We start from the raw sequence: 56,588 nt of genomic DNA, 5'->3' as shown, positions 1-56,588 counted from the left end.
CGGTGACGACGCGCCCGACCCCCACGGCCGCGGCCCGATCCACGATCGCTGCGGTAGCCGCGGCATCACTCGCGCCGCACGCATCGAGATGTGTGTGGGCGTCGACGAGCGGCGACAGGGGCTGCGGAGGTTCGGGCGCGGGACGGGCTTTGCTCACGCCCTATAAACTAGCGCCACCATGACTGCGCCTGATTCCTCCCGCCCGCCGTTCTACGTCACCACCGCGATCGCGTATCCGAACGGCGTCCCGCACATCGGGCACGCCTACGAGTACATCTCGACCGACGCGATCGCCCGGTTCAAGCGTCTCGACGGCTTCGACGTCCGCTTCCTCACCGGCACCGACGAGCACGGCTTGAAGATGCAGCAGACGGCGACCAAAGAGGGAATCCCCGTCACCGAACTCGCATCGCGAAACTCGGACGTCTTCGAGGCGATGGACAAGGCACTGAAGATCTCGTACGACCGCTTCATCCGGACGACGGACGCGGACCATCTCGAGGCGAGCGCAGCGATCTGGCAGCGGATGGTCGATGCGGGCGATATCTACCTCGACACCTACGCGGGCTGGTACTCCGTCCGCGACGAGGCCTTCTACACCGACGCCGAGACGACGTTGCTGGAAGACGGGTCGCGCATCTCCACCGATACCGGCACCCCGGTCGAATGGACCGAGGAATCGACGTACTTCTTCCGGCTGTCGGCGTATCAGGACCGGTTGCAGAAGCTGTACGAGGAACAGCCCGACTTCATCGCCCCCGCGACGCGGCGCAACGAGATCGTCAGCTTCGTCGCCGGCGGCCTGAAGGATCTGTCGATCTCGCGCACCACCTTCGACTGGGGCGTTCCCGTCCCCGGCAACCCCGAGCACGTGATGTACGTGTGGGTCGACGCTCTCACCAACTACCTGACCGGTGCCGGGTTCCCCGATACCGAATCCGAGTCGTACCGCCGGTACTGGCCCGCGGACCTGCACATCATCGGCAAGGACATCACACGGTTCCACACCGTGTACTGGCCGGCGTTCCTCATGTCCGCCGGGCTCGAACTCCCCAAGCGGGTCTTCGTGCACGGCTTCCTGTTCAACAAGGGCGAGAAGATGTCCAAGTCGGTCGGCAATGTCGTCGATCCGCTGGACATGGTCGAGCGCTTCGGTCTCGACCAGTTGCGGTTCTTCCTGCTGCGGGAGATCTCCTACGGCCAGGACGGCAGCTACAGCCACGACGCCATCGCGGCCCGCATCAACGCCGACCTCGCGAACGACCTCGGCAATCTCGCCCAGCGCTCGCTCACCATGGTCGCGAAGAATCTCGACGGGAAGGCTCCGAACCCAGGCGCCTACACCGCGGAGGACGAAGCGATGCTCGCGCAGGCGGACGCGCTGCTCGACGAGGTGCGTGCCGAGTTCGACGTGCAGGCCCTGCACCTCGGGCTCGAGGCGATCTGGCGGGTACTCGGCGAAACCAACCGGTACTTCTCCGCGCAGCAGCCGTGGGTCCTCCGTAAGACCGATCCGGAGCGGATGGCGACGGTTCTCTACGTCACGCTCGAGGTCGTGCGCATCGTCGGCATTCTCGTCCAGCCAGTGATGCCCGACGCCGGCGCGAAGATCCTCGATCTGCTCGGTCAGGATCCCGGCGCCCGGCAGTTCGCGGACATCGACACGCGTCTCACACCCGGCACCGCGCTCCCCGCGCCGAGCCCGGTTTTCCCGCGCTACGTCGACGAGGACTGAGCCCTCACCAGGAGCTTCACAGCACTCCACCGATTCTGTCGGTGGGGTGCGCCACACTCCGCTCATGCGGAGCGATAGAACATACATTCGAACGGACGAGTTGCACGCCGAGGCGCTCCTCGCCGAACTCGGCGATGTCTACGAGCGTGGCTGGCAACCCGCGGACATAGTGCATCTGACGGCGAGGTCGGGCGACGAGACGGATGTCTCCCTCGCTGCCCTCACGGTGCTGTTCGACGCGCGCCGCACGCGCGCTGCCGAACGCGCCCCCGACGACTGGCTGCGGCAGGTTCGCGCGATCGCCGACCGGCATCCGGGCCTGGCCCGGATCGCGGCTCTCACCCCGGACCTCGGCACCGGTTTGCGGCGCGCGTACCCCGAGGCTTCCCGGTACCAGGTCGACGGGTTGGCGTTCACCTGGAAATACCTGCCGGCGTTCACCCGGCTCGACGCGCCACCGTCGCAGTGGCCGCCGCTGCGTGCACCCGGCGCCGACTCCGCCGCACCCGACCCGCGCGTGCTCGAACGTATCCGCGGCCTGCTGTCGAAGGCGGAATCCACCGACTTCCCCGACGAGGCCGAGGCCCTGACGGCGAAGGCCCAGGAACTCGTGACGAGATACGCGCTCGGCTCCGCGCTGCTCACCGGTACCACCCGCCTCGCCGATCCCGTACGAGGCCGCCGTCTCCATCTCGACGGCCCGTACATCAAGGAAAAGGTGCTGCTGCTCACCGCGATCGGCGACGCCAATCGAGTCCGCACCGTGTGGTTCACCCGGGTGCAGATCGCGACGGTCGTCGGCACCGTGTCCGACCTCGTCCAAGTCGAACTCCTCTTCACGTCGCTACTCGTGCAGGCGACCCGCGCGCTGGGTGCCGCCGGAACTGCTGGGCGCCGCGGCGGATCGGCAACCGCGTTCCGGCGCGCGTTCCTCACCGGCTATGCCAAGCGGGTGGGCGAGAGACTGCGCGAGGCCGACGCCCGTGCCACCGCGAGCGCCGCGTCCGACGCGCACGTCCCGGTCACGTCGCTCGCGCCGATCCTGGCGCGTCGCTCGGAGGCGGTCGACACCGAGTTTCGTCGGCTCTTCCCCACCACCCGGGCGTCCCGCAGTCGCGGCATCGACGCCGACGGCTTCCACGCGGGTCGCGACGCCGCCGAGTCCGCGTCCCTGGCGACCCGGCAGCCTCGCATCGAGCGGTGACACCCGGAAGATCCTCTTCGCAGAGTCCCCTGAGGCTTCTCAGGACGAATGCTGCACGGCGATGTCACACATGCGGCTCCCCCGGTGTCTCATCGGTGACACATCCGAACGACACGCACATCCGGATCAGTGGAGGCGATCAAGATGACAACGCAGTTCGACGTGGTGGTGGTCGGGGCCGGATACGCGGGCCTCATGGCAGCGAATCGGCTGGCACGTCATCCCGAGGTGGCCGTCACCGTGGTGAATCCCCGGCCGGTATTCGTCGAGAGGACCCGGCTGCACCAGGTGGCGGCGGGTTCGGGTTCCGCGACCCACGAATTGGCCGACCTGCTGCATCCGCGTGCTCGCCTGCGGGTCGGTACGGCGGAACGGATCGGATCGAACGCCGTATCCCTCACCGACGGCACAGTTCTCGGGTGCGATGCGGTCGTGTACGCCGTCGGTAGCGGACCCGCGACCGGCGCGGTGCCCGGCCTCGACCGAGCGTTCTCGGTGTCCGACCTCGAATCGGCGTCGGCGCTGAACGCCGCGCTCGCGGAACTCCCCGCGCACGCGCCGGTCGTGGTGGTGGGTGGTGGTTTCACGGGCATCGAGTCGATCGCCGAACTCGCATCCGAACATCGCGGTCCCACCTACACCCTGGTCGGTGATCCCGGTGCGGGCTTTCCGGACGGCACCCGCGAATACGTGAACCGCACCTTGGACCGGTTCGGTGTCGACGTGCGTCGGGGTGTCCACGTAGCGCGTCTCACCGAAGGCGGGGTGCTGCTCGACGACGGCACCGCGATCCCCGCAGCGCTCGTCGTCTGGACCGGCGGATTCTCCGTTCCCGACCTTGCCCGCCGCAGTGACCTTCCGGTGGACGAGTCCGGCCGGCTCCGCGTCGGCGCCACCCTGCAGTCCGCGGACGGCACCACCGTGGTGGGTGTCGGCGACGCCGTGACCGTAGCGGGGCAGGATCATATTCGGATGAGCTGCCAGGCCGCCATGCCGCTCGGAGCGCACGGTGCCGACACCGTGTGGAACATCTTGCAAGGCCGCCGGCCGGAACCGTTGTCGATGCGGTTCGTCGCCCAGTGCCTGTCGCTGGGACGCGGCCGCGGCGCTCTGCAGCCGACGACGCGCGAAGATGTCCCCAACGCGTTCGCGCTGCGCGGCCGGATCGCCGCACCGGTGAAGGAATCGATACTTCGTGCGACGATCACGGCGATGCGGCGACAGGCTCGGGGACGCGACCTCCGGCGGTCGGCGGCGCCGAGCGCTTCCCTCCGACTCGCGAGGAGCAACCGGTGACGGCAGAAGATGTTTTCAGCGAACATCGTCGCCTGCTGTTCTCGATCGCCTACGAGATCACCGGCAGCGTAGCCGACGCCGAGGACGTGCTTCAGGACAGCTTCGTGCGCTGGGCAGGCACCGATCGCGCCACCGTCGACAATCCGCGTGCGTACGTCGCGCAGATCGTGACCCGGCAGGCATTGAACAGCCTGCGATCGGCGCGCCGCCGCCGAGAGGAGTACGTGGGTCCGTGGCTCCCCGAACCCGTTCTCACCTCACCGGATGCATCCAGTGAGGTGGAACTCGCCGAGTCCGTGTCGCTCGCGATGCTGCTGGTCCTGGAAACGCTGAGCCCGGTGGAGCGGGCCGTGTTCGTGATGCGGGAGGTATTCGGTTTCGATCATGCCCGAATTGCCGAGACCGTCGACCGGCGCGAGGACGCCGTGCGGCAGATCGCTCACCGGGCGCGCGAACACGTCCGCGCGCGCCGCCGCCGATTCACCCCCGCGGGTGACGAAACGGACCGCGTCGTCGCCGAGTTCATGGTCGCGGCAACATCCGGCGACCTCGACGCCCTGCTGCGACTGCTCGCGCCGGACGTCGTGTACATCGCGGACGGCGGGGGCAAGGTCTCCGCTGCCCGGGTTCCGGTGACCGGTGCAACGCGGGTGGCACGACTGTTCGCCGGGCTCGTGCGTCGCCCGCTGCCGGATATGTCCGTGGAGACCGCGCCGGTCGGCAACATGCCGGGACTCCTCGTGTATTCGGGAGGAAAGATCGATCTCGTCCTCCAGCTCGAGATCGACGACGGCCTGATCACGGGCGTGTACGTGGTGCGCAACCCCGACAAGCTCGCACATTTCGGGGCTCACCCAGGCCCTGGCGAAGCGATCTGACAAGCTCGAGCCATGCGGATGGAACGGCTCGGCCGCGGTGGCACCCCCGATCAGGTTCTCGGCTCCCTCGCGGAACGCGCCCGCCGCCTCGGGGTGCCGCCTCCGGCAGCGGTGACCGGCGAATGGTTCGGTTCGGCCGCACTGATCGCACCCTCCCTGGCGACCGGCGCGGTCGATCCGTCGGAAGCCTTTGCGTGCCCGGATCTCCGGGAGGAACGTACCCCCGGCAGGCCGTTGGTCGGAGGCGGCTGGATCGGATTCCTCGCCTACCCGGACGGACCTCCCGCGGCCGCGTCGGCCGAGCATTCCGGGCTTCCTGCCGCGGCCGGCGGCTGGACCGACACCGTGCTCAGGCTCGATGCCGACGGGTGCTGGTGGTACGAGACTCTCGGCGACGCCCCCTGCGGGACCGATCTGTCGGAGGCCGTCACCGGACCACCCGTGCCGCCAGGCCGGTGGCAGATCGACTGGACGTCGCCTCGTCGCGCCGACCATCGCCGTGGCGTCGAGCAGTGCCTCGCCGCCATCCGCGACGGCGAGGTCTACCAGGCGTGTGTGTGCACCCGGTTCACCGGCACATGGAGCGGTGATCCACTCGCGTTCTTCACCACGGCGATCGCCCGGACCTCACCGTCACGTGCCGCCTATGTGGAAGGACCGTGGGGCGCGGTCGCATCGCTGTCGCCCGAACTGTTCGTCTCCCGCCACGGCGACGCGCTGAGGTCCAGCCCCATCAAGGGGACACTCCCGTTGTCCGCCGACCCTGCACTGCTGCGCGCATCGGTCAAGGACGTGGCGGAGAACATCATGATCGTGGACCTCGTGCGCAACGACCTGGGCCGAGTCGCCGAGGTCGGCACCGTCACCGTGGACGAACTGCTCACCGTCCGTCCGGCGCCCGGGGTGTGGCATCTGGTCTCGACGGTCGCGGCGCGCGCACGGCACGGCATCACTACCGCAGATCTGCTCGACGCCGCGTTCCCGCCCGCGTCCGTCACCGGCTGCCCCAAGATCCGGGCGCGAGACCTGCTGCAACAGTGGGAGCCGCACCCCCGTGGTGTGTACTGCGGCACGGTCGGAATGGCCAGTCCGCTCGCGGGCACCGAACTGAACGTCGCGATCCGCACCGTCGAGTTCGGGTCCGGAACCTGCGTGCTGGGAGTCGGCGGTGGTATCACCATCGACTCCGATCCCGACGCCGAATGGCAGGAGTGCCTGGACAAGGCGTCCAGCATCCTCGCCCTCAGCACACCTCGCGACCGGGCACGGGCAGATCGAACTGCGGCAGGATGTCGCTGATCCGCCCGGACGTGGAGTGACAGATCCGCTCGGCGACGACGTCCGCCTCGAGATTCCACATGCGGAGCACCCCGTCGCCTCCTGCGGCGACGACGGAACCGTTCGGGCGGAACACCACCTGCCAGCGTCCTACCCCCGTGTCGGTGATGGGTCCGCCGACCTCGCGCATGCTCTCCGCGTCGGAGACATCCCACAACCGGATCGTGCCGTCGTCGCTACCGCTGACCGCCTTGGTTCCGTCCCGCGTGATCGACACCGAATACACAGTGCCGCTGTGGCCGCGAAGAGCGGTGGGCCGCGCGGTGAAGTTCCCGGCGGCGTCCCTGTCCCACATCAGTACACGATGGTCGTCGCTGCCGGTGACAAGTACGTCCCCGTCTCGGCCGAATGCTGCCGTATTGACCCCGGCGTCGTGCCCGCCGAAGATCTCGGTGCGAATCGCCGCGCGCGGATCGGCGATGTCCCACGCATAGATCCTGCTGTCCGCACTGGTCACCACGAGGCTCCGGCCGTCAGGGCTGATCGTGGTGCTGCGCACCAGATTCTCCGGTCCGGTGAGTGGCGCTCCCCAGGGCACGGGCCGGGCGGGGTCGGCGATGTCCCACAGTTGCACGGAGAAGTCGTCCGCACCGGTCACCAGCGTCGCACCGTCCGGCGAGAACGCGAGAGCGGACGTGAATCGCGTACCCAGGGGCACCGGATCGGCGAGCGGTTCGGGGTCGGCGGGATCACGAACGTCCCAGAGTTGGACACTGCCGCCCGACGTGGGTGCGGTCGCGAGAATCGTGCCGGAAGGCGACAACGCACACACGTAGGCGCCGCCGAGTGGCCGGGGCTGGGTGACGCTCCCGGCGCGGGACCACTCGCCCGCCTCGTCCACCCGCCACAGCGACACCGTCGGGCCGTAACTGCCGGTCGCGACGAGAGTTCCCGATCGGCTGACGGACGGCTTGGTCAGAGCGGCGTCGACGACGGAGATCCGCGTGTGCGGCATCGTCCAGACGCGCAGGTTCGCGTCCTGCCCGCCGGTGATCACCGTGTTGCCGTCCGGGGTGACCGCCAGGGTCGCGACGCCACCACCGTGCCCGGTCAGGGCGGGGCTGATCTCGTCGAGGTACCGCTCCTCGGGGTCGATGTCCCACAACTTCGCGGTGCCGTCCCACGACGCACTGGCCAGAGTCCTCCCGTCCGGAAGAAACGCGATGCTCCACACGCCGCCGGTGTGCGCGCGGACGGGAACACCGACCGGGTACGCCTTCCTCGGATCGCCGGTGTCGAACAGGCGCAGTACACCGTCGTCGCTGCTGGCGGCCAGGGTTTTCCCGTCGCCGCTGAAACTCACCGAGTGTGCGACGTCCTCGAATCCCCTCAGCGGCTCACCGAGCGGGACGGGCCCCGCGCGGTCGGTGATGTCCCAGATCCGCACGGTGCGATCGTCACTGGACGTCGCCATCACGTCCCCGTCCGGCCGGAACGCCACGGTGCGGACGGCTCCCTCGTGTCCCCGCACGGACACCACGGGGAAACTGCCCGACGTGGGGTCGGATGTGTCGACGAGGACGACGGTGCCGTCGTCGTAGGGCACGGCGAGCAACCGGCCCGAGGGGGCGTACCGCACGTTGTGGACGGCGCCGGTCGCGAACACCTTCCGGTCGAGCACCCGTCGCGGGGCAGTGTGATCGGAGACGTCGAAGATCCACACCGCGCCGTCACCGCCACCGGCCGCGAGGTACCTGCCGTCGGGACTGAACGACACCGATGCCATGTACTTCGACGACAACTCGAGCGGATCGCCGAGTCGCGTGGGTCCGGACTCCTCTCCCAGCGACCAGATGCGGACGGTGCCGTCGTCACTTGCCGAGGCGAGCATCGACCCGTCCGCCGACACCGCGGTGCTGTACACCGGTCCGGTGTGCCCGCGGAGCGTGTTGGCGAGCGGAACGCCCTGGGTTGCGATGAGGCGGGAATAGGCAACGTCGCTGTCGGGGCGCATGTGAGCGGCCGCCAGCGCGAGGTGGGACGACGTCGTCGGATCCTCGTCGCGCATCGAATCGGACAGGGCGATGATCTGCTGGAACTGGGCGGTGCTGCGCTCGGCCTCCGCGCGTCCTTTCGCAACCCACGCGACCCCGCTCATGACCAACGCTGTCAGCGCCGCGAGCGCCAGACCCGCGATGATCGCGCGCCGTCGGCGTCCGTGCCAGGTGATCTGTCTTCTAGACGCCTCGAGGAACTCCACGGCGTTCGGGCTGAGGGCGACCACGTCGTCCGCATGGCGCGCCGACACGAGATCGCCGAGCCTGGGATTCTGTTCGGCCACGACGTCCATGCGCCCACGCTGATAGAGCAACCCCCGATTGCGTCCGCTCTCGATCCAGGTCAGGGCGTCGGCTTCGATCCGCTGGCGTAGCGCGGCGTCGGCCCGGTCGTCCTGGATCCAGGATTTCAGGCGGGGCCAGGCGTCGATCACGGCGTCGTGGATGAGTTCGACGCTACCGGCGTCCGCGACCAGCACGCGCGCCGAGACGAAATGGTCGACGACCTGCGCTGCGGCATCCCGGTCGCCGCCGGCGACCGCGAGCAGCTCGGGTAGCGGGCGGGCGATCTTCACGTCGGTGCCCGTCGCCGTGACGTACACCAGGTGCACGAGCATGGCCCGTGCCCGCACCCGGTCTGTCTCGTCGAGTTTCTCCCATGCACGTTCGGCGCTCGCCGCGATGGACCCGCGGACACCCCCTGTCGCACGATAGGCCGCGACGGTGAGCGCCCCGCCGGAGCGCTTGTCCCACAGGGTGTCGAGGAGGTGTGAGAGCAACGGCAATTCCTTGCCGCTGATCTCGCCGTCCGCGAGGCCTCCCAGATCGTGGAGGATCAGGTCCACCAGGCCCGCCTCGAGCCGCCCCCCACCATCCGCGCAGGCACCGTGATGACCTCGACGAGATCGGAACGTTCGAGAGGCTGGACGGTCTTGGTGCGACGTTCGAGCGCACGCGCGAGCACCGGAGAGGTCACGGCTTTGTCGTAGAAATCGGAGCGCATGGTCGCGACGACGATGGCGGGTGCGTCACCGACGTACCCGGTGGCGGCGATCTCGAGCAACCGCAGGAATTCGATGCGCTCGGCGGAGTCGGAGCACTGGGTGAACAGTTCCTCGATCTGGTCGACGACGATGAGCAGCGTGGTCGCGGAGTGCCGTTCGAGTTCGGCACGCAACGCCGTCTGCACGGCGGCCAGGTCGGTTCGATCTTCGACGTCGGAGAGTCCGGGGATCAGTTCGATCAGGCGGGCGACCGGGTGGGTACCGGGAGTGAGGACGAGCGGCCGGAAGTCGGACCCACCGCCGCACAGCAAGGGGATCAGGCCGGCGCGCACGATCGAGGACTTTCCGACGCCGGACGCGCCCGTGACGATGACGGGACCCTGTCCGTGGGCCGCGGTCACCACGTCGGCGAGCGCCCGCACACTTTGGGTCCGGCCGAAGAACAACCGGGCGTCGTCCTCCTGATACGACGCGAGGCCCTTGTAGGGGCGGACGCCTTGCGGTACCAACGGCGGGGTTTTCTCGGTGCGCGGTGTGCCGGTCTGCCCTCGGGCATTCTTCCACCAGGATTCCCACTGCTTGAGCGAGTAGAGACCCGTGACGGGCGGCTCGGAGTTGAGTTCGCGGGCGGATCGGATGAGGACGACGAGCACCGGGTGGACCGATTCGAAACTCGCCGGTAACCGGGTGCCGCTCCGCCAGTCGCTCACCCGCTGGACGGATACCGCCCGGTCGGATCCCATCGCTCGTGCGACCGCGGCAGCCTCCGACACGACCTTTTTCAGGGCGGGCCGACCTGCGGCGGCGAACAGCATGCGGAGTTGGTCGGCGAAGAACTGCCGCTGCGCGGCGCCGGGCTTCCGGCTGGTCTCCGACATCTGTTCCGCGCCCTTTCACCTCCCGTTTCCTCGCGAACCGGGTCTCATCTGTCCGCTGCGGAATAATTCCTCACCACAGTTGAGCTGGGATGATACCCGTTCCGCGCGCCATCGTCTTTGTACGACCCGCCGCGGACGAGGCAAAGTGGGTTCCACGCAAGGGTGACCTTGCCGGGTGGGGTGGGGCCTCCGCGCTGATAGGGGCTGATGAGGGGTAGTCCCGGTCCGCGCGGAGGAAGCCCGCTCGCCTTACACGCTGTCGGGCTCGTCTGCCGGCTTGTCGAGACTCCGGTTCTCGCCGAGCAGATACGGATCCCGGTCGAGGTAGGCCTTCGTCTCCCGCGCGATCATTCCGGACAGCACCAGCAGGCCGATCAGGTTCGGCAACGCCATCAGGCCGTTCATCACGTCGGAGATATTCCACACGACCTCGAGTTCGGTGGTGGCACCGATGAACACGACCACGACGAAGACCGCGCGGTACGGCCCAGCTTCCTGAACTGCAGGCCGCGCAGGCGGCGGGTCAACACCAGGCCGGTGCCCAGCAGAAGCGGAATCAGCAGGAACGGACCCAGACCACCTCCGCTGTCTTGACGAAAAAGTCGTTCGGCGCGTGCGTGTACTCCCCTGGGTCGTCGATTTCGACCCGGAAAGTCTGGGCGCCCCGGGTGGGGCGTCTCGTGTCAGGTGCGTCGTGCCTCGAGCACGGCGTCGTACAATTCGCGCTTCGACACCTTGGTTCCCGCCACCTCCGCGCACGCGTCCTTCAGTCGCATACCCTCGGCGACCAGGCGTTCCACTCCGTCGACCAGATCCTCCGGGTCGGTGTGCACGGCCGCGGCCCCTTCGAGGACGACTGTGATCTCACCGCGCGCACCGTCGACCGCCCATTCGGCGAGTTCCGCGAGGGTGCCGCGCCGGACTTCCTCGTACGTCTTCGTCAGCTCCCGGCAGACCGCCGCGCGCCGGTCCCCGCCGAGCACGGCGACCGCGTCGGCCAGGCAGGCAGCGAGCCGATGCGGCGCCTCGAAGAACACCACCGCGCGGGCTTCGGTCGCGAGCGACTCCAGCCAGGCGCGTCGCTGTCCTTGCTTACGGGGCGGGAAACCGTCGAAGCAGAAACGCTCGACCGGCAGTCCCGACAGGGCGAGCGCGGTGGTCACTGCCGACGGTCCGGGCAGGCAGGTCACGGGCAGGCCGGCTTCCACGCACGCCGCCACCAGCCGGTACCCGGGATCACTGACGGACGGCATACCGGCGTCGGTGACCAGAAGAACTGTCAGACCCGACTCGACATCCGCGACCAGCCCCGGCAACCGGGATACTTCGACCTGGTCGTAGAAGCTGACGACCCTGCCGGTGATGGTGACGCCCAGCGCCGCGGCAAGCTGGCGGGTGCGCCTGGTGTCTTCCGCTGCGATGACGTCGGCGGTACCGAGGGCATCGCACAGTCGTTTCGATGCGTCCCCGATCTGGCCCATCGGTGTCGCGGCCAGTACGAGTCGTCCCTGTCCCGGGGTCTGCGCCTGCGCCGGATTTACTGCCTGCATGGGGTTCAGCCTACGATCGGGACGTGACCGTGACGGACCACCGCCCTTTTCCGGCCCCGGACCGTCGCCTCCTCAGCCCCGGGCCGCTCGTCCCGCCACCCGACCCCGGTCTCACCGACAGGGCACGCGGATGGATCGTGACGGCGTTCGTCACCGCGCTCGCGGCGATCACACGGTTCACGATGCTCAACTACCCGACCGACGCGAAGACTCCCGTCTTCGACGAGAAGCACTACGCGCCACAGGGGTGGCAGGTGCTCACCGGCGGGTGGATCGAGGACAACCCGGGGTACGGGCTGGTCGTGCATCCCCCGGTGGGCAAACAGCTGATCGCGGTCGGTGAGGCGCTGTTCGGTTACAACGGATGGGGCTGGCGGTTCTCGTCCGCGGTCGCGGGGGTGGTGCTCGTCCTGCTGGTCGTGCGCATCGTCCGCCGCATGACCCGTTCGACGATGCTCGGCGGCGTCGCCGGACTCCTTCTGGTCGTCGACGGCGTGACGTTCGTGTCGTCGCGGCTGGGGATGCTCGACATCTTCCAGGCAGTTTTCGTCGTCGCCGCATTCGGTTGCCTGATCGTCGACCGTGACGACATCCGGGCGCGAATCGCGCGGGTGCGGGCGGAGGGCCGGATCGGCGACAGCCCGTGGGGCCCCCGGTTCGGTGTGCGCTGGTGGCGCTTCGGCGCCGGCTTGCTGCTGGGTCTCGCGATAGGCACCAAATGGTCGGGCCTGTACTTCATCGCATTCTTCGGACTGATGTCCGTGGCGTTCGACCTCGCCGCACGGCGCGCCTACGGGGTGCGGCGTCCCTGGATCGGGACGGCACTGCGCGACATTCCCCCTGCCCTGTACGCGCTGGTTGTCGTTCCCTTGCTCGTCTATCTGGCGACCTACTGGTCCTGGTTCGCGAGCGAGACGGGGGTCGATCGGCATGCCGTCGGCAACAAGATCGGCCACGACACCGCCTTCTGGTTCGTGCCCGACGCGGTGCGGTCGCTGTGGTACTACAGCGCCAACGTGCTCGAGTTCCACTCCGGTCTGACGAATTCGGCCGGTAACCAGCATCCGTGGGAGTCGAAACCTTGGACGTGGCCGATGGGCCTGCGTCCGATGCTGTACTACTTCGCCGACGGCGAGAACATCTCCGGGTGTGGCGCCGAGCAGTGCGTCAAGGCAGTGATGCTCATCGGCACACCCGCGTTGTGGTGGGTCTCCCTGCCCGTGCTCGCATGGGGACTGTGGCAGATGCTCGTGCGCCGCGATTGGCGTTGGGCCGCGATCCTCACCGGATACGGGGCGGGGCTGCTGCCGTGGTTCGCATCGCTCGACCGCCAGATGTACTACTTCTACGCCGTCCCGATGGCGCCCTTCCTCGCAATGGCCGTGGCCATGGCCCTCGGCGACATCCTGGGAGGACGGCACGCGTCGCCGCGACGTCGCACCGTCGGCCTGGTCGCGGTGTGTCTCTACCTCGGTCTGGTCGTGGCGAATTTCGTCTGGTTGTGGCCGATTCTCACCGCGGTACCCATCTCGCTCGAGCAGTGGAACAACCAACTGTGGTTGCCCAGCTGGCGATGATCCGGGATTACGACGGTGGTTCGTCGAGGAGCGTCTCCTCGATATCCGGGTCGATGACGTCCGGATCGATCTCACCGCTGTAGCGCGTCCCGTCGAACCGTCGCGCGAACCGTGCGTCCACGGTGCCGAGGAAGATCTCGAGCATCTCGAGAAGGTCGTTGAGGTGGCGGGGGACGAACGGGTCCCCGAGCATGTCGACGGTCGCGACGAGCCGGTCCTCGACGAGCACCACCTTGATGTGGGGCCAGTCGCGGTTGAGGTCGACGAGGGCGTCGGCCGCCCGCGCCCGCTCGGCGATGCTGTGGAGCAGCGGAGCCCACAACTGGACCCGGTGTGCGGGGCGATCGACGATGACGAACACCGCGTGTGAGTCGAGTACGAGAACGAAGTCACCGTCCGCGTCGACGGGAGCCGGCCGGCCGAGACGGCGGGAGAGCGTGTCCGCCACCCGGTCCCGGAGAACTCCCTCGGCGAGCGCGTCGTCGGTGTGCAGAAAGATCGGGTGCACGACATTGCGATGCGCCCGCAGTACGGAAACGACGTGACGTGCGAGTTCGTCGGCGTGTGCGACGGATCGAGTGACGGTGTCCGCACCGGCGACCGCGACTTCGACATGACCTTCGGGCTTGGGACGGATCCGCACGTACGTCGCAGGTCCGTGCGCCGTGTCCATGCTGATGCCGATCGACTCGGTCCCGGCAAGAGCGACGATGCGGTCGGCCAGGGTCTCGCCGAACCGGTCCCAGTCCCGGTCCAGGACTTCGTCGAAATGGTCCTTCTCGGTCACGCGCACTCCTCTCGAAGAGCAAAGGCGGGCAGCGGACACGGTACTGCGGGCCGCGGATATGTCCGGGCAGGCGCGCGGATGATCTTGCGACTCGTTACTCCGGGGTCAGCGACGCGCGCCGGTAGGCAGATGGACACCACTGCCGCAGCCGACGAGGCCGCGCGCACTCATTTCACCTGGTACAACGTCCGCCGCGGGCGACGGGTCCCGGTGATGAGCGGATCGGTCGACAGGTCGCGATACAAGCACACGCACAGACCGATCATGACCACCACGAACGGCACCGCCGCGATGATCGTCATCGTCTGGAGCGCATTGAGCGCGTCGGAACCTCCGGTCCAGAGCAGCAGCGCGGCGACACCACCGGTGAGCGCGCCCCAGAACACCACGATCCAGGGACTCGGCCGCAGCGTCCCGCGTTGGGTGAGACTGCCCATGACCATCGACGCCGCATCCGCACCGGAGACGAAGAAGATCGATACGAGCAGCATGACGACGACGGTGGACACTCCGACAAGAGGAAGATTGCCGAGCATGCCGAAGAGTTGGCCCTCCACATTTTCTGCGCCCGCAAGGTCGAAGCCGTCCTCCTGTTGCCTGATCGCCGCGCCCCCGAAGATGGCGAACCACAGGAGACTGACGAGGCTCGGGACGAGCATCACGCCGACCACGAACTGCCGGATGGTGCGGCCGCGACTGATACGGGCGAGGAACATCCCGACGAACGGTGCCCACGACACCCACCACGCCCAGTAGAAGATCGTCCAGCTCGAGAGCCACTCTCCGGCCGGACCGTTGGATGCGGCGGTGCGGGCCGACATCTGGGCGAAGTCCGAGGCATAGGCGCCGAGGGTGGTCGGGATCAGATTGAGGATGAACACCGTCGGGCCGAACACGAATACGAAGAGCGCGAGAATCACCGCGAGAACCATGTTGATGTTCGACAACCACTGGATGCCCTTGGCGACTCCCGACACTGCCGACCCGATGAACGCGAGCGTCAGGATCGCAACGATCCCGACGAGGAGAGCAACGCCGGCCGTCTCGAGCCAACCGTTGATCTCGAATCCCGACCCGATCTGCAGCGCGCCGAGGCCGAGCGACGCCGCAGTGCCGAAGAGCGTGGCGAACAGGGCGAGAATATCGATGAACTTTCCGATCGGCCCTTCCGCGCGACGACCGAGTAGAGGAATGAAAGCGGCGCTGATGAGTTGTCTGCGCCCTCGCCGGAATGTTCCGTAGGCGATGGCGAGTCCGACCACCGCGTAGATGGCCCACGGATGCAGGCCCCAATGGAACATCGCGGTCGCCATCGCGACACCCGTTCCGCCGACGGTGCCCGGAGGCTCGTCGACGTAGTGGCTCAGTGGTTCGCCGACGCCGAAGAACATCAGGCCGATACCCATGCCCGCACTGAACATCATCGCGATCCAGCTGACGGTTCGGAACTCTGGCTTTTCTCCGTCCTGCCCGAGTGGGATCCGCCCGTACTTGCTCAGTGCGAGCCACAGGACGAAGAACACGAATGCGCTTGCCGCCAGGACGTACAGCCAGCCGAGCTCGACGACGATCCAGTCCAGAACGTCCGCCGTGATCCTGTCGAAACTCCCGGTGTCCAGCAGGCCCCACAGCACGATCGCGAGGACCAGTCCGGCGGCTACGCCGAAGACGACGCGGTCGGTACGGGGCGGACGCGAGACGGCATCCGGCGAAGAGACGAGGCTCGATTCCGGAGACGCTCCGGGCACGAGCCGATCAGGAGGCACGCTCATTGGTCAAACTTTGCAAGGTCCGCCAGGTTGCGAGGTGCTTTCGAAGAACTGTTCGGTCACCGCAATATCCGAGATCGCCTGACCTGCACCTTTTATCCGTTCTACCTTTGCGCGTCACGGATGAACCGTCAGCCGGCGCGGAGAGCGGCCCCGACCAGCGCCAGGACTTCCTCGTCGGTGATACCGAGTGCACGAACCGTGGCGACGTACTCGCTCGTCGCGCGCTGGGCGCCGATTCGTGTCGGATCGCCGTTCGCCGCGACGAAGGTACCTCCCCTGCCCTTCGTCTCCAGTACGCCCGACTGCTCGAGTTCCCGGTACGTCTTGGCGACGGTGTTGGGTGCGATGCCGAGGGTCTCCGCGAACCCGCGGACCGTGGGCAGTTTCGTGCCGGAGATGAGGTCACCGCGGCGCACGAGTTCGACGATCTGTCGGCGAAGTTGCTCGAAGGGCGGGACCGCCGAGTCGTGGTCGATGACGATATCGAGCATCTTCGCAGGCTAGCAGCGCTTCCCTGCCGTCACGGCCACAACGGAGAGCTAACCGGCGTTCACCCTCGTAGCACCACTCGGCGATGCGTTGTCGTCCCGCGACGGCGAATCGTCCTGCTCGAGCGAATTGTCCTTTCCCTGCCTGTACGTCCCTGTCTCGAGCAGGTCGCGGATCTGGATCAGCAGATCGGTCTCGCTCAGGGGTTCGTCCGCGGGTTCCTTGTCCGGCGCGAAGCGTGCCTTGGCAAGGTTGACCGGAAGAATCAGGACGAAGTACACGACGGCGGCGATGATGAAGAAATTGATTCCCGCCGCGATCACCGCTCCGATGTCGATGAAGGTGGCGTCGTTCGACGGGATGACCCGGAATCCGAAACCCATCTCGTTGTCGCCACCCACCGCCGCGATGAGCGGGTTGATGATGTTCGAGGTGAATGCGGTCACGATCGCGGTGAACGCGGCGCCCACCACCACGGCGACGGCCAGTTCGATGACGTTTCCGCGCAGCAGGAAGTCCTTGAAGCCTTTGAGCATGTGTCCCGCACGCCTTTCCGATGATCCTGTGTGCACGGTTGTGACCGCGGAATCGTAGAGCGCCACGGCGACCGCACCCAAACCGGCAGTTCCTGCGGACGATAGGCAGTGCAGAATCGAGCCATGGCAACCCACGCGACGATCTATCACAATCCCCGGTGCAGCACGTCCCGGAACACCTTGAAGCTGTTGCAGGAATCGGGCATCGAGCCCACTGTCGTCAAGTATCTCGATACTCCGCCCTCGCGGGAGGAACTGACGGCACTGCTCGCCGACGCCGGGCTGAAGCCCAGCGAAGCTGTCCGCTCGAAGGAGGCGCTGTACAAGGAACTCGGTCTCGCCGACGCCTCGGAGGAGGATCTGCTCACCGCAATGGTGGAGAATCCGATCCTCATCGAGCGGCCGCTGGTGGTCACCGACAAGGGCACCGTCCTTGCGCGCCCGATCGACCGGGTACGCGAGATCCTCTGACGAGCCGCCGACGGCCCCGGGGACTACACGGGCGCTCGTGACAGCGGGCACGACATGCATCGCGGGCCGCCGCGGCCGGAGCCCAGCTCCGACCCGGCGATCCGCAGCACTTCGATACCGGAATCCTCGAGGCGCGTGTTGGTTTCGACGTTGCGTTCGTACGCGACGACGACCCCGGGAGCCACGGCCAGCGTGTTGTTGCCGTCGTCCCACTGCTCCCGCTCGGCCACCACGGAATCGAGGCCGGTGTCGATCACCCGTATCTTCTCGATGCCCATGGCGTCGGCTGCGGCCTCGAGGAAGGGCCGCGGCCCGGATATCCGGACCCCACCGGCGCCGTTCTTACGAATAGTAAAGGCCTGCAAGGTTTCCCGAACGGCCGGATACATGACGACCGCGTCGACGTCGACCATCGTGCACACCGTGTCGAGATGCATCGACGCGCGCTGCTGAGCGATCGGCACCGCAAGGACCGTGTGCGCGATTCCGTCTTCGAAGGCACTGCGCGCGAGAGCTTCCGCTCCCGCAGGACTCGTACGCTCCCCGACTCCCACGGCGATGACGCCGGGGGCCGGCAACAACACGTCGCCACCCTCCACCGGAGCGGTGTGCGATTCGTAGGCACGTCGCACACCGAGAAACTTGGGATGGAACGCGTAGATGAGGTCGGTGAGGTTGGTTTCCCGGCGCCGGGCCGGCAGGGCGAGCGACGGAATCGCGACCCGCGGGCCGATCCAGAACGACGAGTCGCGGGTGAAGAGCAGATTCGGAAGCGGCTCGATCGCGAAATCCCCCCCGTAGTGCATCAGCCGCACCAGCGACGGCGCGACGTCCAGCCCTTCCGCGGGGAGTTCGTCGAACGTCATGCCGGCAATGAGTATGCGGGCGAGGTCGGGGGCGGGCACCGCGCGTAGGTGCGCTGCGAGTTCTTCCGCCAGCGGGTGCCCGAGACGACGCGGATCGACGGCACTGGAAATACTCTGGACCCGCGCCGCCCCACTCACCTCGAGCGTCTCGGTCAGCAGATCGGCCAGCAGGAGCACCTCGACACCGCGGCCACGCAGCACTTCGGCGAACGCGTCGTGCTCTTCTTGGGCGCGCGCCACCCAGGGCAGTGCGTCGAACAGCAGTTGGTCGTTGTTCCGCGGGGTGAGTCGCTCGAGTTCCGCACCCGGCCGGTGCAACATCACCGCCCGGAGTGCACCGACTTCGGAATCGACACCCAACGGAGCATTCATGCTCCGAATCTAGCGAGTGCGGACAGGTTCGGCGCGGCCGGTGGGAGGATCACACGAACGTATCCGTCGTGAGCAGGAGGCCACCCGTGTCACAAACCGCGTCCCAGGACTCTCCCGATCCGCTGGGCGAACTGGCACCGTTCGCCGGTCGCTGGACCGGAGAAGGAGAAGGTCACTATCCCACCATCGACGACTTCGCCTACACCGAGACGATCGAACTGATGCCGTTGCCCGGCAAGCCATTCCTCATGTACGTCAGCCGCACGAAACATCGCGACGAGGGGCGTCCGTTGCACACCGAGAACGGCTACCTGCGCCGGACCGGCAATGATGTCGAATTCCTCATCTCACAGCCCACCGGTTTCGTCGAAATCCAGCGCTCTCAGCTGTCGCAGGGCGTGCTCGACTTCACACCCGCGGTGTTCGAACGGTCGCCGGACGCGAAGCCCGTCCATGAGCTGAAACGACGATTCGTCCTCGACGGCGACACGCTCCGCTACGACCTCTGGATGGCGCACGCCGACACTCCCCTCACCCACCATCTGCGCGCCGAGCTGAGGCGCGAGGGGTGACGACGCGACGGAAGTAGTCGTTGGCGGCCTGCATGACCAGGTTGTAGGGAGGCGCGAACTTGCGCGCCCACCAATAACCGAACCGCGTGTCGAAGGACGTGTAGACCAGGAACCGATTCTTCTTGATGCCCGCGACGATGCACCGGGCCACCTTCTCGGGTGAGGCCGCGTGCGCGACGAAGCGTTCGGTGATCTCCCGGACCTCAGGACGATCGCGGTCGACGCCCACGATCTGGACGCTGTCGACCAGCGGTGTCCGTACCGCACCCGGCACCACGAGCGACACGCCGATCCCGTCGCGCTTCAGATCGAACCGAAGCACCTCCGACACTCCGCGCAGCCCGAACTTGCTCGCGCTGTACGCCGAATGCCACGGCAGTGCCAACAGTCCCGCGGCAGACGAGACGTTGACGAGATGCCCACCTCGTCCCGCTTTCATCATCGGCGGCACGAAGCTTTCGATCACATGGATGGGACCCATGAGGTTGACGTCGACCATCTGCCGCCAGTGCTTGTGCTCGAGGCGATCGACGGTTCCCCAGACCGACACCCCCGCGACATTGGCCACGATGTCGAGCGATCCGCACCGTGCGTGGACGTCGGAGGCGAACGAGGCAACTGCGTCGTAGTCGGCGATGTCGAGGGCAGCGGAGTGCAGCACCGCGCCGCCACCGTCCTCGACCTGCCGCACCACCTCCGCGAGGCCGTCGGCCGAGAGGTCTGTGAGGACGAGTTCTGCGCCCTCACCGGCGGCCTGTAGTGCCAGGGCGCGCCCGATACCGCTCGCGGCGCCGGTCACGAGAAACTTGGTGCCGCGCAGATCAGTGATCGCCATGGCGACACACTAACGGCCACGGCACGATTCGGTGCCGAGTCGACGTGCTGAAACCCCGGCACCCGGATATGTCGCATTCAGTGGCGCCAACGCTCAGAGACGCTGGGCCATTTCCTCCTGGTAGTGCTGGATGGTCTTCTCGATGGTCGCGTTGTCTTCGGTGCGACCTTCGCTGCGCGCGAGGTCTGCGCGTTCGCGCAGCACCCGGATGGCGCGGCGAAGTTCGTCATCACTCATCCTCTGGTCCATGGATCCAGTCTGAACGTTTCAAGTGGGCCTCGCTACCCACTGGAGCGGGTCGAATCCTGCCCACCGGAAACGACGAATGCGGCCTTCCGAAGGGAAGACCGCATTCGTCGAACTCGTGGTGGAGCTGAGGGGAATCGAACCCCTGACCTCTTCGATGCGAACGAAGCGCGCTACCAACTGCGCCACAGCCCCGTAGGTTCCTGACGGAACCGACTCGGAAACCTTAGCAAACCTCCCGGCGCAAAACGAAATCGCTACATCGATGCAGGTTGGAGATGTTTTCGGACCGTAGCGAAAGGGCCCGCACCGTAGTGGTGCGAGCCCTTGCCTGCTGTCGGATCGCTGCGCGTGACGGCGGAATCACTGTCCCGCCGCGCGGGGAACCATGTAGTCGCGAGGCGGTTCGTCCCTGCCCCGCTCGTCATAAGCCCGGTCGTCATACGCGCGGTCCTCATAACTGCGGTCGTCGTAGTCCCGTGCGCCGTACCGGGGCTCTTCGTATCCCGGGTCGATGTAGCCCGACTCGTCGACGTAGTAGCCCAGGTGGTCGAAATCGGGATCCTCGTCGTCGATCTCGAGCACCACGGCGCCGCGTCTGCGCAGGCGCTCGGGAACGAGTCGCAGCTCTTCGTCGGTGCGCGACTCGACGCCGAGGCGAGAGCGCTGGAGTCGTGCGAGCCGGCGCCAGCGGATCTCCTGCTCGAGTTGCACCTGACGGCGGAGATAGAAGAGGTAGCCGACGAGCGCGGCGGTCGCCGCGCCACATATCCACCACATCACCGACGACACGATGAGAGCGAGGGCTGCGGTGAGGATTGCGGCGATCAGCAGGGCGAGCACCGTGCGTTGACGGGCGTCGTACCGCTGGGCGCTGGCTACGGCATCGGCGTGCGGGTCGAATCCACCCCGGCCCCTGCGCTGCGGCACGAATTCTCGTGCGGTCGCTCGCTGAGGACGGTGGTCGTGTGCAAGTTCGTGGTCTGAGTCGAAGTCGTCGTGTGAGTCGAGATCGGGCCTGTCCTCGAGGTCTGTGTCCATGCGGTCCTCCGCTGGGTGTCCTTGCGTGCGATCACGACTCGGACGCCAGTGCGGGTCGCTGCGATGCCCGGCCGCGGGCCCCCTCGGGGCGATCGGCTCGTCGTCACCGCGGTGCAGAACCCGTGTCGCGAGCGCGGCGTCGGTCGTCTGCCGGATCCGTGGACGCTTGGTGACCAGCATGGGCACCAGAACGAACAGCCACACGGCAACAAGACCGATCCACAGGAGTGAATTCGGCATCCGGCGGCCCTCCTCCCAGTCGTCACCTGCCAGTCTGTCGGCGCCACCGACCTATCCCAGGCTAGCGGCAACCACACCATTACCCGTAGAGAAACGCCGACTCAGGTGGCTACTGCAGCCACTCGAGTCACTCTTCCCCACGTGACACATTGTTCACTCTAGTCACAGAATTCACGGGAAGCCTGAGGATTGTCACTCAGGTTCGGAGTTACATTTGTTACACCGATCCGACGTTTCAGGACCACGTTGCGCGGCCACTCCGTACGAGGCGCTCGGAGACCGAACCGGGAACCTCTTCGACAGTCATCGCCACCAGCAGATGGTCACGGAAGCGCCCGTGCACGTCGAGATAGCGCTGGAGCAGGCCTTCTTCACGGAATCCGACATTCTGGAGGACGGCTCGGCTCGCCAGATTCTCCGGTCGCACGGTCGCCTCGACCCGGTGCAGACCCACGGGGCCGAAGCAGTGGTCCAGGCCCAGCGCGACCGCCGCAGTGGCCACACCCAGGCCGTTGACGTCCTTCTCCACCCAATAGCCGATCCACGCCGACCGCAGCGCGCCACGCACGATGTTCCCCACCGTGATCTGCCCGCAGAATCGGCCGTCGAGTTCGATGGCCATCGGGATCATGTGCCCCTTGCGTGCCTCGGCACGCAGACTGCGATAGAGGCCGGGCCACACCGAGATGTGATGCCGCATGTCCCACGGCGACTCACCCGTTGGTTCCCACGGTTCGAGGTGCGCGCGATCGCGAAGGCGCAGGCGACTCCAGGCGGCCGCATCCCGCAGCTTGAGCGAGCGCACGGTGACGAGCCCACCCGCCACCCGCAGCGGCCCCAGCCGCGCCGGCCATCCGGGGTGTCCGGACATCAACCGCGCTGCCCGAGAAACGCCACGTCGACCCGTTCACCGGCGCGCACCTCGGAGATTTCCGGTTCCACGATCACGAGGCAGTTGGCTTCGGCGAGCGTCGCGAGCAGGTGCGACGACGCGCCCGCAGCACCCCCGAGCGCCTGCACGAGATACTCGCCGGTCGCTTCGTCACGCAGCAACTGCCCGCGGAGGTATCCCTTGCGGCCGGGGATCGAGGTGACGGGTGCGACCGTGCGCGCAGCAACGATGCGGCGCATCGGCTGCCGACGGCCGAGAGCGATGCGGATCAGCGGCCGAACCATGACCTCGAAGACGACGAGCGCGCTCACAGGATTTGCCGGCAGCAGAAACGTCGGGACCTCGTCCCGGCCGAGTCTGCCGAAGCCCTGGACGGACCCCGGGTGCATCGCGACCCGTTCCACCTCGAGATCGCCGAGATCCGCGAGCGCTTCCCGGACGTCCTCGAGGGCCCCGCCGCCCACCGCACCGGCGATCACCACGATCTCGGCGCGGATGAGCTGGCCCTCCACGACCTCACGTAGTCGCTTCGGGTCGGTGCTGGCGATGCCGACCCGATTCACGTCCGCGCCGGCGTCGCGTGCGGCCGCCGCCAGCGCGTAGGAATTCACGTCGTACACCTGGCCGGGACCGGGGGTGCGCTCGACGTCGACGAGTTCGCCGCCGACGGAGATCACCGACAGTCGCGGCCTGGGATGGACGAGCACCTTGTCGCGGCCCACTGCGGCGAGAAGGCCCACCTGCGCCGCACCGATGATGGTGCCGGCTCGCACCGCGACATCGCCCGGCTGGACGTCGTCGCCCGTGCGACGGACATAGTCGCCCGTGCGGACCGGCTGCAGCACCTTGATGCGGGCGGCTCCTTGGTCGGTGTAGGCAAGCGGCAGGACCGCGTCGGCAAGCGTCGGCAGCGGTGCGCCGGTGTCGACGCGCACCGCCTGGCGAGGCTGCAACCGGATGGGCTGCCGCGATCCGGCGCGAACTTCGCCGACGACAGGGAGAACGATGTCCTCGCTGTCCTGGTCGTCGGTGTCCGACGACCGGCGCCCTTCCGGGGACCGCACGTCGACGCTGCGAACGGCATAGCCGTCGATCGCGGCCTGGTCGAAGCCCGGCAGCGGACGCTCGGTGACCACCTCCTCAGCGCACAGCAAACCCTGCGCTTCGGAGATGGCTACCCGGACCGGCCGGGGTGCGACTGCTGCCGCCGTGACCCTCGCCTGCTGATCCTCAACCGACCGCATACCGCTTCTCGACCTCCAGCCAGGTGCCGCCTGTCACTGTTCCAGGCGCTCGATCAGCCACTCGCGAAGCGAGGGACCGTACTCGTCCGTGTTCAACGCAGAGTCAACCGCAGCGCGAAGGTACCCGCCGGGATTTCCGAGGTCGTGTCGGGTGCCGCGGTGCACCACCACGTGCACGGGGTGACCCTCGGCAATCAACAGCGCGATGGCGTCGGTGAGCTGGAGTTCTCCGCCCGTGCCCGGCTCGATGCGACGCAGTGCGTCGAAGATCGCCCGGTCGAGGAGGTACCGACCGGCAGCGGCGAATGTGGAGGGAGCATCTGCGACGTCCGGCTTCTCGACCATGCCGAGAACCTTGAGCACGTCGGGGTTGACGGCGTCGGGCACGATCTCGACGTCGAACACGCCGTACGCGCTCACCTGTTCCTTGGGCACGTCGATCGCGCACAGCACCGACCCGCCGCGCTTGGCGCGCACCCGCTGCATGATCTCGAGGACGCCGACGGGCAGCACGAGGTCGTCGGGCAGCAACACGGCGATGGCTTCCTCGTCATCGTCGAGAGCAGCCTCCGCGCACGCAACCGCGTGACCCAGCCCGAGCGGCTTCTCCTGGATGACCGACTCGACCTCGAGAAGTCCCTGCGCCTTGCGAACCTTGGCGAGAAGTTCGTACTTGCCCTTCTCTTCGAGCTTCGACTCGAGAACGAGGTCTTCGACGAAGTGCGCGACGACACCGTCTTTACCGGGCGCGGTCACGATCAGCAGTCGCTCCGCACCCGAATCGGCCGCTTCACCCGCGACGAGCTCGATACCCGGGGTGTCGACCACCGGGAGAAGCTCCTTGGGGACCGTCTTCGTTGCGGGGAGGAACCGCGTACCCATGCCCGCCGCCGGGACAACCGCGGTCTTGAAGCGCCACGCCGCGCCGTCCGTTTTGTTCGTCATAGACTCCCACCCTAACTTCGGCCCACCGATCGGTGGCCACGTGATCTTAAGGCGACCCGCATGGCCCGCAATTCCAAAGCAATCTGGCGTACCCGAATTCTCTCCGCTCGACGCGGGCTGGAGAGCGATCTTCGACACGTCGAGGACGAGGCTCTCAGTCGGGCGGCTGCCTCGCTGGCACCGGCGGGGTCGACGGTCTGCGCTTACGTCCCCGTTGGTTCGGAACCGGGCTCGACCTCCCTTCTCGACGCGCTCGTCTCCGCGGGGACCACCGTCCTCGTGCCGGTGACGCGAGAGGGGTCCGCGCTTTCGTGGGCACAGTACCGCGGCGAGTCCTCGCTGGTCGCGGCGGGTTTCGGACTCCGGGAACCGACGGGAGAAGTACTGCCACCGGAGACGGTCGGCCGAGCGCACACCGTCCTCGTGCCGGCGCTCGCGGTCGACCGCCGCGGAGTGCGATTGGGCCGGGGCGCGGGGTTCTACGACCGCACTCTCCATCTGGCCTCACCCGCCGCGAGGATCGTCGCCGTCGTGCGTGACGCCGAACTGGTCACCGAGCTACCCGAGGATCCTCACGACATTCGGATGGGGTGGGCGCTGACCCCGGGGAAGGGGCTGGTCCGCCTCGGGACGCCGAACCGTGCGGAACAACACACCCGCTAGCGTTGTTGGCACTGTCGGCGATAGAGTGCCAAAGCTGCGGGATGACGAATACCGCGGTACGACGAACTGGCGGAGGATCAACCGGTGCCCACCTACTCATATGCCTGCACGGCGTGCGACAACAAATTCGACATTGTGCAGTCGTTCAGCGACGCTTCCCTGACCGAATGCCCGGAGTGCAGCGGCAAGCTGCGCAAGCTGTTCAACTCGGTCGGCATCGTCTTCAAGGGCAGCGGCTTCTACCGCACCGACTCCCGTAGCGGCAGCACCGCGAGCGAGAGCGCGAAGACCGAATCCAAGTCGAGCAGCTCCGATAGCGCAGGATCCTCGTCGAGCACCTCCTCGTCGAGCAGTTCCTCTTCGAGCACCTCTTCGTCGAGCACGTCCTCGGCCCCCGCTGCCGCAGCGAGCTGACCGGACCTCTCCACAGGCGGCTTGCGAATCCCCAGGCCGACCCCGACGACCTTCCGCGAGACCGGCGGGCTGACCCGAACGCATAGCGTAGGTTCATGCCCGTCGGTCCGTTTTCGTTTCCGCCCCGGTCCGCTCCCTCCGGGCGGCCTCGCGCGCCCGGGCTCGGCTCGTTGCAGCCCACCCTGCCCGACCGGATCGCCGAACGATTGCGGCCGGGCTGGGCACGCGCCGGTAACGCACGACGCGCAGGCGCGGCACTTCTCACCGTTCTCGCGATAGTCCTTGCGCTGCGCGGCAATCCGGACTCGGAACGCGTGTCCGTCGTCGTCGCTGCGCGGGATCTGAATCCGGGCCGCATTCTCACCGCCGACGACCTCACCGTCACCGACCGCGATGCTTCGAACCTTGTCGCCGGTTCCCTCACCGACCCCGCGGATGCTGTGGGCCACACGCTCGCCGGTCCGGTCCCGAACGGTGAAATCCTGGTGGACGCACGATTGGTGGGACCACGCCTCGCGTCGGCGGCAACCGGCAACGACGACGCCCGGGTGGTGCCGATCAGGCTCGCGGATGCCGGGGTGGGTGAACTGCTGCGCGAAGGCGATCTCGTCGACGTCGTGACGGTGGCCGGCGGAACGGATGTCGCGGTTCCCGACGCGCACGTCCTGGCGCGCGGAGCGATCGTCGTACTCGCGCAACGTGCGGACTCCGCCCGCGACCGGCACGAGCAGGTGATCCTGGTTGCCCTCGAACCGGGCCAGGCCACAGCGGTAGCAGCGGCGTCCCTCGTCAGTGCGCTCACTGTGACCCTGCACTGACGGTGGCACCGAGGTGGTGCCGGGCGCCTCACGCCGAAGTGCGCGAGTACGCCGTACCGAACGCCCGGCCGGGTTTATCGTCAGTCTGTGGATGTGATCCACAGCACGTGCCCACGCTCGTTGCCGGAACGTCCCGCACGAAGGAGAGCACCATGCTCAAAGGCTTCAAGGACTTTCTCCTCCGAGGTAACGTCCTCGATCTTGCTGTCGCTGTGGTGGTCGGCACCGCGTTCACGGCGATCGTCACCGCGTTCACCACGTATGTGATCGAACCGCTGATCGCCGCGCTCGGCGGCGACAACGACTTGGGCTGGGGCTTCCAGATCGTCGCCGACAATCCGGCAACCTTCATCAATGTGGGTGCGGTGATCACGGCCGCGATCAACTTCATCATCATCGCCGCGGTCGTGTACTTCGTGCTCATCCTTCCCGCCAACGCGGCGAAGAAGAAGTTCGTCAGCGAGGAAGCGGACAAGGAGGCGAGTGCCGAAGATCTGCTCATCCAGATCCGCGACATCCTCGAGGCACAGGCCGGCCAACCGGGCCAGGGCGGCGCGCGCCCCCGGCCCACCCCTCGCCCTTAGCTCTCGAACACGAAAAAAGCTGGGCCCACTCGGATTCCGAGTGGGCCCAGCTTTGTGGTGCGATTCGGCAGTTGCCGGACGTCTACTTAGACGGTCCAGACCTCACCGTAGGTGGTGACGTTGTCGCCGTTTGCGGTGATCGCGCGGACGAACGGACGCACCTGGACAGCGCCGAGGACGCCGGAGGCGGTGCCGTGGACGTTGGCGAACTGAACGGACTTGAAGTCACCGTCGAACTCGCCCTCGGCGACGACGAGCTCCTCGATGCCCGGAGCCGGGGTCAGCTCGAGCTCGGCGTATGCCTGCGGGAGGATGTCGGTGACCGTAGCGGACGCATCGGGGAGTTCGACCTCGAGGCCGGGGGTGGAGTAGGTGACGCCGATGGCGCCGTCGATGCTGCCGGCCCATGCGAACTGGTAACCGAACTGGAAGGTGGTGCCCTCCGCGTCGGCTGCACCCTCACCGAGGATGTTGGCGGTGCCGCGGCCGTTGTGGAAGAACTCGCGGTTGAACGGGCTGCCACCGAGGGCCGGAACGCCCTGGATGGAGGTGTCTTCCTGCGTCACCACGACCTCGAGGCCGTCGGAGACGATGCGGTTCTGATCGTTGACCTCGGCCGAAGCGGCACCCGAGGCACCGAGGACCAGACCGAGAACGGCGGCACCGGCCACAGTGGCGTTACGGGCGGCCTTGAAGCCACGCGACTTGATTCCCATGATTACTCCGTTTTTGGTGGTGTGTACTACTGGTGGGATGGGCAGTGCAGGACTCAGAGGGTCCAGACCTGGCCGTAGGTCGTGACGTTGTCGCCGTTGGAAGTGATGGCGCGTACGAAGGGGCGAACCGAAACCTGGCCGATGACGCCGGTGGCCGCACCGTGGACGTTGGCGATCTGAACTTCCTTGAAGTCGCCGTCGAACTCGCCTTCGGCAACCACAACTTCTGCGATTCCGGGCGCCTGCGACAATTCGACGCCGGCCGACAGCTGAGGGAGAATGCCGCCCATCTTGGCGGTCATGGTATCGGTGTCGGTGACGGTCTCCTTGAAGAGCTTGTTGCCCTCCGAATCCGTAGCTTGAATCGGCTTGCCATCCGCATCGAGCTTCGCGGCGCCTTCGCCATCGACCTCGTAGACCGGCTCGACCTTGGTGGTTTCAGTAGACTTCGCCGTAAGAGTCGGGTCAGGACTCGCCCAGTTGAAGCCGATCGCACCGTCAACCGATGCCGACCATGCGACCTGGTAGCCGAACTGGAAGGTCGTGCCCTCGAAGTCCGCGGCGTCGGGGCCGACGATGTTGGCGAGGCCACGGCCGTTGTGGAACCACTCACGGCTCAGGGGGCTGCCGCCGATGGGGGGAACACCCTGGATGAAGGTGTCCTCCTGCGTGACGATCACTTCGTTACCGTCGGAGACGATCCGGTTCTGATCGTTGACCTCTGCGCTCGCGGCGCCGGTCGATCCGAGAACCAGACCGGCCACGGCGGCCGCCGCCACCGTGGCGTTGCGGGCGGCTCTGAAACCGCGTCGCGTCTGAATCTTCATGAATGCCTCATCCGTTCTCTGCGTGCCGGGTGGCGCACCCGCGTCCGGCACTGCTGGTCGCCCTCGTCGCCCGCGAAGGCGTTCTTCAACAGCGAGCACACCGCCGGAGCGCCGGCCGGTGTGCTCGTTGAATCGATCGTCCACACGGTATTGCGTTACCGATTCGAGATCGAGGAGCCGATGTGTGAGACCTCTCCGCGATCTGATCGAACCTGAGAGGGAGATTAGACCGTGACCTTTGCCGGGGCAACGGCTAGAAAGTTACGGACGAAGTGCGGCCGACGATGTGCGTTCGTCGCGTGACGGGTCCGGCTGTATCGGAGACCACACGGCCCGGATGCGACATGTCACCCACCGCCGCACAAGGTCCGAATCGCGACGTCTGGGCGTTTGTCCAGGTGACAGAGGGCATTCCCCACCCGGAGGGCGAAGAAACCTTCCGAGATTGTGTCCGCGGGCACATGATCCTCGTCCTCGCGAAGCTGGCCGCGGACTGAACGGAATGTTTCGAGAACGTTTCCTTACGGCCGATAACGGCTTTGTCTCAGGCGTAGGTAAGGCTCACCAAAGTGTTGTAGATCACACTCCTCCGTGGTGTGGGGGCACTTGCCGACGCAGCCATTCGTCGGAATCCCCCCTGCCTTCACCCCCCGAGTCCCGTTCGTCCCGGGTGGTCTCGGGAAGCACGTCACCGAAGATGCGCGCAAGCCGCGCCCGGTCGATCCGGGCGCGGCTCGGGGACGGTGACGCGGGCTGTTCGGCCGCGTTGTCGGCGGAAGTTCCGCTCGACTCGTCGTCGGAAATTGTCCTACTCCTCCACTCGCGAGAATTCCTGGATCACATGGGCTGCCAGCGGCAGCAATGTCGCCATGCCGTCGCGGATCGCGGCGCGCGACGACGCCAGATTGGCGACGAGCGTCGACCCGGACACGCCCACCAGTCCGCGCGACAGACCGGCTTCCACATTGCCGGAGGCGAGACCTGAGGCACGCAGCGCCTCCGTGATGCCGCGGATCTCGTGATCGAGAACGTCCGCCGTTGCATCGGGCGTCACGTCTCGCGGCATGACACCGGTTCCACCGACCGAGATGACGAGGTCGACCCCGCCGATAACCGCGGTGTTGAGTGCGTTGCGGATCTCCACCTCGTCGGCCGAGACCGAGACCACCCCGTCCACGGCATACCCGGCTTCCACCAGTAACTCCGTGACGAGCGGACCGGCCGCGTCGGGGCTGTCCCCGTGGGAGACCCGGTCGTCGACGATGACGACCAGCGCGCGGCCGATTCTCAGGTCTTCCATTTCCATGACGTCCACGGTAGTTCGCGGCTGCTGTAGACGCGCCGGATGAGCGGAATTGTGAGCTATGTCCATTTTCGGCTCCTCGCCGCTCTACCCCGACGTCGTTTCGACGTCGACGGTCTTCTGGTTTCCGTTCGCATCCTGATAGGTGATCTTCACCGTTTCGCCGGGTGCGCGCGAACGGATCGCCGCGATCAGGGCGTCACCGTCGGTGATGACCCGATCGTCGACCTTGACGATGAGTGCGCCGCTGGGAATTCCCGCACGGTCGGCGGGACCACCCGCCACGACCTCGGCGACACGAGCGCCGTCCTCGTTGTTCTGCGACGGCACCTGGACGCCGATGACGGCGTGCTGAGCCTTCCCCGTATCGATCAGCTCGTCGGCGATGCGCCGGGCCTGGTTGACGGGAATCGCAAATCCCAGGCCGATCGATCCCGATTGGGACCCGGCCGTGGCGATCGCGGTGTTGATCCCGACGAGTCGCCCGTCCATGTCGACGAGCGCACCGCCCGAGTTCCCGGGGTTGATCGCGGCATCGGTCTGGATCGCGTCGATCACCGAACTCTGATTCCCGGTCTGACCACTGGTCGACACCGGGCGCTGGAGCGCAGAGACGATGCCGGAGGTCACCGTGCTCTCCAGGCCGAGCGGTGACCCGACCGCGACGACTTCCTGCCCTACCTGGATGTTGTCGGAATTGCCGAGCTCGATTGGGGTGAGGTCCTTGCGTCCCTCGGCACGGATCACGGCGATATCGGAGACGGCATCCGTCCCTTCGATGCTCGCAGGAGTCGAGGTGCCGTCGGAGAAGTACACCTTCAACTGCGCCCCGCTCCCCGCGCCCTCGACCACGTGGTTGTTGGTGAGGATCAGCCCGTCCGACGACAGAACGACGCCCGAACCTTCCCCACTGCCGGTGCGGCCGAGCACCTCGATGCGCACAACGCTCGGCACCACTTTCTGTGCGACCGCCTGGACGCTTCCTTCGGGCGCCTGCGCCACGGGCGCGTTGTCGTTCACGGGGGCATCCAGAGAATTCACCACCGGGGCATTTCCACCGGAATCCTTGACCGACCACGCACCGACTGCCCCACCGATACCCCCGCTGACCAGGGCGAGCGCGATCGCGCCGACCGCCAATGCCGACCGTCCGGGCATACGCCCGGGAGTCCGGGTCTGCTGCGGGGCCGTACCCTGCGGGTAACCTCCGGCCGGCTCGCCTGGACCGTAAGGTCCCGGAATCTGGCCGGGGCCGCCCACCGGCTGCGTCGGTCCGTACGGGCCGGTCGGCTGCCCTTGCCCGTAGGGATGGGCTTGCGACTGCCCGTAGGGGTGGGGTTGCGGCGAGCCTGCACCGCGGGTCGGGTCATCGTTCATGTCATCGCCTTCGTCCGATATCCAGCACGAGGAAGAGCGTCCGGTCGCACGAGGCGCGATGGCACCTCGTCGTCCGCCACTCAAGAATGGACCGCGCGTCTGAGAATCGGCTTAAGATTCGCCCCCGAGAATCCTGTCGGTCCGATGTGTCCACCTGGTCCGCTACGTGCGGTCCGCGACGGTGTCGTCGCCGAGGTCAGGGGTCCCCGGGAGCACGATGCGGATGAGTGCGCCGCCGCGCTCGGATCGATCGACGGCGATCGTGCCACCGTGTTTCATGACGATCTGCCGGACGATGGCCAGGCCCAGTCCTGAGCCCGGCATCGACCGGGCGCTGGTAGCGCGGTAGAACCGCTCGAATACGAGTTCGCGTTCCTCCTCGGGGATGCCCGGGCCCGCGTCGTCGACCGTGATTTCCATCAGGCCGGGACCGATCTGCCGCATCCGTACGAAGACCTCTGCTCCCGCAGGACTCCATTTCGCAGCGTTGTCGAGGACGTTGACCATTGCTCGGGTGAGCGCCGCGTGATCGCTGAAGACGTACCAGGGCTCGGTGGTCGCGGTGAAGACGACGTCGGTCCGCCGTCGTCGTGCCCGCTCGAGACTGCGGTCGACGACTTCCGCGATGTCGACGGCCTCGAACACCGCCTCGGGCGCGTCCTCGCGCGCAAGGTCCACCAGGTCGCCGACCAGCGTGGAGAGTTCTTCGATCTGTCCGACGACATCTTCCCGGAGCTCGGCCATGTCCTCGGCGGGCAGGCTGGGCGCGCCGGGTCTGCTGGCCGCGATGAGCAGTTCCATGTTGGTCCGCAACGAGGTCAGCGGGGTTTTGAGTTCGTGGCCGGCGTCCGCGACGAGCCTGCTCTGCCGTTCTCGCGACTCGGCGAGGGCGCGCAGCATCATGTTGAAACTCTCGGTGAGTCTGGCCAGCTCGTCGTGGCCGCTCACCCGGATCGGTCGCAGGTCGTCGGTGCGGGCGACCCGCTCGGCGGCGGCAGTCAGCCGCGCGACAGGTCTCAGTCCCGTCCGCCCGACGGTTGCCCCCACCGCCGCGGCCAGTACGACCCCGCACCCGCCGACGACGAACAGCACGCTCGCCATCCGGTTGAGCACTTCCACGGTCGGCCGTAATCGCTGTGCGATGACGATCGTGCTTCCGTCGGGCATGCGCTGGGCGAGCACGCGTTGCTGGTCGATCGTCCGCAGCGACGAAGCGCGCTCACCCTCCGCGACGGCCACCTCCGGCTCACCGATGGGAACCGACGACCCGGGCGGCACGTACCGGCTGAGGTCGCTGTAGATCAGGGCGACGCTGATGTCGGAGCTGTAGAGCTGGGCGCCACCGATGTATCGGGGGTCGTAGGTGATGAGCGTGCTGGACTCGACCAGCGCCTCCGCGCGGGCACGAAGTTGCTGATCGACGTCGGAGTACAGCGCGCGGGCCACGACGGCATACGCGGCGATCGAGGTGACCGCCACGGCGAGGGCGACGGCACCGGCCGCGAGCAGGGTGACTCGGGTGCGCAGTGGAACCGACCGCGTCAGCAGCATGGGCGGCCGCATCTTCGAGCTCACGGTGCCGTCTCGCGCAGCACGTACCCCACGCCGCGCACGGTGTGGATGAGGCGGGACTCACCCCCGGCCTCGGTCTTGCGCCGGAGGTACCCGACGTACACCTCGAGGGCGTTTCCCGAGGTGGGGAAGTCGTATCCCCACACTTCCTCGAGAATCCGGCTGCGGGACAGCACTCGCCGCGGGTTCGCCATCAGCATTTCCATGAGTGCGAACTCCGTGCGAGTCAGACTGATCCGGCGGTCACCCCGGGTGACTTCCCGCGTGGCCGGGTTGAGAGTGAGGTCCTCGAACCTGAGCGTCTCCTCCGCCGACGCATCGGGGTCCGGGGTGGCGCGGCGCAGCAGTGCCCGCAGACGTGCCAGCAGTTCCTCGAGTGCGAACGGTTTGGGAAGGTAGTCGTCAGCTCCGGCGTCGAGACCGGCGACACGTTCGGATACCGAGTCACGGGCGGTCAGCACGAGGATCGGCAGGTCGTCGCCGGTACTGCGCAGACGACGGCAGACCTCCAGGCCGTCGACGCGGGGCATCATGACGTCGAGCACCATGGCGTCGGGCCTGGACGCCACGACGTGCTCGAGGGCTTCCTGCCCGTCGGACGCGAGGTCGACGGTGTATCCGTTGAAGCTGAGGGAGCGGCGCAGCGATTCCCGCACTGCCCGGTCGTCGTCGACCACCAAGATGCGCATGGTTCTCAGTGTGGCCCGACCCGCTGAGAATTGACTGAGGGCGTGCCGTACCGCCTCGGTCGTCCTGCGGTCCGAGCTGTGCCGGCCGTCCGGTAAGATTGCTCAATCGAGACGCTGCGGACGGCCGCCCGCGCGGCCACTGCGGAAGTTCGGGCTCTCACGAGGGTGTACGTGAAGTCGCCCACCGCGGGGAAATATCCGGCGTCCACAAAGTCGAGCTGGTGAGGAGCGAGATATGGCAGTCAAGCGAGGACCGTCCAAGAAGTCGCGTGCCGTAGAGGGACGCAAGCCCAAGAAGAATCCCCTCTTCGCGGCAAAGATCGATTACGTCGACTACAAGGATGTGAACCTGCTCCGCACGTTCATCTCCGACCGTGGCAAGATCCGCAGCCGTCGCGTCACCGGGCTGACCCCGCAGCAGCAGCGTCAGGTCGCCATCGCGGTGAAGAACGCGCGCGAGATGGCTCTCCTGCCCTACATCAGCAGCAAGTAGGCCCAGCGCCGAAGATCGAAGGCTGCCGCCCCTTCCGCATCCGCGGAAGGGGCGGCAGCCGTCTGTGCCCCTCTGCGCGTCGGCCATTTCCGCCCGGCGCAAAATCGGGCAAACTGGGCATAATCATCGCCGGCTGGTCAACGCGCTGCCAAAAACCCCAAAATTGGGCACTTTCGGTTGGCATTCATTCCGATTTCCGGATAGGTTTTTGTTCGCTGAAACGAATTGCACTGCCGGGGAGGACAGGGAATTCGTTTCGGCGGAATGCCCCTGCACAGCGTGACGGCTCACAAGTCCCCACCGACCACCGAGCCCTCCCGCGTGATCACGGGGGCATTCACCCCGCCTGCTGTCCTTCGGGACAGGCTGTCGGGGACGCCCCGCCGGCGGCGGGATCGCACCCGCCGCCGGCGGCGAAGCGTGAACGATTCTCCGGGTTCCCTTGCCGTTTCCGCACGGGTCCGAGGCCAATCCGTTACCGGTGGTAACCTTTTTCGCCGGGCGTGAAACGGCCCGGTGGAGCTTCGTACGAGTGGGTGAATTCGGTGTCGGGCGTGGTCGCGGGGTTCACCGTCATCTTCGTGATCATCGCGATCGGATTCGTGCTGGGACGCCGCGGGACTCTCGGCAGCGAGGCACAAACCGTGCTCAGCCGTCTGGTGTTCTTCGTCGCCACACCGGCACTGCTGTTCGACGCGCTCGCCACCTCCGATCTCGCGGTCATATTCTCGCCGAACCTCTATGTCGCCGCCGCCACCGCATTCGCCGTCGCGATCGCATATTTCGTCATAGCAGCGTTGTGGCTGAAACGTTCCGTTCCCGAACTGACCATCGGCGCACTGTCTGCCGGGTACGTCAATTCCGCGAACCTCGGAATCCCGATCGCGGTGTTCGTTCTCGGCGACGCCTCGTTCGTCGCGCCGCTCCTGCTGTTCCAGATCGTGGTGCTTTCCCCTATCGCCCTGACGATGCTCGACCTGTCGACCATGCGCGCGGGCGCATCCCGGCTCGACACCCTCACGGCACCGTTCAAGAACCCGATCGTGCTCGCGGGCGCCGCCGGGCTCGCGGTCGCGGTAAGCGGATGGACGGTACCCCCGGCGATCCTCCAACCGTTTCACCTGCTCGGCGGAGCCTCCGTGCCCGGGGCGCTGCTCGCGTTCGGGCTGTCGCTACAGGGCGTGCGAGTGCTCGAGAAAGGCACGAGCCCCCGGCGGGACGTCGCCCTGGCCTCGGTGCTGAAAATCGTCGTGCAACCACTTCTCGCCTACGCGATGGGCCGATACCTGCTCGGCCTCGACGGGCACGCGTTGTTCGCCGTCGTCGTCGTTGCTGCCCTGCCTACCGCCCAGAACGTCTTCGTCTACGCGAGTGCGTACGGACGCGGCATGGTTCTCTCGCGGGACTCCGCCCTCGTCACCACCCTCGCCTCGATCCCCGCCATCGGCATCATCGCCACCCTGCTGACGTGAGAGCCGCCGAACCTCTCGTGCCGGGTGCGGGCCTAAGGTGACCGCATGCGCCTGATCGTCCTGCTCGTTTGCAGCGTTCTCGCCGCCGCATGCGGCTCGAACAGCCATGACATCGACCCACTTCCGGAAACGCCTGCGCCGCAAGGAGCAACGGAATTCGGTGCGCGGACCGACCTCGTCGACGCACATCCCATCGAGATCCAGGGGTGGTCGCGAGCCGGCGACAACCGGATTGCGCTGCACTTCGAGACGGGAACGCCGGAATGCTTCGGCGTCGACGCCGTCGTCACCGAGACCGCCGACGCCGTGGGTGTCACGGTGCTCGGGGGCACGCTGCCCGAGGCGCAGGACAAAATGTGCATCATGATCGCGGTGACCGGAACACTCGAGGTTCCGCTGCAGCAACCGCTCGGCGAGCGGATCGTCACGGCGGGTGAGCCGCACTGACCACCCCGTCCGGCGGCGACGCGTCGTTCCCCGCACCGCAGACCGGTGTGCCGCGGCACTGGTTGCTGTACCTGTGCACCGCCACAGCCCTGCTGCACGCCGCGTTCCAGTCCGTGCGCGTGCTGGTCTCCTATCGAATCCTCGCGCTCGGAGGCGACGCCGCGACCATCGGCCTCGTCACCGCCCTGTACGCGATCGTGCCGCTGGTCGCGGCAGTCCGGATGGGCCGATCCGTGGATCGCGGTCACGCCGCGATGATCCTGCGCAGCGGCGTCGTGGTGTCCACGCTCGGTGTGGGGCTCATCGCGGCGAGTTCGGGTCTGGTGGTCCTCGCCGCCGGCAACGTCGTGCTCGGTCTGGGGCAACTGCTGGTCACGGTGTCCGGTCAGGCATTCGTCTCGATCCTCTCGCCGCCCGACCGCCTGGACCGAGGATTTGCCGGCATCACACTCGGAGTGTCGGTCGGTCAGGCCGTGGGCGTACCCATAGCCGGGATCATCGCCGCCAACCACAGCGCGGACGACGGCAACGTCGAGACCACGGGCGCGCTGCTCGCGATGACGGTGATCTCGGCGGTCGCATTGCCGTTCGTGCTGGGACTTCGGGAGCCGCCCGGTTCGGGACGCACCGCCGACGACGGGGCGCCCCAATCGGTGCGATCGATGCTGGCCACCCGGGGCATGAAACCGGCGATGCTGTCGAGCCTGATCGTGCTGGCGTCCGTCGACCTCGTCGTGGTGTACCTCCCCCTGCTGGGAGAGCAGTTCGGGTTCGGTGTGCTCCTCGTATCGGCGCTGCTGACGGCGAGGACGCTCACCTCGATCCTGTCCCGCGCACTGCTGCCGTGGGCGCTGCGGCACGTCGGCAGGCGCCGCCTGCTCATCTCCGCTACCGCCGGCACCATCGTGCCGGTCGCGCTCATCCCGTTCCTGCCGAATCCCTGGCTCATCGCAGCGCTGCTCGCCGTGTGCGGCGCGTTCTGGGGTGTCGGGCAGCCGCTGACGATGACGTGGGTCGTCGAACTGGTGGCCCCGTCCGACCGGGCGTCGGCGCTGGCGGTCCGCCTCACCGGAAATCGCCTCGGCCAGGTGCTGATCCCCGTCGCGGCGGGAGGAGTCGCCGGAGTTGCGGGAGTCGCGTCGGTGTTCTGGGTGACCGCCGTACTGCTGTCCGCCGCGGCCACCTCGACGTGGCGGGCGCTGCGCACCTGACTCGCCGAGCCCGTCAGCGGCGGCGCATCCGCACGTAGTCGCCGACGACCGCGGCACCGAGACCGTCGAGGTCGGGTGCGACGACCCTCCCACCCACCCGGCGTGCCATGCGGTCGACGATCCGGGCGAGTCCCGGATCGTCACCGAGCCGGAAGATCGTCACCTGGGCACCGATCTTGGCGAGGTGATCGAGTTCGCGCACCGTCAGGCCGAGCGTGCGCGCACTCGGCGGATAGTCGAACGCCGCATACCCTTCGGGTTCGAGGTGAGCGGTGGGCTCGCCGTCGGTCACCACCAGGACGACGGGTTGTGCGTTCGGATGACGACGCAGATGGCGGCCGGCGAGCATGAACGCGTGGTGCAGGTTGGTGCCCTGCTCGTACACGCCGTCGAGGCCTGCCAGCTCCGGGGCCGTGACCACCCGCGCGTGCCGGCCGAATGCGATCAGTTGCAGAGCGTCGCCCCGGAAGCGCGTCGACACGAGATGATTCAGTGCGAGCGCGGTGCGCTTCATCGGTACCCAGCGGCCGTCCATGACCATCGAGAAGGACGTGTCGACGAGCAACGCGACCACGGCCTGCGCCCGCTGCTCGGTGTCGACCACCTCGACGTCGCTCACCGACATCCGGACCGGCACGCCAGGACTGCGGAGAGTCGCGTTGGTGAGGGTGCGCACGACATCCCACGGCTCGGTGTCGCCGAACTCCCACGCCTTCGTCGCACCGGTGGGCTCACCCATCGCACCGGCCCGCCGCGATTCGCGTTGCCCGGTGCGGGAGGAGATCCGGTCCATCACGTCCCGCAGCGCTGTCTGCCCGAGCTGACGCATCGCCTTGGGCGAGAGCCGCCATTGTCCGTCCGCTCCACGATCGAAGAATCCCTGTCGCTGGAGTTCCTTCTCCAGCGCGGCGAGCGTGTGGGCGTCGGCGACAGCCTGCGGGCCGAGATGCCGTTCGAGTTCGTCGAGATCGATGTCGTCGAGCGACGCCCCCGCGTACTGCTGCGACAACTGCTCGGCCAGCTGATCCAGTTCCGCGACCTCCTGGAGCGCGGAGGTGGCGTCGCCCAGTCCCATGGGTTCGTCGCCCCGGGCGCGGGCGGACCCGTTCCAGTCCTCACCCGGACGCGCGGCGCGCAGATGCCCGTCGAGCCGATCGAGTTGGTCGGTCAGGGCGGGTGAACCGAACGCCTGCTGCGCGAGCGCGTCGAGTTCTTCGCGTTGTTCCGGAGTGAGCGAGTTGCGCAGTCGCTGCGCCGCCGCCGCGCGTTGCGCCAGTGAGTCGAGCAACTCTTCGACGTCCTGCGGGTCGTCGGGGAAGAACTCTCCGTGCTCGGCCATGAACTGTTCGAAATCCTCGGGGGTGTCCTCCCCTCGGGCGTGCTTGTCGAGCAGGTCGTTGAGATCTTCGAGCATCTCTGAGATGCGCTGCCGGTCTTCTTCCGTGGCGCCTTCGAGTGCCTGCTTCATGCCGGCGAACCGCTGGTCGAGCATTTCCCGCCCGAGCAGATCGCGGATCTTCTCGTAGTTCTCCCGTGCCTGCTCGCTCCGCCAGTCGTAATCGGCGAGTTCCTGGACGGCCTGCGCCGGCGATGCCGGGAGTTCTTCCATGCGCATCTCGGCGAACCGCGCGTCGTCGTCGAGGGCCCGCGCGAGTTCCTTGCGTTCCTCGAGCACCGCCTTGTCGAGCAGTTCGCGCACCTGCCTCAGCGTGCCGTCGAGATTGGTGCGGTCGAGAAGTTCCTTCCTGCGCCGATTGGCCTCTGCCGCGAGTTCGTCCAGCCCGCGCATGCCGTCGCTGCCACGACGCAGCAGTTCGCGCAGCGCTCGTTGCGGCGACGACCCGGCCAGGACGTCGTCGCCGATGGTCGCGAGCGCGTCGCGCAGATCCACGGGAGGTGCGAGTGGGTCGCCCCCGTGATACGGGCCGTAACGCGCGGAACGGTCCATCAGGAGTACACCGCTGCGCCACGCGGGCCGGCGTCCTTGGCGATGCGCCGTGCCAGATAGAGCCCCTCCAGCGCGAGTTCCACTGCCGCGGCGCGGGTTCCGCTGTCGGACGCACCGAGGCGCTCGGCGACCGTGTCGAGGACCGGCAGTTCGGGCAGCGCATCGAGCAGCGCCTTCGCGGTCACCCGTTCACCGGTGATCACCGGCTCGCCCTGCTCGACGGCGGCGACGAGAGGTGCGAGATCGATCCCGGCCAGTCGCGTGCGCGCGGTCTCTGCTGTGGCGCGGCGAAGCAGATGGTCGAGGACCTCGAACTCCCGCCCTTCTTCTCCCGACTCGAACTCGACCTTCCCGCGCAGCACCTCGACGACGGTGCCGAGGTCGATCGGACGCGCCACGGGGTCGTCCTCCCCCAGCACCGCACCTCGGTGCACGGCGGCCGCTGCGACGGTCTCGGCACCCGCAACGGCGAACCGCGCGGAGACACCGGAACGTTGGTCGACGGACGTCGACTCCCGCAGCAACCGGGTGAAGCGAGCGAGAATCTCGACGAGGAAATCGGGCACCCGGGCCTGCAGGTCGGCTTCCTGCTCGATCACCGCGACCTCGTCGTCGAGTTCCGTCGGGTAATGGGTGCGGATCTCCGCGCCGAACCGGTCCTTGAGCGGGGTGATGATGCGCCCACGGTTGGTGTAGTCCTCGGGGTTCGCACTCGCAACGAGAAGTACATCGAGCGGGAGCCTCAGGGTGTAGCCGCGAACCTGGATGTCGCGTTCCTCCATGACGTTGAGCAACGACACCTGGATGCGCTCGGCGAGATCGGGAAGCTCGTTGATCGCGACGATGCCTCGGTGGGCTCGAGGGACCAGCCCGAAGTGGATGGTCTCGGGATCGCCGAGGCTGCGTCCCTCCGCGACCTTCACGGGGTCCACGTCCCCGACGAGGTCGGCGACCGACGTGTCGGGAGTCGCCAGTTTCTCGGCGTAGCGCTCGCTGCGGTGGCGCCACGCCACCGGCAGATCGTCGCCGAGTTCGGCCGCGCGGCGAATCGACGCAGGTGTGATGGGTTCGTAGGGGTGCTCGCCGAGTTCGGATCCCGCGATCACGGGCGTCCACTCGTCGAGAAGCAGGGAGAGTGTGCGCAGCAGGCGTGTCTTGCCCTGGCCGCGTTCTCCGAGCAGCACCACATCGTGGCCGGCGAGCAATGCCCGCTCGAGTTGCGGAACGACGGTCTCGTCGAAACCGACGATGCCGGGCCAGGGGTCGACACCGTCGCGCAGGGCAGCGACGAGGTTCTGCCGGATCTCGTCCTTGACGGGACGATGCACGTGGCCGGAGGCGCGGAGCTCTCCGAGGGTGGACGGGCGCTGTGTGGGGGACGTCACCCCATCAAAGGTACGACCGTACGGCGGTTTCGGCACCTGCGACACGAGGAACCCCGCCCCGCGCTCCTCCGGAGCGTCCCAGATCCTGCCGTGCTGTCCGATGCACACGTCGGACGTGCGGGTTCGGGGACTCCTGAGTACGTGCGGTTCGACCCGCTTCTGATAGACACGGTGTATGTCGGACACCGAGATCACCTTTTCAAGCGGCGACGTGACCCTGCACGGCAGCGTGCGGGTACCCGTGTCGATCAGGGGTGCGGTGCCCGGCGTGCTGCTGCTCGCGGGCAGCGGACCCACCGACCGCAACGGTGACAGCGCCCTGCTGCCCGGCTCGATCGGTACGTTGCGCCACCTTGCCGACGTCCTCGAAAAGCGCGGCTTCGCGAGTCTGCGATACGACAAGCTCGGCAGCGGTGTGACAGGGCTCGGACCCTACGACGTCGAAGACGTCGCCGATCTGGGATTCTCCACGTTCATCGACGCGGCCTCCGCGGCACTCGACTTCCTCGGCAGTCAGCGCGGTGTCGACGCCGACCGTCTCTACGTCGTCGGGCACAGCGAAGGTGCGCTCATCGCCCTGTCGCTCGCGCAGGACAATCCCCGGATCAGGGGTATCGGCCTGCTCGAGCCCCTCGCGGTGCGCCTCCTCGATCTGCTGACCGCCCAGATCGACGCCCAACTCGATGCTGTGGTCATCGCCCAGAAACTGCCTGTACAGATCGCCGACGAACTGCGGCTCGCGCTGACCGGAGCCGTCGAATCACTGCGCGCGGACGGCACTCTCAGCGACAACCTGCCCGAGCCGCTCCGCAACGCCGGTCTCGTACCCGCGAACGCCAAAGCTCTCGCCGAGGAAGACGCACTCGACCCGCGGATGCTCGCCGCCCAGATCGACGGCGACCTGCCGGTGCTGTCGAGCGCGTCGACGAAGGACATCCAGATCCGCATCGAGGATGTCGATGCGCTCGACGACGCTCTCGTGCACACCCGGCTCACCAAGCTGCGGATGACGCACACCAACCATGTCCTCAAGGACATCGGCACCCAGCAGTCGACGGGCGCCGACTACGTCGCCGACCTTCCGTTCTCGGAAGAATTCACGGCCGGCTTCGAGGCGTGGCTGAAGAGCCTGTGAGTACTCCCGCGAAATAACAAATGTCACTTTCGCGTTATTGGTGTATGGTTTCCCGTTAACCCGCTGGTGCGCCCGAGAAAGGTACGGTTCGATGCGATTCAAGCACATGCATGTCATCGGCTGCCCCGTACCGTTTATGCATTTCCACGCGCCCTTCGCCGCGAGGCAACCCCGAGAATAGAAGTCACACGACGACTCCCTCTCGGGCACCCGGGCACATCGCCCCGGGTGCCCTTTCTTATCCCCACAGCTTTCATTCCCTGACAGGAGATACATCATGAAACTCCGCATCGACCCTGGCGGATCCCTCCCCGAGGACCTCCCCGGCGATCTGACCGGTCACGCGATCACCATCGATCTCAGCCGCGTCGCCGGCACCGAAAACGGTGCTGCCGCAGCAGATCTGATCCGCGAACTCCTCGACCGAGGTGCTGCACGCCTCGTCATCTCCGAGGGTCGCGGATCCCGGGGAAGCGACTCCACGTACGACGGCGCCGCCCACTCGCACGCTGCCTGACCTGCAGGCACGTGCGCCAGGGGCGGCGCCGTCCGAGAGTTCCGTCAGTGAGCGAAGTGGCGAGCACCCGTCAGATACAGGGTCACTCCGGCTTCGCGTGCTGCCTCGATGACCTCGTTGTCGCGCACGGACCCGCCGGGCTGAACGACGGCCTTCACACCGGCTTCGGTGAGCACCTGCAGACCGTCCGCGAACGGGAAGAACGCGTCCGACGCGGCGACAGAACCCACCACGCGGTCTCCTGCACGCGTCACAGCGAGACGCGACGAATCGACGCGGTTGACCTGACCCATGCCGACTCCGACGGTGGCGCCATCCTTGACCAGCAGAATCGCGTTGGACTTGACGGCGCGCACCGTGCGCCACGCGAACTCGAGATCGCGCAGGGTCGCCTCGTCCGCGGCCTCACCGCACGCGAGCTGCCAGTTGGCGGGTGAATCCCCCTCGGCGTCGAGCGCGTCGCGTTCCTGGAGCAGGAGTCCGCCGGAAATCTGACGCATCTCGATCTGCGACGACTTCGGCGAGTCGGCCCGCAGAATCCGGATGTTCTTCTTGCGGGAGAGCACCTCCACCGCGCCGTCCGCGTACGACGGCGCAATGATGACCTCCGTGAAGATCTCGGCGACCTGCTCCGCCATCTTCACGCTCACCTCACGGTTCGCGGCGATCACGCCACCGAATGCCGACACCGGGTCGCATTCGTGGGCGTTGCGGTGAGCGGTCGCGATGTCGTCGGCGATCGCGATGCCACAGGGGTTCGCATGCTTGATGATCGCGACACACGGCTCGTTGTGATCGTGCGCGGCACGCCACGCTGCGTCGGCGTCCTGATAGTTGTTGTACGACATTTCTTTGCCGTGGAACTGCTCGGCCTGCGCGAGTCCCGGCTCACCCGACTCGTCCACGTACAGCGCGGCAGCCTGGTGCGGATTCTCCCCGTAGCGCAGCACATTCGCGCGCGTCCACGTGGCGCCGGCCCAGGCCGGGAACTTGGAATCCTCGTCCGCGACCGCATAGCCGCTGTTCATCCAGCTCGCGACAGCCACGTCGTAGGCCGCCGTGTGCTGAAACGCCTGCGCAGCGAGGCGCTTGCGCTGCTCGAGGGTGAAGCCGCCACCCTCGACCGCTTCGAGGACATCGCCGTACACGGCGGGATCCACGACCACGGCCACCGACGGATGGTTCTTCGCAGCGGCGCGAACCATGGACGGCCCACCGATGTCGATCTGCTCGACGCACTCGTCGGGGCTCGCACCCGAAGCGACCGTCTCCGTGAACGGGTAGAGGTTCACCACGACCAATTCGAACGCCTCGATGCCGAGGTCGGCGATCTGGTCGAGGTGGTCCTGCTTGCGGGTGTCGGCGAGGATGCCGGCGTGGACACGCGGGTGCAGCGTCTTCACGCGACCCTCGAGGCACTCCGGGAAACCGGTGAGCTCCTCCACTTTCGTCACGGGCACGCCCGCTCCGGCGATCGTCGCCGCGGTGGAGCCGGTCGAGACCAACTCGACTCCCGCCTTGTGGAGCCCTGTCGCCAGTTCCACGAGTCCGCTCTTGTCGTACACGCTGACCAGCGCGCGGCGCACAGTCTTACGTTCGGTCACCGGGGATCACGGCCTTTCGTCCATCGGAAACAACTCCACGGGTGGCGACGGCGGCGACCACTTCTGCCAGCAGCCGTCGCTCCACAACCTTGATTCGTTCGTGCAAGCTCGCTTCGTCGTCGCCCTCGAGCACGGGCACCGGTTCCTGCGCGAGCACCGGGCCGGTATCGACTCCCCCGTCGACGAGGTGCACGGTCGAGCCTGTGACCTTCACGCCGTACGCGAGCGCATCGGGCACCGCATGCGCTCCGGGGAACGACGGCAGCAGTGCCGGATGCGTATTGATGATGCGACCGCCGAATCGGTCGAGGAACGCCGAACCCAGGATCTTCATGAATCCTGCGGTCACCACGAGATCGGGCTCGAACTCCGCGACTGCCTCGGTGAGTGCGCGATCCCAGGCGGCCCGGTCCGCATAGTCACGCAACGCGACCCGGAAGACGGGGACACCGGCTGCCGCGGCATGCTCCTCGGCACGGCATTCGCGGTCCACACCGACGGCGACCACGTGCGCGGGGTAGCCGGCGTCGCGGGCCGCGTCGAGCAACGACGCGAGCAAGCTCCCCGTTCCGGAAGCGAGAACGACGAGCCGCGCCGGCGCGGTGGGCGGCAGCTGGTCACGCGAGGCAGTCAGGGCACTACTCCTGGAACTCGAGGGGTCGGCCGACAAACCGGCCGAGTGAAAGCCTAGTCGGCGGTCTTCCCGCGCTTGCCCTCGACCTCCGGCTTCGCCGCGGTGCCCTTCTCCGGCTCCGCCGCGGTGCCCTTCTCCGGCTCCGCCGCGGTGCCCTTCTCCTGCTCCGCCGCGCTCCCCTTCTCCGACTCTGCCTCGGTGCCCTTCGTCGGGACGGCGTCGTCGGCTGCTTCGGCACCGGCGCCGTCGGCGGCCTCCACCTCGTGAGCCGAGTCGGGTTCCTCTTCGTCCTCCTGGCGGTCGTCTTCGAGCGGGTCGAGTTCGGCGTCGACGTCTTCCTGACCGTCGGTATCGAGATCCGGGTCGGTGTCGGCGTCCCAGTCCTCGTCGTCCTCGTAGTCCATCGTCTCGTGACCGATGTCGAGCGAGGCGGCGGCCAGCCGGCCCTCCCGCCACATGAGCAGTTGCGCGACGATGAGCCCGAGAAGCCCCGCCCACGCGAACACGAGCACGCCGGCGAGCCACCAGTTGGCGCCGACGACGCCGAATATCCCGAGCGGCCCACCCGCCGCCCAGGTGATCGCGGCGGTGACCAGCCCGGCAGCCCCGGCAGCCGCCAGAACAGTCCGCGCCGCGTCGAGGCTTCCCACGGGTGCCCCGTCCGCCTGCGCCTGGAGCGTTCGTTGCGCGGCGAATCGGCCGAGCAGAGCGCCGACCGTCGCGGGGACCGCGAGCAGTACCGGCCACAACGCGTGCGCCGGCCCGGCAGGGATCGCCGCGAGGATCGGAAGAGCAGGAAGATCACCGCCGGAGGCTTCGAAGAGACTCAGACGAACCTGCCCGAACTGGACGGTGCTTCCCGCCAGCAGAGCGGACGCACCGATCACCAGATTCGGGAGGTACAGGATCGACAGGACGGTGAGCCCGAGAACACCCGTCCAGCTTTCACCGCGAGCCAGCAGATCGCCGACCGTGGTCCACGACCATACGAGCCCCGCCACGACCAGGACACCGCCCACCGCGAACATGCCGAGCACTGCCCGCGCCGCGGGACGCACCGACAGCACGAGCCATTCCGGCACCCCGTACCGGCTGACCGCGGGTCGCCATGTGCGCGAGCCGATACCCAGCAACGCCGCGAGGAGGTACAGGCCCGTCACCCACGCCAGAGCTGCCGCGGGGTTCGGGGAGGCGACGGGAAGCACGGCCGAGGCATCCTGCATCACGACGAGCGCGATCACCGTGACGATGAGCGGACCGGCCAGGGTCGCCGCGGTGATGCGCGCGATATCGCGACCTTCGAGTCGATAGCCGGTGTACGCAACCACGGCGTCTGCCGCGGAGCCGGCCCCGCGGGCCGAGAGCCACACCAGAAGGCCCGTGGGGAGCAGGGGAAGCACACCCAGTGACGTGCCGTCGATCGTGAGTGTCACCTGGTGCAGCGCCAGCCAGGCCCCCGCAACCGCGGCGTAGACCCCGGTCAGGTCACTGTTCGCGACCACCAGGGTGGTGACCATGACGGTGGCGACCACCGCCACCGTCACCGCCGGAAGACGGGCTGCGGTACCGACCAGGATGCGGAACCGCTCCGGATCGAGGTGGTCGTCCTCGGAGGGAGCGTGCCGGGTCGACCGGCCGAGCGTCGAAGTCATCGAGTCGAGGGTGTCACCGACGTGTCTCCGATGGTGTCAGGCGCGCCGATCACCTTGGTCGCCCGGGGCACGGAACACCTCGGTCGGCGCGGGCTCGCCGGTCGTCGAACTCTCGGACTCACCTGTGTGCTCGGCATCGCTGGTGGAGTGCGACGAGGAGGACGCGTCGTGCTGCTGCGGAGCGCCTTCCGGCCGGTGGGTCTCCGCACGTTCCGCTTCGGGCTGCTCGTTCTCGGACGACGTACCCGCATCGGAAGGCGACTGTGCGTACCGGTCGGGCTGCTGCCCGTACTGGGCTGCCGTGAACCGCTGCGTGCGTTCCTGGTCACCGGTGTGCTGTTCACCGGTGCTCTGCTGACCGAACTGGCCACCGTGCTGCTGCGCACCGGCGAACGGCTGATCGCCGGTCTGCCGGCCCGCGGGATACTGCTGGGCGCCGGACTGACTCGGGTACTGCTGGCCGCCCTGCTGACCGCCGCCCTGCTCACCGCCGCCCTGCTCACCACTGCCCTGCTGAGCGGGGTACTGCTGACCGCCGTACTGCTGACCGCCGTACTGCTGGCCGCTGTACTGCTGACCCGGGAACTGCTGTTGGCTGCCGTACTGCTGACCCGGGTACTGGGCACCGTACTGCTGGCCGCTGTACTGCTGACCCGGGAACTGCTGTTGGCTGCCGTACTGCTGACCCGGGTACTGGGCACCGTACTGCTGACCGCTGTACTGCTGACCCGGGAACTGCTGGGCACCGAATTGCTGGGCGCTCTGCTGACCCGGCCCTTGCTGCTGCGCACCTTGCTGCTGGTAGCCCTGTGCGCCACCGGTCTGTCGAGTCGAGCGTCCGGGAACCAGGATGCCGAGACCGAACAGCAGAGTGACCACGGCCAGCGCGGACTGCACGAAACCGAAGACGAGAATCGTCACCCCGCCCCAGGCGATCCCTGTGTCCTCCGGCAGGTGGAACAACTGGAAGAGCGACGTCACGAACCCCACTCCCGACGCGACCACCGCGACGGCCCGGAGATCCTGCCCCGGCAGCAACGAGAGCGCGGCGCTCACACCACCGAGCAGCAGGAAGGCCAGAGGTACGACGGCAAACCCGAAATCGAACGACGACAGCGCGACGCGGGAGCCGAAGGTGATGCTCACGTACGGCGCGAGACCGAGGAGAAAGTTCACGACGCCGAGCGCGGCGACCACAAGGGGCAGCAGCAGCGGGACCACCTTGCTCGGGGTGGATTGCCCTGCGGGGAAATTCATCGGTCCTCCTGCTGTCGATTCGGCGGTCGTCCCTCTCCTGCGTACCAGCCTAGGCACGACCCGCGAGAATGGGGCCATGCCGCACACTTTTGCCCCCGGTCGGGATGTCGTCGTCGAAACCGAGGTCAAACGCTCACGATTCCTCGCAGCACTCCGTCGCGTGGAGTCCACGGAGGCAGCCCTGGCCTTCGTGGAGGACCAACGGCGGCTGTATCCCGATGCGCGCCACCACTGCTGGGCGTTCGTCGTCGGGGACGAGCAGACGACGCGGGCAGAGCGGTCCAGCGACGACGGCGAACCGGGCGGAACCGCAGGGATACCGATGTTGCAGGTGCTGCACCACCGCGACCTGGTGAACGTGGCCGTGGTGGTGACCCGATGGTTCGGCGGCATCAAACTGGGGGCGGGCGGACTCGTGCGCGCGTATTCGGGGGCGGTCACCGCCGCACTCGATTCGGTGCGTCCGGTCGCGCGCGTCCGGCGGGAGATGTTCGAACTGGAGGTCGATCACGCCGACGCCGGCCGTGTGGAAGCCGAACTACGGCAGCGTGGGGTGAGTGTGCTCGGCGTGTCCTACGGCGATCGTGCGGTGCTGACCGTCGCGACCGCGGACGTCGAGAGTCTCACCGCGACGGTCGCGTCGATCACGTCGGGGTCGGGTGACCTGACGCCGACCGGTCACCAATGGGTCGACGCGTAGGTACCGAAATTCATGCTGCCCGTAAATGCACACTGCCCGTGCGCATCCCGGGTAGCAGAACTACCGGGGACGCACACGGGCAGAGGCCACGCAGTGCGGAAATTTACAGCGACTGCAGGATTTCGCGCGCGAGAGCGGCGGTCTCGGACGGCGTCTTGCCGACCTTCACACCGGCTGCCTCGAGGGCGTCCTTCTTGGCCTGAGCGGTGCCCGAGGAGCCGGAGACGATGGCGCCGGCGTGGCCCATGGTCTTGCCCTCCGGGGCGGTGAAGCCTGCGACGTAGCCGACGACCGGCTTGGTCACATTGGCCTTGATGTAATCGGCTGCGCGCTCTTCGGCGTCGCCACCGATCTCACCGATCATCACGATGACCTTGGTCTCGGGATCCTTCTCGAACGCAGCGATCGCGTCGATGTGGGTGGTGCCGATGACCGGGTCGCCGCCGATGCCGATGGCGGTCGAGAAACCGTACTCACGGAGTTCGAACATCATCTGGTAGGTCAGGGTGCCCGACTTCGACACGAGACCGACCGGGCCCTTGCCGGCGATGTTCGCCGGGGTGATGCCGACCAGCGCCTCACCCGGGGTGATGATGCCGGGGCAGTTGGGGCCGATGATGCGGGTCTTCTCGCCCTTGTCGACGTTGTAGGCCCACGCGTAGGCGGAGTCCTGCACCGGGATGCCCTCGGTGATGACGACGAGGAGCGGGATCTCGGCGTCGATCGCCTCGACGATGGCGTCCTTGGCGAAGGCCGGGGGAACGAACGCGATCGAGACGTCCGCGCCAGTCTCCTTCATGGCCTCGGCGACGGTCCCGAAGACCGGCAGCTCGACGGAGTTGCCGTCCTTGTCGGTGTGCGAGACGGTGGTGCCGGCCTTGCGGGCGTTGACGCCGCCGACAACCTGGGTGCCGGCCTTGAGCATGAGGGCGGTGTGCTTGGTGCCCTCGCCGCCGGTGATGCCCTGGACGATGACCTTGGAATCCTTGGTAAGGAAGATTGCCATTGTTCTGTGTGTCCCTTTACTTCGCTGCGAAGGCGAGTTCGGCAGCCTTGTCGGCAGCCTCGTCCATGGTGGCGACGACCGTGACCAGCGGGTGGTTGGCCTCGGAGAGGATGCGGCGACCCTCCTCGACGTTGTTGCCGTCGAGACGGACGACCAGCGGCTTGTTGGCCTCGTCGCCCAGCGTCTCCAGTGCGCCGACGATGCCGTTGGCAACGGCGTCACACGCGGTGATGCCACCGAAGACGTTCACGAACACGCTCTTGACCTGCGCGTCGTTCAGGATGACGTCCAGGCCGGCAGCCATGACGGCAGCCGAGGCTCCGCCACCGATGTCGAGGAAGTTGGCGGGCTTGACGCCGCCGTGCTTCTCACCTGCGTAGGCGACGACGTCCAGGGTCGACATGACCAGGCCGGCGCCGTTACCGATGATGCCGACCTCGCCGTCGAGCTTGACGTAGTTGAGGTCGTTCTCCTTGGCCTTGAGCTCGAGCGGATCGGTGGCGTCCCGATCCTCGAAAGCCTCGTGGCCGGGCTGACGGAAGGCAGCGTTCTCGTCGAGCGTCACCTTGCCGTCGAGTGCCAGGATCTGATCGTCCGGGGTACGGACGAGGGGGTTCACCTCGACGAGGAGCGCGTCCTCCTTGATGAACACCTCCCACAGCTTCTGGATGGTGTTGGCCGCGGCGTCGAGCACCTCGGCGGGCAGCTTGCCGGCCTCGGCGATCTCGCGCGCGAAGGCGAGGTCGACACCCTTGACCGCGTCCACCGGGATCTTCGCGAGGGCGTCCGGGTTCTCCTCGGCGGTGACCTCGATCTCGACGCCACCCTCGACCGAGCACATCGCCAGGTAGGTGCGGTTGGTGCGGTCGAGCAGGAAGGAGATGTAGTACTCCTCGGCGATGTCACTCGCCTCTGCGACCAGCAGCTTCTTCACGACATGGCCCTTGATGTCGAGGCCCAGGATGGCCTCGGCGTTGGCCACGGCGGCGTCGACGTCGGCGGAGTACTTCACGCCTCCGGCCTTGCCGCGGCCGCCGACCTTGACCTGTGCCTTGACCATCACGGGCTTGCCGACTTCCTCGGCGATCTCGCGGGCTCCGGCGACCGTGTCTGTAACACGCCCGGCCGACGTCGGCACGTCATGCTTGGCGAAGAGTTCCTTCGCCTGGTATTCGAAGAGATCCATCTGCTCACCGTCTCGTCTGCGTTCACGCCCGCTCGGGGGTATTGAGCGGGCCGGTTCGGACTCTAGTTACATGGACGCCCCACGAAACGTCCGCTCTCCGGCCATGTGGCCCATGTCACGGAGTTGCGTACGCCGGGGGTCAGCTCACGGGTTTCCTCCGGGAATGTGAGAACGCCGCAACCAAGAGGAGCACCGTCCCCAGAATGACAGGCGTCGCCGTCGGCGCCGCGACCGGTCCCCTCGAGACCCGCCGAGGGTCTGCGGCACTCCTTCGCATTGCAAAATGCATTGGGTGTTTCGATACGTGACCTTCGGGCCAATTCCCACTTTCCCCAGCACATAACTGTGATGCCGCTCACATAAGGCGTCAGTATTGCGTTATAGGTTGCCCTGCTTGCGATCGTTTCGTTACCGTCCCTCTGGTCAAGTAACGATGAGGTCACGAAACGGAGGATGGCGATGCGCCCAGGCAGCCCGATTGCCGAAAGCCACGCCCGCCGGCCCGAAACGGCACCGGACGACTGGAACGCTTGGACCACAGCGACCATCGATTTCCGCACGACCGGCCTGACCTCCGAGCCGACCTACTACGCCGAGACTCCCGACGTCACGGATTCGGCAGATACCACCGCCCCCGCTCGTCGCGGTGGAGCGCACCGGGTGCCCACTCCCCCGGCCGCCCTCAAGGGCCGCGCCGCAGTCTTCGCCGTCGCCGCCGGCGCTGTGGTCGCCGCAGGCCAAGCAGCCACCAACGGTTCGCCCGGCCAGAACGCCGACCACGCCCAGGTTGCCCTCGCCGCGGACAGCAGCGATTCCTCGGTCATCACGGCCACCGCGGTCCCGCAGGCCGCACAGTTCGCTTCCGAGAGCACGGGCTCGGCGCCCTCTCAGGCACCTCAGGTGCTCAACATCGCCGACCCCAACGACCTGTCGCAGTTCTCGAACCTCCTCGCCAAGGGTGAGCGTTTCAGCGAGGAACGGGCAGCGCGCGAAGCCGCCGCCCGCCGGCCGCTGTTCGCCCTTCCCGCAATCGGTGCGTTCACCTCCAACTACGGCGCCCGTTGGGGCACCCTCCACGCCGGCATCGATATCGCAGGCCCGATCGGGACTCCGATCCTCGCGGTCGCCGACGGCGAGGTCATCGATTCAGGTCCGGCATCCGGTTTCGGCATGTGGATCCGGTTGCTGCACGCCGACGGCACGGTCACCGTCTACGGACACATCGACCAGTCGCTGGTCAGCGTGGGGCAGCAGGTCCTGGCCGGCGATCAGATCGCCACGATGGGCAACCGCGGCTTCTCCACCGGCCCCCACCTGCACTTCGAGGTCCATCTCAACGGCGTCGACAAGATCGACCCGGTGCCGTGGCTCGCTACCCGGGGCATCGCGCCCGGCAGCAACCGCCACTGATCGCACGCCCCACCGCGTTCGACCGCCCCACCGCGTTCGACCGCCCCACCGCGTTCGCTGACACGCGCCGACGCGCCCTCCTTCTCCAGGCTGCTCAGAGCCTGGCCGACGCGAACCTCGGTCGGCTCAGAGCATTGGCAAGCTAGAGCACGGGCAGGCTCAGAGGCCTGGCGGGCTAAAGCTTGATCATCGGGACTCCGCCCACCAGCATCAGCCGAACCTTTCCGGCACTTCCGAAATCGATGACCACCGTGGCGGTGGGACCGGAACCATTCTTCTCCAGAACCGTCCCCAGCCCGTACTTGTCGTGGCTCACCCGGTCACCGACATCGAGAACGAGATGATTGTTGCGTCCGCGCGGCGCCCCGAAGCTCGGCGACGACGACCTCTGCTCGCCCGCACCGAACCTCGACCCGGTACCGGAACCGATGGCGTGCCCACGCCCGGGCCCCGGATCGGTGCGCTTCCACTCAATCAGGTGCTGCGGAATCTCTTGCAGGAAACGGGATTCCGGGTTGGTGACGGGCTGTCCCCACGACGAGCGCAGCACGGCCCGGCTGACGTAGAGACGACGACGCGCACGCGTGATGCCGACGTACGCCAGCCGTCGCTCTTCCGACAGCTCGGCCGGATCACCGAGCGCACGCATGTGCGGGAACTGCCCGTCTTCCCATCCGGTCACGAACACCACCGGGAACTCGAGCCCCTTCGCGGTGTGGAGGGTCATCAAAGTGACCACACCGTCCTGGTTTTCGGGAATCTGATCGGCGTCGGCGACCAGCGAGACCTTCTCCAGGAAGGCCGCGAGCGATCCGGGATCCGGGTCGCCTTCCTCACGGCCGACATCCTCGATACCCGCCGCATTGCGCACATCGGAACTGAATTCCCTTGCCACGCTGACGAGTTCGTTGAGATTGTCGAGCCGGGCTCCGTCCTGCGGATCGTCGCTGGCTGCGAGTTCGGAACTGTAGCCGGTGCGTTCGAGGATCGCCTCGACCACGTCGCCGATGTCGACGGCGTCGTTACCGTCCGCATCGGAGACCACGAGCATCGCCCGCAGGTCGTCGAGAAGCTCCACGAAGCCGGCGATCGCCTTCTGCGCGCGGGTGTTCAACAGGGCGACCTTGCCCTCGGCGGCATCACGCAGCGCCTCCCCGAACCCGATGCCGAGACGCTCCGCGTGCACGGCCACGCAGGCCTCGGCACGGTCGCCGATGCCACGTCGAGGCGTGTTGAGAACGCGGCGCAGGCTCACGGTGTCGTCGGGATTGTCGAGAACCTTGAGGTACGCCACGATGTCGCGCACCTCCTTGCGCTCGTAGAACCGCACGCCACCGACGACCTTGTACGGCACACCGTGGCGGATGAACACGTCCTCGAAGGCCCGGGATGCGTTGTTGGTGCGATAGAACACCGCGATGTCGGAGAACTTGATGCCCTCGTCGACGAGGCGGTCGATCTCGGCCGCGACGAACCGCGCCTCGTCGTGCTCGTTGTCGGCGACATATCCGACCACGAGATCGCCCTCGCCGGAGTCGGTCCACAGACGCTTGTCGCGGCGACCCGTGTTGCGGGAGATGACCGCGTTCGCGGCGGAGAGGATGTTCTGCGTCGACCGGTAGTTCTGCTCGAGCAGGATCGTGCGAGCCTGCGGATAGTCGCGCTCGAACTCCTCGATGTTGCGGATGGTCGCGCCGCGGAACGCATAGATCGACTGGTCGGCGTCGCCGACGACACACAGTTCGCTGGGCTCGACGGCGGCGTCTTCGTCCGGGTCGCCCACCAGCGTGCGGACCAGCACGTACTGCGCATGGTTCGTGTCCTGGTACTCGTCGACCAGCACGTGCCGGAAGCGTCGGCGGTAGTACTCGGCGATGTCCGGGTGGGCCTGCAGCAGCGCCACGGTCTCGCCGATCAGGTCGTCGAAGTCGAAGGCGTTCGCGGCGCGGAGGCGCTGCTGGTAGATGGCGTAGACCCGCGCCACGATCCGCTCCAGTTCGGACGCGTCGGCGCCGACACCCGCCGCTGCTTCCTCCGGGCCGATCAACTCGTTCTTGAGGTTGGAGATCTGCGTGGAGAGCAGTCGCGGTGAGTACTTCTTGGTGTCGAGTTCGAGGTCTTTCGCGATCATCGTCAGCAGGCGACGGGAATCGTCGGCGTCGTAGATCGTGAAGTTGGAGTTCATACCGGGCAGCAGGCTCGCCTGCGCGCGCAGAATCCGGACACAGCTCGAGTGGAAGGTCGAGACCCACATCGACAGGGCACGGGGCCCGACCAGAGCAGCGACACGCTCCCGCATTTCCGCCGCGGCCTTGTTGGTGAAGGTGATGGCGAGCACCTGACCCGGTGCGACACCCCGCTCGGCCAGCAGATAGGCGATCCGCCGCGTGAGCACTGCCGTCTTACCCGAGCCCGCGCCGGCAACGATGAGCAACGGCCCACCCTCGTGTGTTACCGCTTCCCGTTGTTGTGGATTGAGTCCCTCGAGGAGAGCGTCCGAGTCGGGGGCCGTATGGGCGGGAGCAACGGGAGTGTTCATCGTTCTACCAAACTACCGGACCCGTCCGACAGCGAATCCCCGACTTGGCCGCGGATTGACACGGTGGCAAACTGGACGTTATGTCATGCGCCCTTCACCGGTCGGACGGCCAGCGCTGACGCGAGGAGATGACATTGAACGCCAACACCGACGCTGCTCTTTCCGGCGACACCGCCGACGCAGTGCCCACCACCGAGGCCGAGATCGATGAACTCCGCAAGGAGATCGACCGCCTCGACGCCGAGATCCTGGCCGCGGTCAAGCGGCGCACCGAGGTCTCTCGCATCATCGGCCGCACCCGGATGGCGTCCGGCGGCACCCGCCTCGTTCACAGCCGTGAGATGAGGGTGCTCGAGCGCTTCAGCGAGTTGGGTCAGGAAGGCCACACCCTCGCGATGCTCCTGCTGCGCCTCGGCCGCGGGCGCCTCGGCCACTAGCTCACGGCCTTCCACCGTCCGAACGGGTCGTCGTCGGCGATGTCCGGCCCGTGAGCGTAGCGACCGAGGGACGTTTCGTTACCGCAGCGCGATGTATTTGGTCTCGAGGTATTCCTCGATACCTTCGGTTCCGCCCTCACGGCCGACGCCCGAGGACTTGATCCCGCCGAACGGTGCGGCTACATCCGACACCACTCCCCGATTGACGCCGACGATGCCCGACTCCAGGGCATCCGACACCCGGAGCGCACGATCCAGGTCGCGGGTGAAGATGTATGCCGCGAGCCCGTACTCGGTGTCGTTGGCGGCCGCGATCGCTTCGTCCTCGGTGTCGAAGCCGGTCACGGCGGCCACCGGCCCGAAGACCTCCTCACGGAGGATGCGTGCGCTGCGCGGCACGTCGTCGAGCACGGTCGCCGGGTAGAACCATCCCGGGCCCTCCGGGGTCTCGCCACCGAGCCGTACCCTCGCGCCCCCGGCCACCGCGTCTTCGACCAGTTCGATCACCGTCTTCTTCTGGTTCTCGTTGATCAGCGGCCCGAGCGTGGTGTCGGGATCGGTACCCGGCCCGAGGCGGTACGACGCCATGCGCTCGGTGAGCTTGGTGACGAACTCTTCGCGCACGGAATTTGCGACGTGGAACCGGTTCGCAGCGGTGCATGCCTCACCACCGTTGCGCAGTTTCGCCGCGACCGCGCCCTCGACCGCCGCGTCGAGATCGGCGTCGTCGAACACGACGAACGGCGCGTTCCCACCGAGTTCGAGGGAGGTCCGCAACAGCGAACGGCCCGCCTTCTCCGCGAGCGCCCGGCCCACCGCCGTCGAACCGGTGAAGGTGAGCTTGCGCAGTCGCGGATCCTCGAGGAGCGGCCCGGTCACATCACCGGCGCGGGAAGTCGGGAGCACCGACAAAACACCCGCGGGGAGACCGGCCTCGGCGAAGATCTGCGCGAGCAGCAGCAGGGTCAGCGGCGTTTCCGAAGCGGGTTTGACGAGCATCGTGCATCCCGCGGCGAGCGCGGGTGCGATCTTGCGGGTGCCCATCGCGAGCGGGAAGTTCCAGGGCGTGATCGCCAGGCACGGGCCGACCGGTTGTTTGGTGACGAGAATCCGGCCGTTGCCTGCGGGGGCCGGGGTGTAGCGGCCGGCGATGCGTACCGCTTCCTCGGAGAACCACCGGAGGAATTCCGTGCCGTAGGCGACTTCGGAGCGACTCTCGGGCAACGCCTTACCCATTTCGAGCGTCATGAGCAGCGCGAAGTCGTCGGCGCGTTCGCTGATCTTCGACCAGACCGTCCGGAGGAGTTCTGCTCGCTCACGCGGTGGTGTCGCGGCCCAGTCGCGGCCCGCTGCTACCGCAGCGTCCAGGGCGCGCATGGCGTCTTCCGGAGCAGCGTCGGCCACTTCGGCCAGAACGTCGCCCGTTGCGGGGTCGTGGACGGGAAATGTCGCTCGATTTCCGGACGGCACCCATTCGCCACCGAGAAAGAGGTCGGTGGGCACGGACCGGATCAATTCTGATGTGTCCATGGACCCCATAATGCGCGTCCCGCGCCGCGCAAGACGCAAACCCGGCGGCACAAGGGGGTGGACACTACTGTCGATTCCATGAGCGACGTGACCGGATCGACCCCGTGGCAGCAGTTGTCCGACCACTCGGCGGAGATCGGGGGAATGCATCTGCGGGAGTTGTTCGCCGCTGATCCCGGTCGTGCCGACACGATGACCGCCGTCGCCGGGGACCTGGTGGTCGACTACAGCAAACACCTCGTCACCGCCCGCACGATGGAGTTGCTGCTGGATCTGGCGCGGGCGGTCGGGATCGAA

At 67.3% G+C, this 56,588-nt stretch carries 52 protein-coding genes, 1 tRNA gene and 4 pseudogenes (1 of these 57 running past the window's edge); 23 read left to right on the top strand and 34 right to left on the bottom strand.

What is annotated here, in order from left to right; all coding sequences use genetic code 11:
• Positions 1-157, bottom strand: partial view of a TatD family hydrolase gene (locus RDCOP1_RS08725; RefSeq protein WP_072699743.1) — the 5' end (the start) only. It extends 674 nt beyond the left edge of the window; the window shows 157 of its 831 coding nt (coding positions 1-157); it begins with the start codon at positions 155-157; its stop codon lies off the left edge, out of view.
• Positions 158-178: 21 nt separating this feature from the next.
• Between RDCOP1_RS08725 and metG the strand changes: the two genes are divergently transcribed.
• The 5 genes from metG to RDCOP1_RS08700 all read left to right on the top strand — a co-directional run bounded on the left by metG (position 179) and on the right by RDCOP1_RS08700 (position 6,412).
• A complete protein-coding gene (gene metG / locus RDCOP1_RS08720) occupies positions 179-1,735 on the top strand; it encodes a methionine--tRNA ligase (RefSeq protein WP_072699742.1) in 1,557 nt (518 codons plus the stop codon).
• 64 nt (positions 1,736-1,799) lie between these two features.
• Positions 1,800-2,939: a DUF2786 domain-containing protein gene (locus RDCOP1_RS08715; RefSeq protein WP_072699741.1), complete on the top strand. Its 1,140-nt coding sequence runs from the start codon at positions 1,800-1,802 to the stop codon at positions 2,937-2,939.
• 144 nt (positions 2,940-3,083) lie between these two features.
• A complete protein-coding gene (locus RDCOP1_RS08710) occupies positions 3,084-4,235 on the top strand; it encodes an NAD(P)/FAD-dependent oxidoreductase (RefSeq protein WP_072699757.1) in 1,152 nt (383 codons plus the stop codon).
• The gene (locus RDCOP1_RS08705) at positions 4,232-5,113 is read left to right on the top strand and encodes an RNA polymerase sigma-70 factor (protein WP_072699740.1); all 882 of its coding nucleotides are present in this window, start codon (positions 4,232-4,234) and stop codon (positions 5,111-5,113) included. Before RDCOP1_RS08710 ends, RDCOP1_RS08705 begins: the two co-directional genes overlap by 4 nt.
• A 12-nt stretch (positions 5,114-5,125) precedes the next feature.
• A complete protein-coding gene (locus tag RDCOP1_RS08700; protein ID WP_072699739.1) occupies positions 5,126-6,412 on the top strand; it encodes an aminodeoxychorismate synthase component I in 1,287 nt (428 codons plus the stop codon).
• Here RDCOP1_RS08700 and RDCOP1_RS21990 read toward each other — a convergent pair.
• From RDCOP1_RS21990 to rsmI, 4 genes and pseudogenes are all read right to left on the bottom strand, one after another.
• Positions 6,357-7,406, bottom strand: a complete 1,050-nt coding sequence (locus RDCOP1_RS21990; protein WP_371836811.1) for a WD40 repeat domain-containing protein — start codon at positions 7,404-7,406, stop codon at positions 6,357-6,359. The genes RDCOP1_RS08700 and RDCOP1_RS21990 overlap by 56 nt on opposite strands.
• A gap of 48 nt (positions 7,407-7,454) precedes the next feature.
• Positions 7,455-10,195: pseudogene (locus tag RDCOP1_RS21985) on the bottom strand (nSTAND1 domain-containing NTPase); the annotation flags it as partial.
• A 384-nt stretch (positions 10,196-10,579) separates the two neighbouring features.
• A pseudogene (locus RDCOP1_RS08690) lies at positions 10,580-10,816 on the bottom strand (alanine:cation symporter family protein); the annotation flags it as partial.
• A gap of 197 nt (positions 10,817-11,013) precedes the next feature.
• Positions 11,014-11,880, bottom strand: a complete 867-nt coding sequence (gene rsmI, locus RDCOP1_RS08685; protein WP_072699738.1) for a 16S rRNA (cytidine(1402)-2'-O)-methyltransferase — start codon at positions 11,878-11,880, stop codon at positions 11,014-11,016.
• Positions 11,881-11,903: 23 nt separating this feature from the next.
• Between rsmI and RDCOP1_RS08680 the strand changes: the two genes are divergently transcribed.
• Entirely contained in the window at positions 11,904-13,457 is a 1,554-nt protein-coding gene (locus tag RDCOP1_RS08680) for a dolichyl-phosphate-mannose--protein mannosyltransferase (RefSeq protein WP_072699737.1), read from the top strand.
• Positions 13,458-13,464: 7 nt separating this feature from the next.
• Here the strand turns inward: RDCOP1_RS08680 and RDCOP1_RS08675 are convergent, their stop codons facing one another.
• The 4 genes from RDCOP1_RS08675 to mscL (RDCOP1_RS08660) all read right to left on the bottom strand — a co-directional run bounded on the left by RDCOP1_RS08675 (position 13,465) and on the right by mscL (RDCOP1_RS08660) (position 17,041).
• Positions 13,465-14,244, bottom strand: coding sequence for a T3SS (YopN, CesT) and YbjN peptide-binding chaperone 1 (locus RDCOP1_RS08675; RefSeq protein ID WP_072699736.1), 780 nt, complete (start codon positions 14,242-14,244; stop codon positions 13,465-13,467).
• A gap of 167 nt (positions 14,245-14,411) precedes the next feature.
• Positions 14,412-16,016 carry a BCCT family transporter gene (locus RDCOP1_RS08670; protein WP_072699735.1) on the bottom strand — a complete coding sequence of 535 codons (1,605 nt, stop codon included), beginning with the start codon at positions 16,014-16,016 and terminating at the stop codon, positions 14,412-14,414.
• 128 nt (positions 16,017-16,144) lie between these two features.
• A complete protein-coding gene (locus RDCOP1_RS08665; protein ID WP_072699734.1) occupies positions 16,145-16,507 on the bottom strand; it encodes a GntR family transcriptional regulator in 363 nt (120 codons plus the stop codon).
• A gap of 48 nt (positions 16,508-16,555) precedes the next feature.
• The gene (gene mscL, locus RDCOP1_RS08660) at positions 16,556-17,041 is read right to left on the bottom strand and encodes a large conductance mechanosensitive channel protein MscL (protein WP_072699756.1); all 486 of its coding nucleotides are present in this window, start codon (positions 17,039-17,041) and stop codon (positions 16,556-16,558) included.
• A 123-nt stretch (positions 17,042-17,164) separates the two neighbouring features.
• Between mscL (RDCOP1_RS08660) and arsC the strand changes: the two genes are divergently transcribed.
• Positions 17,165-17,512 (top strand): arsenate reductase (glutaredoxin), encoded by a 348-nt coding sequence (gene arsC, locus RDCOP1_RS08655; protein ID WP_072699733.1) that lies wholly within the window; start codon positions 17,165-17,167, stop codon positions 17,510-17,512.
• Between the two features lie 23 nt (positions 17,513-17,535).
• Here arsC and arcA read toward each other — a convergent pair whose 3' ends face one another.
• On the bottom strand, positions 17,536-18,750 hold the full coding sequence (gene arcA, locus RDCOP1_RS08650) for an arginine deiminase (protein ID WP_072699732.1): 1,215 nt from the start codon (positions 18,748-18,750) through the stop codon (positions 17,536-17,538).
• Positions 18,751-18,836: 86 nt separating this feature from the next.
• Here arcA and RDCOP1_RS08645 point away from each other — a divergent pair, with 86 nt between their 5' ends.
• Positions 18,837-19,322, top strand: a complete 486-nt coding sequence (locus RDCOP1_RS08645) for a heme-binding beta-barrel domain-containing protein (RefSeq protein ID WP_072699731.1) — start codon at positions 18,837-18,839, stop codon at positions 19,320-19,322.
• Here RDCOP1_RS08645 and RDCOP1_RS08640 read toward each other — a convergent pair.
• From RDCOP1_RS08640 to RDCOP1_RS08615, 7 genes are all read right to left on the bottom strand, one after another.
• Positions 19,282-20,157: an SDR family oxidoreductase gene (locus RDCOP1_RS08640; protein WP_072699730.1), complete on the bottom strand. Its 876-nt coding sequence runs from the start codon at positions 20,155-20,157 to the stop codon at positions 19,282-19,284. The two genes, RDCOP1_RS08645 and RDCOP1_RS08640, sit on opposite strands and share 41 nt — an antisense overlap.
• A gap of 93 nt (positions 20,158-20,250) precedes the next feature.
• Entirely contained in the window at positions 20,251-20,394 is a 144-nt protein-coding gene (locus RDCOP1_RS21465) for a hypothetical protein (protein ID WP_169848861.1), read from the bottom strand.
• 128 nt (positions 20,395-20,522) lie between these two features.
• Positions 20,523-20,598, bottom strand: a tRNA-Ala gene (locus RDCOP1_RS08635).
• A gap of 168 nt (positions 20,599-20,766) precedes the next feature.
• Positions 20,767-21,684: a divisome protein SepX/GlpR gene (gene sepX, locus RDCOP1_RS08630; RefSeq protein ID WP_072699729.1), complete on the bottom strand. Its 918-nt coding sequence runs from the start codon at positions 21,682-21,684 to the stop codon at positions 20,767-20,769.
• A 235-nt stretch (positions 21,685-21,919) separates the two neighbouring features.
• The gene (locus tag RDCOP1_RS08625; RefSeq protein WP_072699728.1) at positions 21,920-22,555 is read right to left on the bottom strand and encodes a GNAT family N-acetyltransferase; all 636 of its coding nucleotides are present in this window, start codon (positions 22,553-22,555) and stop codon (positions 21,920-21,922) included.
• Entirely contained in the window at positions 22,555-23,820 is a 1,266-nt protein-coding gene (glp, locus tag RDCOP1_RS08620; RefSeq protein WP_072699727.1) for a molybdotransferase-like divisome protein Glp, read from the bottom strand. The genes RDCOP1_RS08625 and glp overlap by 1 nt, the downstream gene beginning before the upstream one ends.
• A gap of 33 nt (positions 23,821-23,853) precedes the next feature.
• Positions 23,854-24,765: a UTP--glucose-1-phosphate uridylyltransferase gene (locus RDCOP1_RS08615; protein ID WP_072699726.1), complete on the bottom strand. Its 912-nt coding sequence runs from the start codon at positions 24,763-24,765 to the stop codon at positions 23,854-23,856.
• A 60-nt stretch (positions 24,766-24,825) separates the two neighbouring features.
• Between RDCOP1_RS08615 and RDCOP1_RS08610 the strand changes: the two genes are divergently transcribed.
• The 4 genes from RDCOP1_RS08610 (at position 24,826) to mscL (RDCOP1_RS08595) (ending at position 27,244) form a co-directional block, all read left to right on the top strand.
• Entirely contained in the window at positions 24,826-25,428 is a 603-nt protein-coding gene (locus RDCOP1_RS08610) for a 5-formyltetrahydrofolate cyclo-ligase (RefSeq protein ID WP_072699725.1), read from the top strand.
• 84 nt (positions 25,429-25,512) lie between these two features.
• Positions 25,513-25,842 carry an FmdB family zinc ribbon protein gene (locus tag RDCOP1_RS08605; RefSeq protein WP_072699724.1) on the top strand — a complete coding sequence of 110 codons (330 nt, stop codon included), beginning with the start codon at positions 25,513-25,515 and terminating at the stop codon, positions 25,840-25,842.
• 95 nt (positions 25,843-25,937) lie between these two features.
• Entirely contained in the window at positions 25,938-26,660 is a 723-nt protein-coding gene (locus tag RDCOP1_RS08600) for an SAF domain-containing protein (RefSeq protein ID WP_072699723.1), read from the top strand.
• Between the two features lie 152 nt (positions 26,661-26,812).
• On the top strand, positions 26,813-27,244 hold the full coding sequence (mscL, locus tag RDCOP1_RS08595) for a large conductance mechanosensitive channel protein MscL (protein ID WP_072699755.1): 432 nt from the start codon (positions 26,813-26,815) through the stop codon (positions 27,242-27,244).
• 86 nt (positions 27,245-27,330) lie between these two features.
• On the opposite strand, the gene RDCOP1_RS08590 is transcribed toward mscL (RDCOP1_RS08595), so the two are convergent.
• The 7 genes from RDCOP1_RS08590 to RDCOP1_RS08560 all read right to left on the bottom strand — a co-directional run bounded on the left by RDCOP1_RS08590 (position 27,331) and on the right by RDCOP1_RS08560 (position 33,728).
• Entirely contained in the window at positions 27,331-27,960 is a 630-nt protein-coding gene (locus RDCOP1_RS08590; RefSeq protein WP_072699722.1) for an MspA family porin, read from the bottom strand.
• 53 nt (positions 27,961-28,013) lie between these two features.
• Positions 28,014-28,787 (bottom strand): MspA family porin, encoded by a 774-nt coding sequence (locus RDCOP1_RS08585; RefSeq protein ID WP_072699754.1) that lies wholly within the window; start codon positions 28,785-28,787, stop codon positions 28,014-28,016.
• Positions 28,788-29,366: 579 nt separating this feature from the next.
• On the bottom strand, positions 29,367-29,591 hold the full coding sequence (locus RDCOP1_RS21740; RefSeq protein ID WP_255311415.1) for a hypothetical protein: 225 nt from the start codon (positions 29,589-29,591) through the stop codon (positions 29,367-29,369).
• A gap of 4 nt (positions 29,592-29,595) precedes the next feature.
• A complete protein-coding gene (locus RDCOP1_RS08575) occupies positions 29,596-30,093 on the bottom strand; it encodes a MogA/MoaB family molybdenum cofactor biosynthesis protein (protein ID WP_174555789.1) in 498 nt (165 codons plus the stop codon).
• A gap of 84 nt (positions 30,094-30,177) precedes the next feature.
• Complete coding sequence (locus tag RDCOP1_RS08570) at positions 30,178-31,467, bottom strand: trypsin-like peptidase domain-containing protein (RefSeq protein ID WP_072699719.1); 1,290 nt, start codon at positions 31,465-31,467, stop codon at positions 30,178-30,180.
• Between the two features lie 162 nt (positions 31,468-31,629).
• Positions 31,630-33,030: a HAMP domain-containing sensor histidine kinase gene (locus RDCOP1_RS08565; RefSeq protein WP_084722514.1), complete on the bottom strand. Its 1,401-nt coding sequence runs from the start codon at positions 33,028-33,030 to the stop codon at positions 31,630-31,632.
• 8 nt (positions 33,031-33,038) lie between these two features.
• Positions 33,039-33,728, bottom strand: coding sequence for a response regulator transcription factor (locus RDCOP1_RS08560; protein WP_072699717.1), 690 nt, complete (start codon positions 33,726-33,728; stop codon positions 33,039-33,041).
• A gap of 89 nt (positions 33,729-33,817) precedes the next feature.
• Between RDCOP1_RS08560 and RDCOP1_RS21165 the strand changes: the two are divergent.
• From RDCOP1_RS21165 to RDCOP1_RS08535, 5 genes and pseudogenes are all read left to right on the top strand, one after another.
• Positions 33,818-34,006: pseudogene (locus tag RDCOP1_RS21165) on the top strand (hypothetical protein); the annotation flags it as partial.
• Positions 33,964-34,221: a 30S ribosomal protein S18 gene (rpsR, locus tag RDCOP1_RS08550; RefSeq protein ID WP_072699716.1), complete on the top strand. Its 258-nt coding sequence runs from the start codon at positions 33,964-33,966 to the stop codon at positions 34,219-34,221. The pseudogene RDCOP1_RS21165 and the gene rpsR, both read left to right, overlap by 43 nt.
• Positions 34,222-34,766: 545 nt before the next feature.
• Positions 34,767-35,693, top strand: a complete 927-nt coding sequence (locus tag RDCOP1_RS08545; RefSeq protein ID WP_072699753.1) for an AEC family transporter — start codon at positions 34,767-34,769, stop codon at positions 35,691-35,693.
• A 45-nt stretch (positions 35,694-35,738) separates the two neighbouring features.
• A complete protein-coding gene (locus tag RDCOP1_RS08540) occupies positions 35,739-36,140 on the top strand; it encodes a large secreted protein (RefSeq protein WP_072699715.1) in 402 nt (133 codons plus the stop codon).
• A 47-nt stretch (positions 36,141-36,187) separates the two neighbouring features.
• Complete coding sequence (locus tag RDCOP1_RS08535; protein WP_072699714.1) at positions 36,188-37,351, top strand: MFS transporter; 1,164 nt, start codon at positions 36,188-36,190, stop codon at positions 37,349-37,351.
• Positions 37,352-37,364: 13 nt separating this feature from the next.
• On the opposite strand, the gene RDCOP1_RS08530 is transcribed toward RDCOP1_RS08535, so the two are convergent.
• Entirely contained in the window at positions 37,365-39,299 is a 1,935-nt protein-coding gene (locus RDCOP1_RS08530; RefSeq protein ID WP_072699713.1) for a vWA domain-containing protein, read from the bottom strand.
• Entirely contained in the window at positions 39,299-40,684 is a 1,386-nt protein-coding gene (locus RDCOP1_RS08525) for an ATP-binding protein (protein WP_072699752.1), read from the bottom strand. Before RDCOP1_RS08525 ends, RDCOP1_RS08530 begins: the two co-directional genes overlap by 1 nt.
• Positions 40,685-40,859: 175 nt before the next feature.
• Between RDCOP1_RS08525 and RDCOP1_RS08520 the strand changes: the two genes are divergently transcribed.
• Together RDCOP1_RS08520 and RDCOP1_RS08515 are read left to right on the top strand one after the other, a co-directional pair.
• Positions 40,860-41,819, top strand: coding sequence for an alpha/beta hydrolase (locus RDCOP1_RS08520; RefSeq protein WP_072699712.1), 960 nt, complete (start codon positions 40,860-40,862; stop codon positions 41,817-41,819).
• A 277-nt stretch (positions 41,820-42,096) separates the two neighbouring features.
• Positions 42,097-42,336, top strand: a complete 240-nt coding sequence (locus tag RDCOP1_RS08515) for a hypothetical protein (RefSeq protein ID WP_072699711.1) — start codon at positions 42,097-42,099, stop codon at positions 42,334-42,336.
• Between the two features lie 44 nt (positions 42,337-42,380).
• Here the strand turns inward: RDCOP1_RS08515 and purH are convergent, their stop codons facing one another.
• From purH to RDCOP1_RS08495, 4 genes are read right to left on the bottom strand one after another with little or no spacing between them, the layout of a single operon-like run.
• Entirely contained in the window at positions 42,381-43,940 is a 1,560-nt protein-coding gene (gene purH / locus RDCOP1_RS08510) for a bifunctional phosphoribosylaminoimidazolecarboxamide formyltransferase/IMP cyclohydrolase (protein WP_072699710.1), read from the bottom strand.
• Positions 43,927-44,610, bottom strand: a complete 684-nt coding sequence (gene purN, locus RDCOP1_RS08505) for a phosphoribosylglycinamide formyltransferase (protein ID WP_169848863.1) — start codon at positions 44,608-44,610, stop codon at positions 43,927-43,929. The genes purH and purN overlap by 14 nt, the downstream gene beginning before the upstream one ends.
• 17 nt (positions 44,611-44,627) lie before the next feature.
• Positions 44,628-46,226 (bottom strand): cell division protein PerM, encoded by a 1,599-nt coding sequence (locus RDCOP1_RS08500; protein ID WP_231922993.1) that lies wholly within the window; start codon positions 46,224-46,226, stop codon positions 44,628-44,630.
• Positions 46,227-46,262: 36 nt separating this feature from the next.
• Positions 46,263-47,483, bottom strand: coding sequence for a DUF5336 domain-containing protein (locus RDCOP1_RS08495; protein ID WP_072699709.1), 1,221 nt, complete (start codon positions 47,481-47,483; stop codon positions 46,263-46,265).
• Positions 47,484-47,559: 76 nt separating this feature from the next.
• Here RDCOP1_RS08495 and RDCOP1_RS08490 point away from each other — a divergent pair, with 76 nt between their 5' ends.
• Positions 47,560-48,183: an IMPACT family protein gene (locus tag RDCOP1_RS08490; RefSeq protein ID WP_072699708.1), complete on the top strand. Its 624-nt coding sequence runs from the start codon at positions 47,560-47,562 to the stop codon at positions 48,181-48,183.
• A gap of 103 nt (positions 48,184-48,286) precedes the next feature.
• Here RDCOP1_RS08490 and sucD read toward each other — a convergent pair whose 3' ends face one another.
• Together sucD and sucC are read right to left on the bottom strand one after the other, a co-directional pair.
• Entirely contained in the window at positions 48,287-49,189 is a 903-nt protein-coding gene (gene sucD / locus RDCOP1_RS08485; protein WP_072699707.1) for a succinate--CoA ligase subunit alpha, read from the bottom strand.
• Positions 49,190-49,205: 16 nt separating this feature from the next.
• On the bottom strand, positions 49,206-50,375 hold the full coding sequence (sucC, locus tag RDCOP1_RS08480; RefSeq protein WP_072699706.1) for an ADP-forming succinate--CoA ligase subunit beta: 1,170 nt from the start codon (positions 50,373-50,375) through the stop codon (positions 49,206-49,208).
• 453 nt (positions 50,376-50,828) lie between these two features.
• On the opposite strand from sucC, the gene RDCOP1_RS08475 reads away from it, so the two are divergent.
• The gene (locus RDCOP1_RS08475) at positions 50,829-51,785 is read left to right on the top strand and encodes a M23 family metallopeptidase (protein WP_084722512.1); all 957 of its coding nucleotides are present in this window, start codon (positions 50,829-50,831) and stop codon (positions 51,783-51,785) included.
• A 175-nt stretch (positions 51,786-51,960) separates the two neighbouring features.
• Here the strand turns inward: RDCOP1_RS08475 and pcrA are convergent, their stop codons facing one another.
• Entirely contained in the window at positions 51,961-54,324 is a 2,364-nt protein-coding gene (gene pcrA, locus RDCOP1_RS08470; RefSeq protein WP_072699705.1) for a DNA helicase PcrA, read from the bottom strand.
• A gap of 128 nt (positions 54,325-54,452) precedes the next feature.
• Between pcrA and RDCOP1_RS08465 the strand changes: the two genes are divergently transcribed.
• On the top strand, positions 54,453-54,761 hold the full coding sequence (locus tag RDCOP1_RS08465) for a chorismate mutase (protein WP_174555788.1): 309 nt from the start codon (positions 54,453-54,455) through the stop codon (positions 54,759-54,761).
• A gap of 78 nt (positions 54,762-54,839) precedes the next feature.
• Here RDCOP1_RS08465 and RDCOP1_RS08460 read toward each other — a convergent pair whose 3' ends face one another.
• Positions 54,840-56,291: an NAD-dependent succinate-semialdehyde dehydrogenase gene (locus tag RDCOP1_RS08460; protein ID WP_072699704.1), complete on the bottom strand. Its 1,452-nt coding sequence runs from the start codon at positions 56,289-56,291 to the stop codon at positions 54,840-54,842.
• A gap of 78 nt (positions 56,292-56,369) precedes the next feature.
• Here RDCOP1_RS08460 and RDCOP1_RS08455 point away from each other — a divergent pair.
• A pseudogene (locus RDCOP1_RS08455) lies at positions 56,370-56,588 on the top strand (glucose-6-phosphate isomerase); the annotation flags it as partial.

Origin of the sequence: Rhodococcus coprophilus NBRC 100603 (assembly GCF_001895045.1) — a bacterium.
In the GTDB taxonomy this organism is placed as follows: domain Bacteria; phylum Actinomycetota; class Actinomycetes; order Mycobacteriales; family Mycobacteriaceae; genus Rhodococcus; species Rhodococcus coprophilus.
Note: the sequence above shows the minus strand (reverse complement) of the source record. Positions and strands in the feature narration are given on the sequence as shown.

Excerpts from the sequence above, each read along its gene's own strand:
- metG (WP_072699742.1), top strand. The coding sequence starts at position 179 with ATGACTGCGCCTGATTCCTCCCGCCCGCCGTTCTACGTCACCACCGCG.
- RDCOP1_RS08715 (WP_072699741.1), top strand. The coding sequence starts at position 1,800 with ATGCGGAGCGATAGAACATACATTCGAACGGACGAGTTGCACGCCGAG.
- RDCOP1_RS08710 (WP_072699757.1), top strand. The coding sequence starts at position 3,084 with ATGACAACGCAGTTCGACGTGGTGGTGGTCGGGGCCGGATACGCGGGC.
- RDCOP1_RS08700 (WP_072699739.1), top strand. The coding sequence starts at position 5,126 with ATGCGGATGGAACGGCTCGGCCGCGGTGGCACCCCCGATCAGGTTCTC.
- RDCOP1_RS21990 (WP_371836811.1), bottom strand. The coding sequence starts at position 7,406 with ATGCCGCACACGCGGATCTCCGTCGTCGACGCCGCTCTGACCAAGCCG.
- rsmI (WP_072699738.1), bottom strand. The coding sequence starts at position 11,880 with ATGCAGGCAGTAAATCCGGCGCAGGCGCAGACCCCGGGACAGGGACGA.
- RDCOP1_RS08670 (WP_072699735.1), bottom strand. The coding sequence starts at position 16,016 with ATGAGCGTGCCTCCTGATCGGCTCGTGCCCGGAGCGTCTCCGGAATCG.
- RDCOP1_RS08665 (WP_072699734.1), bottom strand. The coding sequence starts at position 16,507 with ATGCTCGATATCGTCATCGACCACGACTCGGCGGTCCCGCCCTTCGAG.
- mscL (WP_072699756.1), bottom strand. The coding sequence starts at position 17,041 with ATGCTCAAAGGCTTCAAGGACTTCCTGCTGCGCGGAAACGTCATCGAA.
- arsC (WP_072699733.1), top strand. The coding sequence starts at position 17,165 with ATGGCAACCCACGCGACGATCTATCACAATCCCCGGTGCAGCACGTCC.
- arcA (WP_072699732.1), bottom strand. The coding sequence starts at position 18,750 with ATGAATGCTCCGTTGGGTGTCGATTCCGAAGTCGGTGCACTCCGGGCG.
- RDCOP1_RS08640 (WP_072699730.1), bottom strand. The coding sequence starts at position 20,157 with ATGGCGATCACTGATCTGCGCGGCACCAAGTTTCTCGTGACCGGCGCC.
- RDCOP1_RS21465 (WP_169848861.1), bottom strand. The coding sequence starts at position 20,394 with ATGAGTGATGACGAACTTCGCCGCGCCATCCGGGTGCTGCGCGAACGC.
- sepX (WP_072699729.1), bottom strand. The coding sequence starts at position 21,684 with ATGCCGAATTCACTCCTGTGGATCGGTCTTGTTGCCGTGTGGCTGTTC.
- RDCOP1_RS08625 (WP_072699728.1), bottom strand. The coding sequence starts at position 22,555 with ATGTCCGGACACCCCGGATGGCCGGCGCGGCTGGGGCCGCTGCGGGTG.
- glp (WP_072699727.1), bottom strand. The coding sequence starts at position 23,820 with ATGCGGTCGGTTGAGGATCAGCAGGCGAGGGTCACGGCGGCAGCAGTC.
- RDCOP1_RS08615 (WP_072699726.1), bottom strand. The coding sequence starts at position 24,765 with ATGACGAACAAAACGGACGGCGCGGCGTGGCGCTTCAAGACCGCGGTT.
- RDCOP1_RS08610 (WP_072699725.1), top strand. The coding sequence starts at position 24,826 with ATGGCCCGCAATTCCAAAGCAATCTGGCGTACCCGAATTCTCTCCGCT.
- RDCOP1_RS08600 (WP_072699723.1), top strand. The coding sequence starts at position 25,938 with ATGCCCGTCGGTCCGTTTTCGTTTCCGCCCCGGTCCGCTCCCTCCGGG.
- mscL (WP_072699755.1), top strand. The coding sequence starts at position 26,813 with ATGCTCAAAGGCTTCAAGGACTTTCTCCTCCGAGGTAACGTCCTCGAT.
- RDCOP1_RS08590 (WP_072699722.1), bottom strand. The coding sequence starts at position 27,960 with ATGGGAATCAAGTCGCGTGGCTTCAAGGCCGCCCGTAACGCCACTGTG.
- RDCOP1_RS08585 (WP_072699754.1), bottom strand. The coding sequence starts at position 28,787 with ATGAAGATTCAGACGCGACGCGGTTTCAGAGCCGCCCGCAACGCCACG.
- RDCOP1_RS08575 (WP_174555789.1), bottom strand. The coding sequence starts at position 30,093 with ATGGAAATGGAAGACCTGAGAATCGGCCGCGCGCTGGTCGTCATCGTC.
- RDCOP1_RS08570 (WP_072699719.1), bottom strand. The coding sequence starts at position 31,467 with ATGAACGATGACCCGACCCGCGGTGCAGGCTCGCCGCAACCCCACCCC.
- RDCOP1_RS08565 (WP_084722514.1), bottom strand. The coding sequence starts at position 33,030 with ATGCGGCCGCCCATGCTGCTGACGCGGTCGGTTCCACTGCGCACCCGA.
- RDCOP1_RS08560 (WP_072699717.1), bottom strand. The coding sequence starts at position 33,728 with ATGCGCATCTTGGTGGTCGACGACGACCGGGCAGTGCGGGAATCGCTG.
- rpsR (WP_072699716.1), top strand. The coding sequence starts at position 33,964 with ATGGCAGTCAAGCGAGGACCGTCCAAGAAGTCGCGTGCCGTAGAGGGA.
- RDCOP1_RS08540 (WP_072699715.1), top strand. The coding sequence starts at position 35,739 with ATGCGCCTGATCGTCCTGCTCGTTTGCAGCGTTCTCGCCGCCGCATGC.
- RDCOP1_RS08530 (WP_072699713.1), bottom strand. The coding sequence starts at position 39,299 with ATGGACCGTTCCGCGCGTTACGGCCCGTATCACGGGGGCGACCCACTC.
- RDCOP1_RS08520 (WP_072699712.1), top strand. The coding sequence starts at position 40,860 with ATGTCGGACACCGAGATCACCTTTTCAAGCGGCGACGTGACCCTGCAC.
- RDCOP1_RS08515 (WP_072699711.1), top strand. The coding sequence starts at position 42,097 with ATGAAACTCCGCATCGACCCTGGCGGATCCCTCCCCGAGGACCTCCCC.
- RDCOP1_RS08500 (WP_231922993.1), bottom strand. The coding sequence starts at position 46,226 with ATGACTTCGACGCTCGGCCGGTCGACCCGGCACGCTCCCTCCGAGGAC.
- RDCOP1_RS08495 (WP_072699709.1), bottom strand. The coding sequence starts at position 47,483 with ATGAATTTCCCCGCAGGGCAATCCACCCCGAGCAAGGTGGTCCCGCTG.
- RDCOP1_RS08490 (WP_072699708.1), top strand. The coding sequence starts at position 47,560 with ATGCCGCACACTTTTGCCCCCGGTCGGGATGTCGTCGTCGAAACCGAG.
- sucD (WP_072699707.1), bottom strand. The coding sequence starts at position 49,189 with ATGGCAATCTTCCTTACCAAGGATTCCAAGGTCATCGTCCAGGGCATC.
- sucC (WP_072699706.1), bottom strand. The coding sequence starts at position 50,375 with ATGGATCTCTTCGAATACCAGGCGAAGGAACTCTTCGCCAAGCATGAC.
- RDCOP1_RS08475 (WP_084722512.1), top strand. The coding sequence starts at position 50,829 with ATGGCGATGCGCCCAGGCAGCCCGATTGCCGAAAGCCACGCCCGCCGG.
- pcrA (WP_072699705.1), bottom strand. The coding sequence starts at position 54,324 with ATGAACACTCCCGTTGCTCCCGCCCATACGGCCCCCGACTCGGACGCT.
- RDCOP1_RS08465 (WP_174555788.1), top strand. The coding sequence starts at position 54,453 with ATGACATTGAACGCCAACACCGACGCTGCTCTTTCCGGCGACACCGCC.
- RDCOP1_RS08460 (WP_072699704.1), bottom strand. The coding sequence starts at position 56,291 with ATGGACACATCAGAATTGATCCGGTCCGTGCCCACCGACCTCTTTCTC.